The organism is Bacillus sp. (in: firmicutes), assembly GCA_017656295.1.
In the GTDB taxonomy this organism is placed as follows: Bacteria; Bacillota; Bacilli; order Bacillales; family JACDOC01; genus JACDOC01.
In genome coordinates this window covers 173,015-230,685 of sequence record JACDOC010000001.1, presented here as the reverse complement: position 1 = coordinate 230,685, position 57,671 = coordinate 173,015, and the positions used below count along the sequence as shown (strand labels likewise).

Sequence of the window (57,671 nt, the reverse complement as noted above, 5' to 3'; positions counted from 1 at the left end):
TACCAAGCTCCCTTGCCCTCGATACTTTACTTAATAACAAACCTGCAATGCTTTCATCATTAATATTGGAGCGCACGAAACGAAGCAATGCTGTCTGTTCCTCTGTCTCTTCAAAAACAAATTTTAATGCTTCCTCTGCTTTATCTAATTGAATCAAACCAGCAATCGTATGTAATTTATTCATATATTCATGATTTTGAACGCGCAAAGCTTCAACAAAAGCACGAACCCCGGTTAACTCTTCTGCCATATTCGCTACTTCTGTACGGTCTTGGAAAATGGCAACTGCCCCAACCACTTCTCCATCTACTTCAATCGGGACTCGATTACTTACGATCAACTGATTTCCTACAATAATCTCTTGCTGAAAAACGGACTGTTTCGTCAATAAAATTTCTGGCAAACGTGTATCAGGAATGACTTCGTGAATTGGTTTACCGACTACATCCCCCACAATTTGCATCATTTGTTTTGCTTTTTCGTTGATTATCGTAATTCGCTCATGCTTATCAATCGCTATAACCCCTTCATGCATGGCATGAAATGCTGCGGTACGTTCCACAAGTAAACGGGCAATTTCATGAGGTTCGAGTTGAAACATTTGTTTTTTCACATGTGACGCAAACCATAGCGATGCTAGTAGCCCACATCCTAAAACGATCACGATGGTAAGTGCTATCTCATACCGAATCTCCTTAAACAAATCCCATACAGAAGGCAATAACTGTCCAACAACAACGACACCCACTTGTTCATGTCTCTCGTTCATAATTGGCACGAAAGCGCGAACAGCCACTCCTTCAACTCCCTTTGCTTTTGATGTGTACGTATGTTCAGCAAAGGCTGCAGCTTCATCTTCCCCTTTTGAAACGGTTCCAACTTTCCAATCGGAAGGATGTGCATAACGTACACGATTCATGTTCATCACGACAATATAATCAGCATGATGAATGATACGTATCCGTTCAACAATCGGCTGTATGATGCGCCATCCTTCTTTTTTCTCAATATGTTCTATTACTTGAGGAATTTGCGCTACTGTTTTCCCTGTCATCATCGCCCGTTCCGCAAGCGATTCTTCCTTTAGCTGAATCATATGACCAATTAGCACTACACCACCTACACCTACTGATACAAGTACAATTACCATTGTAAGAAACATGACTTTCCATCTAATAGAAATGGAGTTCCCTTTTTTCATAACAGTTCATCCATTCTGAATTTTACTTTATAATTTGAGTATACAATAAGACGGCGGTGAACTATATGAAAAAGTGGGTCATATTCCTTATCGTATTAAGTGGATTCAGCTGGATATGGCTGTGGGAACGGGAACATTCATCATTTCCTTATGACGATGAGCAAGAAGGATTGCAGGATCATTTAGTCATCCGCTTTAGCCACGTGGTAGCGGAACATACTCCGAAAGGTTTAGCGGCACAAATCTTTGCATCACTTGTACATGAAAAATCAAATGGAGCCATAAAAGTGGAAGTATATCCGAATGCAATGCTATATTCGGATGAAGAAGAGATTAAAGCCTTGCAAAAAGGGGACATCGAAATGATTGCACCCGCATTTTCCAAACTGACATCCCTTAGCCCTTCTTGGCAAGTACTTGACCTGCCTTTTATCTTTAAACATGAAAAAGAAGCAAATGAGGCATTACGCGGACAACTTGGTGAGTCTTTATTCAATGAATTGAAACCGTTGGGCATTCATGGTCTTGCTTTTTGGGCAAACGGCTTTAAGCAAATGACAAATAGTGTTCGACCATTGAAAAATCCAAGCGATTTTCAAAGTCTGCGTTTTCGAACAATGCCAAGCCCGGTTATTCAACGTCAATTTGAATTGCTCGGTGCAACCACTAAAGCAATCCCCTTTAACGAAACATATCGTTTTTTATATCATGGAATGTTAGATGGACAAGAAAACACTATTTCGAACATCTACACAAAAAAATTTTATGAAGTCCAGCCTTTCATTACCATCAGTAATCATGCTTATTTAGGCTATGCAGTGCTAATGAATGAAGCATTTTGGAGCAGATTAACCAAGGAGCAGCAGGATATTATTACAGAAGCATTAGCAGAAGCAACTGAATGGATGGAAAAACAGGCTGAACAAATGAACAAGCAGCAGCTCGACATACTTAAACAAGATAAAACTCTCTATATCCATACTTTAACCGAGAGCGAAAAAGAGGAATGGAAAGAAAAGTTACAGCCTCTTTATGAAGAATTTCTTAATGAAATCGAGGAACCAATGCTACAATATTTACCTTGGTTCGAAACAAAGCAGCTAATTAAAGACATGAAACATTACTAAACAATGTAATTCTCAAAATATATAAATGAATCTCTCCCACCTATACTCGGCTTAAAGGTGGGAGACTACGACATAAAAAAGCTCTAAAAACTTAACCCTTAAGATACAAAAGAAATCAACAAATAACCATCTCAGCAAAAAATGAAATGGAGAAATTGTATAACCGGAAAACAAATGGGAATGAAAAAGAAAAGCCCCGCAGAGATTTCTCTCCGCAGAGCTTTTCGACATATATCGATAAACTTCGGGGAGTGACAGGCACCAAGCCCAATAGGCAAACAGTCCATTTTATCACTATAAGCTACTTGTATGAGCGGAATCGTATCCTCTCACAAATTCAACATATTTTTTCTTCTGCTCTATTTTTGTTCCTGAAAAGTAATCTAATAATGCGTCAATATTCATAAATGAGGGTGGTAGAGATTTTGGATACATGTACAAATAGAAACTGCTCCAGCGGTAATGTTCGGGGGTATGAACCATATGAGCTTCTACAGGGTTGAGATGAATATATCGACTCACTTCCAACATTCCGTTATCATTGTCAATTAATTTGCTAAAGTAGCGCTTTTCAAATACATGTCCCGTCAAACAATAGCGAGTATTATAGTAATTCGCATACCGTTTATTCATAAGCGCCATGACTTTAGAAATTGATTCATGTTGTGAGCGCAGCTGCAAATGAAAATGATTCGTCATAAGGCAATATGCAGCTATTTCGAAAGGGATTTTTTCGTGAAGCTGGTGAAGGATATGAAGAAAAGCGAGAAAATCATTCGTTTCCTTGAATAGGGGATCACGTCGATTTCCACGGCAAACGATGTGATAAAACCGATTAGGTACCCAAATCCGCTTTTGTCGTCCCATCTTTTTTACCTCGCTGTTACTTGTTGCTTCGTATATGTTTTTAGTCGTCGTTGTGTCATCGCTTCCCAAAGCGACTCATCCGTTATCTCTTTTGCACCTTTTAAATCAGAAATCGTTCTCGCTAAACGAATAATTTTCGTTTGTACACGATTGCTCCATTGATGCTGAGATGCCCATTGCTGTAACAGTTGCCGTTGCCCTTTGGTGAGCGGGCTTTTTTCCATTAATAATTCAAAGGGAACACGCCCATTCGTCATTTCTTCCCCGTAACGTTCATATTGCTTTCTTCGTGCTTCTTCTACTCTGTTTCTTATTGTTTCCGAAGACTCCGAGATCTTCATTTCTCTTGTAAAATCAATGACTTCCAATGATAATAAAACATCCATTCGATCATAAACCGGTCCTGACACACGATGGCGGTAGACTTGAACTTGTTTCGGACTGCATGTACAATAGCGCATTCTTGATCCTAAATATCCACACGGACACGGATTCATTGCCCCAATCAGAATAAAGTCAGCAGGATAAGTCACTGTCGAAGAAATGCGGCTAATCGTCACTTTCCCTGTCTCTAATGGCTGACGAAGCATGTCCAATGTCTTTTTTGTAAACTCTGCCATTTCATCAAGAAACAAAATACCGCGATGGGCCAGCGACACTTCACCAGGCTTTGGCTGCGTTCCCCCACCAATTAAAGAGACCGATGAAGCGGAATGATGAGGATGACGAAATGGTGGATTTCCTCCATCCACACATGGTTCCCCTGCTAGCTGATACAAGCTAATCACTTCCAGTTGTGCATCGTCAGAAAGTGGCGGGAGAATCGTCGGAAATGTTTCGGCCAATAAACTTTTTCCACAGCCAGGAGGTCCAACCATTAACACGTTATGCCCGCCTGCCGCAGCGATTTCTAACGCTCGCTTTGCTTGATGATGACCAATAATATGCTGAAAATCTCTGTTATTCTTAAATGGAGAATGAAAGTGTTCGGGAGTAGTTTTTTGGGGAGATAAGGGTAGAATATATTGTCCTTGCAGCCATTGAACGGTTTCTTCTAATGTCCGAACAAAGATGCAATCGACATCTTTCAAATGATGAAGAGGAAGTGTGGAATCATAGGGGAGATAAATTCTTTTAAAACCAAGCTTTTTTGCCGCTAATACCGCTGGAAGCATGCCGTCCACCGGCTGAACCGTTCCATCTAACGATAAAGCTCCTAAAAACGCCTCATCCGGAGAAATGGAGTCTTTGATATGACCTTTCGACTTTAAAATCCCGATCGCCATCGCCAAATCAAACATCGGGCTATGTTTCTTCCGCTCCGGTGGAGACAAATGGATAATGATTTTTTTATCTAAAAAATCGATGCCAAAAGAGTAAAGCGCTGCTGAAACACGTTCCTTCGCCTCTTTCACCGACGCATCCGGCAAACCAACAATCACCATCGCCGTAACCCCCGGCACCTCCTGAACTTCCACCTGCACCCGATACCCTTCTAATCCTTTCAATCCAACGCTCATCACTTTCACTGTCAACCATCCATCACTCCTTTTACAAAGAACATTTGTTCCCTAAAATCTATTTTACCCCCTTACTCATCCTTTCACAATCACCAACCTTTCGACAAAAATCGGGCGGTGACAGGCACCGATCCTTTAGGCGGTCTACTGAATACACAATAAGCACATCAGCAACTACTGCTCTTGACTTTAAATCGTTTAGCATCTCTTGAAGCTCTGGACGATTTGTATCTTTTCCAGAGTAACCAACATCGCTATATTCTTTGACAATTTCAAGCCGGTTTAACTCCGCATACTGCTGGTTTGCGGACTGCTGATAATGAACACTTTCATGAACAGATAGACCTTTTACCTTAATAGATTTACGACAATAACTAATGGCAGTGAGTAAACCTTTCTGTGTAAAACTCAAACTGCTTCATCCTCCTGATTATTTTTAAATGTACAAAGAATATGTAGAAAAAATTTTTAACTAGAGTATAATTTCTACAACAATTGTTTAAACTTGGAGTAGAAAAACTTTTGTTCATTTTCTACAACGTTGGTATTGAAATTAATGATAGTAACTCACGATGAGAAATGGTCGGATAACCGCAAATATGCTTTGCGCAAAAATATAGAGTCAATTTAAGCAAAATTCGATACAAAGAGACGATGATTCTTTTTTAAACAGATATAATGAATTTATGTTTGTTATCGATATATATATTTATTTGAGTCTGCATTAAAATCTTATTCGCAATCTCATCCAATAAAACTGTTGAATACATTCTCATCATATGTTCATATCGTTGTTTACTCGGGTTATAAACGCATAATGAACCAAGAAACCAGTTATTATTCGAAGTATTCTTCAGAACTACTGCGTGATATAATCGATACCGCTCCGGTTCACCCACATTTTCATACCAAGCTTCTAATTTTGCCTCTTGAAAATGGTATTTAAATGCAATAACGTCCATATTTATATAATCCATGTCCTTTATCCTCTCGTGTTGGAATAAGAACATTTATTTCCATTAACTAGATAATTAATACATAATGCAACCATCCTCTATACCATAAAAAACGCATTGGTAACTTTTTTCATCTGTAATTAAGAAGTATAAATTTAATTTAGTGTACGATCTTTCCCTTTCTAATTATTAAAAAAAGAAAAGCCCCGCAGAGACTTCTCTCTGCAGAGCTTTTCGACATATCGTAACAGGCACGCAACCCCTATTTTGAGAGTAGCAGTCAACTCAAGATGTAACCAGTATTTCATCAAATTAATTTGTTCCCTCTTTTTGTGATGCTTGGATCTGCTTTTTTGCCGCTTCCACGAAATTATCAACTTTTTCTTTTTCGAAACCAAATTCAGACAACAATTCTGCTATCTCTTTCACTCGTTGTTCAAATACTTCATCGGATACAGGGGTCCGGCTTTCCGTATCATCACTATCCAATTCGCTTTTTTCTTCCTTTTTTAAATTCTTCACGATAGTTTCTAAAAAATCCTCCCACTGCTCATCTTCTAAGTAGAAAAAATCAAGATCGTTAGTATCACCAGCGGCTTCTTTTCTGCCATAGCCATTATTCTGTTTAGAATACTCATCCTGCAAATTAGAAATAAGTTGATGAAATCTCACATTTGGTTGCTGTTCCCAAATCACTTGGAGTAAAGATAAAATTTTTGGTATCCGTTTTGGATCTCTCACCTTACATCTTCCTTTCCTTTTTCCTTTTGATCCCATTGTAGCATCATAATTTCATGAGTATTGATTTTCGCCTTTGTTTTTTATCTTTCCTTTTTTTCATTATATAAATAAAAAAGAAAAGCCCCGCAGAGATTTCTCTCCGCAGAGCTTTTCGACATACTTCGGGCGGTGACAGGCACCGATCCTCAATCTATAGCCCCTTGTTATTACTAATGTCATTTAAGTAATCAACTAGCCAAGAAAGCTTTGCATAAATACCAGCTTTATTTTTAGTCGAATTAATTTCTTTTGTAGCATAACTTTTTAGGTCTTTCATTTCCTTTTCTTTGTACAAACAAGCAAAATTAGTGAAATGAAATCCATCTCTATCTTGTTTTAATAAATTAAATAATTGTACATCTTGTACATTCTTTACTTTCTCAAAATAATCAACGGATAATATAACCCGTGGATAATTAGCCACTTTACTTTCAAGCTCATATGCCTCTATCATCGCTGGACCAACAACTATATTGTCTTTATGGTATAAGTCCCCGTGTGTTATGCCGCCTCTGGTTAAATACCCTTTTCTTCCTAAATAACATTGAATCAAGACAACTTCCCATAATAAACTCATTCGTCCATCATCGTCATCAGGATAAGAGATAACAATGCTATCGGAGAAAGTGGTTACCCTACGCTCAGAAATATCCAAATTAATTCTATTTCTTTCTTCCCCATCTACATAAATAATTGCATAATTATCTTGTTCTTTCCGTTGTTCCTCTATATATCTTAACACTTGAAATAAATTATTCTTTTCTTTATCATCTGACAAACTTTTGTAGACAATTTCCCTAAATCCTAAAATATCTAAGAAAACAATCGCTCTTTTTGAATAATCGAACTGAGTCATTGGTTTCCCCCCTGATATTATTTTTGTGTTACCTCCTATAATAAAGTTTTTTAAAATAAGGTCAAAAATGCAATGTTCGTAAATCCATCATATTTTAACCTAAGACTACCATATGTTAGGTTTCCGATGAAATTAAAAATGTAAACAAGTGTCTGCATTATCCTATATCGTTCGTATATTTGGAAACGAAATAAAACGGAAAAGAGAAGAAGTTTGATTAAAGTTTCAGATGACTAGATATCATCCATTTCAGGGTAAAGCCATTGATCGCTTTGCCTTTTTCTTTTTAATTGAAGAAAGGAAAAAGAAAAGCCCTGCAGAGATTTCTCTCCGCAGAGCTTTTCGACATACTTCGGGCGGTGACAGGCACCCAGCCCAATTAGCTTGTAATGTCAGAGTCTGTAGCAGATTGGCTAGCTGCACTTGTATTACCAGCAGCATCAACAAACACACCTGCTTCAGATACTGTTACTGTTACATCACCACTAGCAGCTAAAGCATCTACTGTTAACATAAGCGTATTATCGTTAGCAGTTCCACCAGTTGCTACAGAAGTAACAGCTTGAGAACCATCTACAGCAATTCCACTAATGGCATATTTTGATGCTGTAAGTGCAGAACCAGACGCATCAACAATAGCTTCAGAGAAAACTAATGTTATACTTGTTGCATTTGCTGAAGTTGCATCAGCAGAAATTAATACCGGTGCTGCACCATCAGTTGTAGCAACAGGAGTTGCAACAGCTGCTAGAGTATTACCATATAAATCAGATCCACCATTAGCAGCAGTAAATTTGTATTTGATAGCTGCAGTAGTATCAATGTTTGATGCAGTAAATTCTACTGTGAACTTATTGTCATCAGCAGTTGTACCAGTATTAATTGTGGCACCAGCATCTTGTGTAGTAAAGTCATCATCAGAGAACACAAAGTCACTTGCAGTAAATGTACTATCATCTACATTTTCGCTGAATGTAAATTCTACTGCATCTACAGATCCGTCACCATCTGTATCCTTTGAAACAGCAGCAACGATTGTTGGAGCTGTTAGATCAATCTCAACATTGCTTACTGTAGTTTCAGCAAATGGTTTTAATACATTACCAGTTGAAGTAGCTCCACCTACAGTACCGTCATGTAGGTAACGAGAGTTTGGCATTGAAACAGTGAATGTTTCTAATCCATCATCTACTCCACCAGTAATTGTTACTACTAATTCGTTAGATTTAGTAGCTTCTACATCACTAACTTTATAGTCAGTATCAGCTAAGATTGTACCATCAGATTTCTTAATTACTAAGTCGTTTTTAACTAGACCAGTTGCGTCTTCTGTAACTGCTTCAGAGAATACAAGTTTGAATTGGTTCTTAGAATTAGCAACTTTTTCAATCTTAGTAAGTTCTGGAGCAATTTTATCATCAACAAGAATACGAGTTGCTGGATCAATTGTTAATGGTTTACCGTATTGGTCTTTAGTTAATTCGTTTCCAGATGCAACACCTAGATATACGGCTCCACCGTCAACTTGAGCAATGCCATCTAAGTTAGCATTTAAAGTTAAAGTAACTGATTTTTTATCAGCACTTAACTCTGCCTTAGTTGCTACAAGTTTAGAGTTAGAGTTTGATGCTAATCCATCGTATAGTACGAATGTACTTGGATCTACTGTAGAGAATGTTTTGCTAGTTAATGTAACCTTAACTTGGTTCTTAGAAATAGCTTCTACAGTACTGATATCAGAAGCAGTGAATGTATATGCAGAAATATCAGTTGGTGTAATAGCAACGTTGAAGTTAGATACAATATTACCTGCAACGTCTTTAACACCTTGTACTTTAACAGTTGTAGATGCTGTAGAACCAGGGATAGTTAATACAACAGATTTGTTGTCAGGAGCAACACTTACCTCTGCACCAGTGATAGCAGACAAGTATTGGTCGCCACTTCCTAAGTTAACAATATAGTTAGCTTTATTAGCTAGTGTAGCAGCATCCATTTCTTCATCAAATACTACTGTCAACTTACCTGCTTCTTTATAGTATACATCCGCAGTAGGTTTTTGAATGTCTTTTGCAGTAATAGTTGTTTCATATTTATCTGCTTCATTTTTACGAACTGAGTTGTCCTTAGCACCTTCAAAGATTAGTGTATAAGTGCCGCCATTGTTACTTAAACCTAATTGTGAAGATGTAAATGTTACTTTGTTGTCAGAGTCTAAAGCAGGAACTGCTAATTTGTTGACGATTACTGTTCCTTTATCGTTTTTAACTGTTACAGTACCAGTTTCAGATAATGACTCTGAGAATGTAACTTCTACAGCATTGCCATCTTTCACTTCAACAGAAGATACAACCGGTTTAGTAGTATCATCAGCCGCTTGGAATACGAAAGTTTTCTCTTCAGTTACTTCGTTTCCTTCGACGTCTTTTGTACCTTTATACTTAATTTTAGATTCTACAGTTGAACCTAAATCAAATAGGTCTGCCGCCTTTAGAGTTAATACTTTCTTATCAGTTGACCATGTAGTGCTTGAGAATGAAGTAACACCATTAACTTCAATAGTACCTAATACATCAACTGGCTCACTGAAAGTAATCTTCACAGTATCTTTATCAAGTGCTTCAGCTTTTACGATTTCTGGAGCAGTTGTATCTTCGACTACTTCAAATGAAAATTCAGCTTTTCCTGCTTTGAAGTTTGCATAGTCTTTAAAGCCATCTAAAGTTAATGTGTGTTCACCAACAGCAATTTTGCTACCAAATTCGAGTACTAACTTGTTGTTTAATGAATCGTTAGTAACTTTTACAGGTAAAGATACACCGTCAACTTTTACTTCTGTACGAGAAGAATATCCACCAACAGCAAGTGGTTGAATTGGCTCAGAAGTATAAACTTCGATAGTTTTTGAGTTTAATACATTAACTGTGTCAAGAGTTGGAACTGTAGTATCTGTAACAGTCACAGTTTCTTCATACTTTTCAAATTCAACGCCGTCTTTAGTTTTTAATCCATCTACAACAATCTTTAATTCATCAGACTGACCTAAAGATGTAAACTCTAATACTAAAGTTTTTCCATCTTCAGAAAGCTGGCTGCCAGCTAGAGCAGTCATTGTAGATGATCCGTTACGATACACTTTTACTGTGTCGTTTGATGTTCCATCTACATCAACTGTGTCCTTATCTACAGCTTTATTGAAAGTAATAGTAACTGTTTTAAGGTTATTCGCACTTACACTCTCAACCGCTGGAGTAAATACAGGCACTTCTACTGTTGTTTTCTCAGAAGTTTCTCCTTTGAATGCTACAGTGTAAGATTTACCTTCTTCTAAAGCAGTTTTTGTTTTGATAACTACAACTGTTTTTACTGCTTCTTCAGCTGCAGCTGCTTCGTCTTTGATTTCAACAGACTCGATTTCAACGCCTTCGATGGAGAAGTCTTCAGCGTTAACTTCAGTTAACTCGCCATTGAATACTACTTCAATTGTGTTAGTGTCAACAACTGTTACTTCTTCGATATCAGCAACAGTTACTACATCAACTGCAGCAGCTTCTACCGCACGAACTAGGAAGCTAGCATATTGTGCACGAGAAACGTCAGATTTAGGATTGAACTTCTCAACATTTGTAACACCATGTTGAGAAAGGATTTGGATGTATTCACGAGCCCACTCGTCTGCTTGGTCTAAGTCAGTTACTTTAGACTCAACATCTGTAAGCTCTTCAAGGCCAAAAGCGTTTACTAGTACTTTAGCCATTGCTTGACGAGAGATCTTGTTGTTTGGAAGAAGTTTTCCGTCCGCACCTTGGAATGCGTCAAACTTCTTAACAATTAAAGAAGCTTCGTAAAGCTCTTGGTCAGCGTAGTCAGCTGGTACGTCAGCAAATGGTTCTACGTCAGAAGTATCCACTTCACCGTGAATAGATTCTAAGTAACGAGCTAATGTTTTTACAACTTGACCACGAGTAATGCTTTGGTTAGGTTTGAACGTACCATCTTCGAAACCTTTAAGAAGGTTTAGTTCTACAGCTTTTGCAATGTTTTCAGCATGAGAAGAATCTGCTGGTACGTCAGAGAATGCTGGAGTTTCAGCAGCAGCAACTGGAGTGATCGCAGATGCTACTAAAGCAGCAGAAACCGAACCAGCTAAAAATTTGCGGTAAGACTTTGGTTGGTTAGCCATCTAATTTTTTCCTCCCTTTTCTATGTTTCAAATTATTTCAATTAGTTTAAGAGTCTATGTACCTTATTATAAAACTCTTAAACTAATTTGGTAACAATTACAGATAATAGTATAGAAGTTCGTGACAAAAATGTCAATCATTTGATTCGTTAGTAAATATAACTCATTTTATAATTTACTTCCTTATGAACAAATTTTTTCCCAACTACATCTTATTCTACAAGAAATGTCATTTTATGCAAGGGATTTAGGTGAATTTTTCGATCTTTTTAAAGGAATTTTTACAAAATTCTCACTTACAATAAAAAATATTACACTAGTTCTTTCTATTGTTGTCTAATTGTTACATAAATGTAAAATCGAATATTGTTATTTCATGATACGATTATATGCAAGAACATTTCGACAACGAAAGGGAGAGGTAACGTTGCTTCGAAAAGTATTGGTGTCCGGTAGTTTAGCAGTTTCCTTGTTAGTACCGGCCTTTCATCAAGCGGAAGCGGAAGAGCTGCAAAATTATGATCGATTACTTCCTGTCGCTAAAAAGTTTGAAGGTGTTCCATATCAATGGGGCGGAACAAGCGCCAAAGGATTTGACTGCTCTGGATTTATTGTCACGGTATTTAAAGAACTAGATATTAACCTTCCAAGGACTACAAAAGGAATGTACGGTGTAGGAGAATCTGTTTCAAAAGACAAACTTCGTGTTGGAGACCTCGTCTTTTTTCATACATATGGTTCTGGCGTTTCCCATGCAGGTATATACATAGGAAATGGGGAGTTTATTCATTCTTCTTCTTCAAAAGGAGTCATCGTTTCTAAGTTAGACGATCCTTATTATTGGAAACATCGCTATCTTGGTGCTCGACGAGTCCTTGACTACGAACTCGATGCAGGATATTTCCAAGACTTGTCCGAAAACCATTTCGCGTTTGAAGCAGCTAACACGTTAGCAAAAGATCATCTTCTGCTCGGCTACGAAGATAGCTATTTTCTTCCGAACGAACCGATTACCCGTGGGGAAGTTGCCGCTTTTATTAGCCAAGCGCTCGATTTACAACTCAACAATCGGAATGGCGCCTTTATGGATGTCCCATCTTCTCATTGGGCGGTTGGTGTCGTGAACGCAGTTAAAAATGAAGGCATTTTTTACGGAAGTCAAAATCAATTTCGCCCGGACGAACCGTTAACTCGTGCCCAACTGGCAGCAATACTTGTTCGCGCTTTTGATTTAACTAAAGGAAACCAAAAGGTTTCATTTACCGACGTTCCATCGGATCATTGGGCCTATCATGATATTCAAATTCTCGCTTCTTTAGGAATTACGAAAGGATATAGTGATGGCACGTTCCGACCGAACGATAAAGTGACAAGAGCTCAATTTATTGCTTTCTTATACAGAGTTCTATACTAAAGAAATCCCCGCTTTCCTCAGTGAAAGCGGGGATTTATTAGTTTTCCTCCAACTGTAACGTCCGTTGTAAAAATAAGGCAAATTGCGAGCGTGTAACGGTCGTACTTGGACGGAACGGGTCAGCAATCGTAATTTTATTATGTGCTAATGTGTTAATATCCTCATAGTTCCAGAACGTTTCGTCCACATCTTGGAACGAATATTTCGTTGTTGGTTTCTCCATCAAATGACCAAACGCCCGCACTAAAATAGCGGCCATTTGCGCACGAGTTAAATGTTCATCTGGTCGAAGTTTTCCTCCATTCCCCATTAATCCATACGCTTCAGTAATCGCCATGTCGTCATAACCAAGATCGCCTGGTTTCATATCCGTTGCTTTTACTTGATAGTCTTCAGGCAACTCGAGTCCTAACGCCTTTACGAGCAGTTTTGCCGCATGACGACGTAATAACGGTTCGTTCGGACGAAACGTACCATCCGTATATCCATTAATCACCTCTAAGTTTTGTAAATAAGCCACAGCTCGTGCCACTTCTCCGCGAACAATATCCGGGAAAAGTTTTATTGTGTCAGAATACATAAGATTACTCGATGCAATATACCCAGTGAATCCGTTTCCTTCCACTTCATACATCACGTATTGATTGTTTGGATTTTTTTCTGTTTCGTACGGACCGCTTACGATTTTGACTGGTGTATAATGCTCTGCTCGTAAGCGAACGTCACCATCGACTCCATCTCGAACGTTCGAATACGCGGCATACGGATTAAACGTATAGACGACATCCCCCACTTGGAAGTTTTGACGCGTACGCGTTTTCGTTGGCCAGACGTAATCTCCTTCCGGAAACACCATCACATCCGGTTTTTCAGGATTTGTATAACGAATATCGAGTGCTGGCGTTTCTCCGATTTCTAGTAAACTATAATTTCGAATCACCTCCAACACCCGTTCTTGGTAAGGTGTTTCTTCTTGTTCGATACTTGGATCGTTTCGTTTCGACAGCCCGTTATAAGCCATTACAGCAAAATACCAATCTTCAATGTAGTTTTTATGATGGTCGTTTACTTTCGGTAAAAAGGAATAGTTCCATTTTTCTAACAAGATATCTGCGGCAACTTCAATATTGTACCGCGTATCCCACATCAGTTTTTCTTTGTCAATTCCTTTCGCTGACATTTCCTCATCAGACAATGTCACTTGCATCATTCCAATACCGCCATCTTCTGACACAATCGGGTTTCCTTCTTCATCAAATTGCTTCATGCCCGTTTCTACAAAAGCAATCGCTTTTAAAATTTCGGCTGGAATTCCTTTTTCATTAGCGATTTCGGTTAACATTCGCTTTTTCTCGGCTATTGTGTAATAACGAACATTTTCTTTTTTTAATTGTTCTTCGGTTGTAACGAGTTGCGGTAAATTATTGAGCGGTAGCTTTAAGAAAGCCGATCCTTGGTTAAACCCTTGGTCTTCATAAGAGATGGCTTGGACAGTTATCGTCTCATTAACACTGCCATCGAGCATCCAACCTGTCTGCTGATAAGGCAGCTCCTGCTGATACACCCACGCTTGTCCTTTACTTTCCGGTCGGATGGTGGTGAGATAAGAAGAATACCCCTTAGAAAAATCTCCTTCCCCACGAATATAAGCAGGTTGATTTAAATTGGCAATTGTAAATTGTACATCGTAATACGAATAATAAGGGTCTTTATGAAAGTCTGTTAAGTATAAGCGTAACACTTCTTTCGGCTCATATCCATTCCCTAATATCTTCTTCCAATACGCTTGAACGTCTGGTGTCTCAAACGGTGAGGAAATGTCCGTATTCATCGGTAAGGATTGTTGAATAGCTGTTTCTGATCCAAACAGCTGTACATAGTCTTCGGCGGCAATTTCAGCTAAATTCCATCTGTAGGGACCACTACCATCATCATGAATGTTGGCATATTGATTCAATGCTCGTGAATAAACGTACTCCGATTTCAGCCAATCATCAGGGAGCAGTTGTTCTTTTTGAATGAAATAATAATATGTAAAATGGTGACCGTACTCATGAGAGAGGGTATACGCCACGTCCTCTACGGTCGTAAAATCATTTCCACCATATAGATGAATCACGCGACCATCATCGTACTCTAATTGGCCGTTTCCATACACATAATATTGGGCGAAGTATTGTCCTAAAATGCTGTTATCCCCCGTCGGGTAATCAGGGAAAATCATCACTTTATCTAGGTAGGCGAGCTCTTCCCCATGTTTATTTTGTAACAGTTCCTTTTCAAGTGCTTGGAGCTGGCTGATTTGATTCCATTTCGGACTATAACTTTCAAACGTCACTCCACTTTCGCCGGTATACGACTGAATTAACGGATAGTAGTTTTCGTAGTTTTGTATTTTGTAAGTTTTTGTCTCGTCGATGACGTGTGCTTTTACATGTACCTCAATACCTAATGACAAAAAGAGCACAAACAAAAACGGGATCCACGGTTTCATCCTCATGTCTGTTTCTCCCTTCCTTCATTTTCCTATTTTTTCTTATTATAAACCTTCCATTTGTAATTTCATAGACAACAAGAATTATACAGAAGAAAAAGGCCAAACCAAACGAATTGGTTTGACCTATTATGTTATTATTCTACGTTTACTTTTAATTCATAAGGATTTGTGCTTGCACGGCCTAACGATTCACTCACTTCGATATAATACGTGCCTTTTTTCAGATGTAAGGTTCCTTCTTCCGAGTCACCAGTACCATAGTAATCAAACTCTTGTTGAAGTGTGCCGTTTTGATCATAAATCGCTACTTTTCCGTCTAACGTTTCATCTGTTTTTAACGTAAAGGAAACAACGGCATCTTTAGACAGCGTTAATTGATAGAAATCTTTATCACCGAAGCCAAATCCAGCGTTAAATAATCCTTTCGCGTCGTATTGACCGTTTTTGCCTTTCAATACAATTGGTTTAGAAGGAATATTGTTTGTTACTGTTGAACCAGCATCTTCGTCCTTACCAGTATGGACAAGCAGTTGAATTTGGTACGGTTTAATAGATACTCTGCCCCAATTGTAATTGTACGCCACAATAAAGTAACCGGCATTTTTCTTCACTTTGAATGATTTGTTCACTTCATAGCTCGTGCTTAAATAACTTGGTTCAAAGTACAATGCCTTTCTGCTTTCTTCTTCATCAATGATCATATTTCCGTTCGTGTCCTCAACAATCACTCCGCCAATAATTAATTCGTTTTGTAATGATTTTGGCATATACATTTTATCTTCTTTGGTCAGCTTCTCAGGTGTGATTTGTAAGCTTAGCAATCCTTCTTCATCTCGATGTTTGTAGTAATAGAAATCAATATCGTCTTGATAAATGAAATAGTTCTCGGTTGGTGCATGTAAATTTAATGTTTTCGCACGGATCATCTCATTTTCATCCGTATCCTTTTCTTCTGGAATTGTCATTAGTTTTTTGGATTGAATGGTATACGGTTCTGTTGAGAACGATCCATACGATTCGTTGACGACACGGAGGACATACGTCTTGTCTTTTTCTAAAGCTACTGCTTGTTTTAATTCTTCATTATTCAAACCGCCATATAAGTAGAGATAGTAGTAGATAGAAATATCAGCAATCGGAATTAAATCATTATGTTTTTCATCGTATTCAAACAGCGTTGCCCATAGGAATTGATTTTCCCCAGCTTCAATCCCTAACTCATAAATGGCGTCAGATGGGGCCGTAAAGATGAAATGGTCTTCATCCCAAGCTTGTTGGAAATAAGCGCTTGTTTCTTGACCGATTTCATATGGAACGGCGTTCGACATAATCATATTGACTCGCTCTGGTTCCATATAGTTCCAGTACATCTCTTCTTCATCTGATGACGCGAATGTTTCAAATTGTTCCCGTTTCTTTTCTTTATACTGTTCCTCTGTGATATCTCCTTCAATAAATTTTTCTTCCAACATGCCATATTCCATTGGTATTCCGTCTTCATCAGGTGGTAACTGAAGGACATCAGCTGTCAATGTATACGGAATGTTTGATTGGCGAGTTGACATGTCTGGGAAGAGCCCATTATAGAACGGATCAAAGAAGAAATAATTTGATTCATTGGATACTTCTAAAACGTATTCGATGCCAGGCATCGCTTCAAAGACAAGTTTTTCTCCCTCACCAATCCCTCCTTGGTTCGCTTGCCCAATCGGATATGGCCCATAGAACTCATAAGGAGGCAAATCCTCAGGATATTCCATCTCTAAATCTTCTTTAAAGTAAACCGCTAATGAGGCATTCACCCCAGGAATGGCGGTAAGGTCAAATGAAATCAGTTGAGGTGTATCAACCGTAAAGGTGAAGTAGTCTTTATCGCTCTCATGATCTGTAGACGCTAACGTAAATGGACCGTTTTCATCTTCACTAGAATTGTACGGTATGGCTAGTGGCATTAGATTCTCTTTAGATGCTTCATCTACTTGTAATTCGGTCACCTTTTCTGCCGTAAATGTATAGGTTGATTTTCCGCTTGTACTGTAGTTTCCGTTCGCATCCTTCACACCAATAACAAGCGTTCCGTCTTTTTCTGCTTTATATAAATATCCTTCGGTAGCCCCCGCTTTTACGTCATTGACTTTCAGCGGTTTGATTTCTTTGTCTTTTCCATTAGACGGATAGAAATAAAACTCCATGGCGTAATCGTATTTTTTAGCACCTTCAAGTACGGTTTGTACGTATTCGCCTTTTTGTAAGTCGATTTTATACCAATGAATCTCTTCTGGTTGGGCAAAAACCCCTTTTTTCACTTGTGGTCCATCTTCAGATAGTTTTTCTGCAAGCGAGACTAGGTCGTCTTCATTATAATCATACCTTTTCGGTAATTGACTGATATCATATTGCAACGCTTTGACTGGGTTGACTAAGCCGTTGGCATATTTTAAGTCATACCCTTTTTCTCCTAAGTCGGTTGCCGTCCGCTCTAAAATCGCTTCTACTTCATACGGTTTTAAGTCTGGATACTTTGATTTTAATAATGCGGCAACTCCCGCAACCACTGGAGACGCCATAGATGTCCCGCTTAACTTTTCAAATGCTGAACCACCTTTTAAATAGTCGTAAACCGTGTTGTAAATCGCTTCACCTGGTGCCACGAGATCAACGGATGGTCCATAGTTCGAAAACTCCGCCAGTTCATTTTTATCATTCGTTGCTCCAACACTAATAACTCCTTCATAGGATGCAGGAATCGAATACTCATCCCATGATTCGTTACCAGCTGCGGCAACAACGGTTACACCAGCGTCAATCGCCCTTTGAACCGCCTCTTCAAGGACAGGAGAATTAAAGTAACCCCCAAGGCTCATGTTAATCACATCGGCCCCATGTTCAACGGCATATAGAATCGCTTCCGCAATCACATAGTCGCTGGCTCCCCATGCACCATTAAATACGTCAATTGGTAAAATTTTAGCTTTCGGGGAAATGCCGTGTCCTCCTACACCGTTATCAGCGGTAGAAGCAATAATACCGGAAACATGTGTTCCATGAACATCTGTAAACGTAGCGTTTGCCGGTTCCACCGCATTGTATGGTGGCAATACTTGTGCTTTAAGGTCAGGGTGATTGAAGTCTATTCCTGTATCGATGACCGCTACCGTTACTTCATGATCACCAGCAAGCTCTAACGCCTTATCAATTTGTAATAAATCAAGATGATACATTTGATCTTTTTTTGGATCACCAAATCCAAGTTGCTTGTATGTAACACTAGGTTGGACGAGCGTTACTCCATCCTGTTGGGCATAGTAACGCATGACATCTTGCATTTTTTGTCCTTTGGAAAGTTGAACGACGTCATATCCTAACGCTGGAATGGAACGAATGACCTTTGTTCCAGCTTTTCGATGAATCGTTCGTGACAACTTCGATTCATACTTCACAATTAGCGTATCCGTACTCAGTTGTTCCTTCATTGTTTCTTGTTGTTTTTTGTACGCCGCCATCTTTTGTTCTTTTTCGCCTTTGAGCAACTCTTTTAATAAGTCTGGTTGTTTAAGAGTTTTTTCTTTTTCCAATGGACTAAATTCGGCTGCAGCTGCAACTGTAGGTACCATTAATGCAGCGGAGGCACTAATGAGGGCACCTTTTTTTACCCATTTTTTCACAATACCCCTCCTAAAAAAATTTCCGTCACTTTTATATAACGGATAAAAATAGAAAAAGTTTCATATTTTTCTATTTTTTATTAAAACATATATTTTATTATTGGTAAATACTTCCTTTGGTATCTTTTCTTTCAAATAATGAAAGTCTTCGGAAACAGTGCTATACTAAAATTTGATGCAAAAGGAATCATTTGTGAGGAGAGGCTATTTATGCTTACGTTAATTAAAAACATAGTAGGAAACTCGCAAGAACGGAAACTTAAAAAATATGAAAAGATTGTTCATGAAATAAATAGACTTGAACCTGAGATGGAAAAGCTTTCAAACGAAGAGCTTCGACATAAAACGATCGAATTTAAAAATCGATTAGCGAACGGAGAAACGATTTTTGACATCCAAGCAGAAGCGTTTGCCGTCGTTCGTGAAGCTGCTAAACGGACGCTCGGTATGCGCCATTTTGATGTTCAGCTGATCGGTGGACTTGTCTTAGCTGAAGGAAATATTGCTGAAATGCCAACCGGGGAAGGAAAAACGTTAGTCGCCTCCCTTCCAAGCTATTTGCGTGCGTTAGAAGGAAAAGGGGTTCACGTCATTACGGTCAACGAATACTTAGCACGTCGCGACCGTGACCTTATTGGACAAATTCACGAATTTTTAGGGCTAACGGTTGGACTGAACTTACCGCTCATGCCACCGGAGCAAAAGAAACTCGCCTATGAAGCAGATATTACATATGGAATCGGTAACGAATTTGGTTTTGACTATCTTCGGGACAATATGGTGTATGATCTTCGTCAGCGTGTCCAACGACCGTTCCATTACGCCATTATTGACGAAGTAGACAGCGTTCTTATTGATGAAGCGAAAACACCGCTCATTATTGCGGGGAAAACCGGAGTAAGCTCCGAATTAAGCTATTTATGCGCCCGCATCATTCGGACGTTTAAAGAAGGGGTCGACTATATTTACGACATTGAAACGAAGACGGTTAATTTTACTGACGAAGGAATTTCGAAAATTGAACGTGGATTCGATATTGATAATCTGTACGACGTTGAGCATCAAACGCTTTATCACTACGTCATCCAAGCGTTACGAGCACAAGTGATGTTCCAACGGGATGTCGATTATATTGTTAAAGACGGAAAAGTGCTGCTCATCGATATGTTCACTGGACGCCCGATGGAAGGTCGTACGTTAAGTAACGGTCTTCATCAAGCCATTGAGGCGAAAGAAGGGCTTGAGGTGACTGAAGAAAACAAAACCCAAGCATCCATTACGATTCAAAACTTCTTCCGTCTGTACCCAACGCTTGCAGGGATGACCGGTACTGCGAAAACAGAAGAAAAAGAGTTCCAAGAGCTATATGGTATGGATGTCATTCAAGTTCCGACGAATAAACCGGTGATTCGAAAAGACCTTCCAGACAAAGTGTTTATCTCGATAGACGCCAAATACAAAGCAGTGGCGAAAAAAGTGAAGGAAATTCATCAGACGGGGCAACCGGTCCTTGTTGGAACAACGTCCATTTTACAGTCGGAAAAAGTCGGAGAATATTTGAAAAAAGAAGGGCTTTCGTTTGAGCTGTTAAACGCGAAAAGTATCGAACAAGAGGTCCAACTGATTTCACTTGCCGGTCAAAAAGGACAAATTACTGTCGCAACCAACATGGCCGGGCGCGGAACAGACATTATGCTTGGGGAAGGGGTTAAAGAATTAGGTGGCTTGTTCGTGCTCGGTACTGAACGACATGAATCGCGCCGGATCGACAATCAATTAAAAGGTCGCTCCGGTCGTCAAGGGGACCCAGGAGTTTCGCAATTTTATATTTCCCTTGAAGACGATATGTTTAAGCGTTACGCCAGTGAAGACTTAGAAAAATTGAAACCGTCCCTTAAAGTAGCCGATGACGGGGAAATTTTAAACAAAGACATCTTAGAGTTTGTCGACCGCGTGCAGCGTATTTGCGAAGGAGTCAACTTCTCGATTCGTGAATACAACTTAAAACTAGATGATGTCTTAAGCGTACAGCGTAACACCATTTACGATTTACGAAACAAGCTGCTCAAGTCCGATGATCTTTTAACGATTACGAAAAAAATGATTACGTCTTACGTGGATGCTGAATTTGATCGGACGTGCCCTGACGATGAAGAACCAGAAGCTTGGAACTTAAAACACTTAAGTGAGCAGTTAAATAAAGCGATTCCGTTTGCAAACTTTTCGTTTGAAACGGACGAGTTGGATAAAAAAGAAATGAAGAAAATCGCTCAGAAACAATTAGACAAATATCTAGAGCTATTAGAAAGATATTTAGACACAGACAGCACTGTCCAATCCGTAAGACGTTTCTTGCTGAGTGTAACCGATCATCACTGGCTGCAACATATTGACGCGATGGAAAAATTGAAAGAGGGAATTGGTCTTCGCAGCTATAGTCAAGAAGATCCGATGCGTCAATATCAACGCGAAGGATTGGAACTATTCACTTACATGTATTATCAAATCGAACGGGACGTTAGCCATCAAGTCGGAAACTTAATTTATTCGTTAGAAATGGAACGAAAACAAGAAGAGGAGAAAGGGAACTAGAGGATTGCTCTATTCCCTTTCCTTTTAGGAGGTATGAACATGCTACGCTTTTTTAAACGAAGAGAAGATCAATTAGTGAAGCAAGGACAAGATAGTACCATCGAATCAAATGAACTGTTAGAAGAAGAACAAAGCACGAATGGTAATGAATCAAAAGCAGTGAAGACGAAATTATCGTTTCATCCTGATATGCAAGTGAGTCCAGAAGAAAAGTATTATTTTCAGTTTTTAAATAACGAACTGACACCGTTAAAGGAAAATCAGCTCTCGATAGCTGGTGTTGAGCTTAAGAAAGTGAACGAAAGCGTCATCGTGACGGCCTTCGTTCGAAATAGTTTACCAAAAGCGATTAAGCTCGGTGTCACTCCGCTTCTACTTATTGGACCAGACGGGGAAAAGCTTGGCCGTAAAGTGTTTGACTTGTCCGTGTTAGGGGAAATTCCTGCCGAAAGTAGTCGACCATGGCAGTTTGTTTTTGAAAAAGAGCATTTATTGGCTACGGAGTTTCCGCAAACCGATTGGAAGCTAGCGTTTGAATTGCAACCGAAGAAAAAGCCTCATACTCTCGACCTAGAAGAAAGCTGGGAAAAAAGCTTAGCCGATACGGAAAAAGAAAAGCTAGAGGAACTGGTGAAAAATTTAACGCCGCCAAAGCCTGGTGAAGTGAATTTCATGGGGATTCAATCCCAATTCGATTCGGAAGGCAATCTCCACGTTTCACTACTCATTCGAAATGGTAGCCATAAGCATCTTACAATACAACAATTACCTTTAATGGTTTATGACGCCAAAGGAGATGTTGTTGCCAAAGGTGGTTTTAAGTTAAATGATTTAGTCGTGAAAGCCAATACAAGTAAACCTTGGACATTTATTTTTCCAAAACAGTTGGTGTTAAAAGAACATCCTGACCTTTCTTCTTGGAAAGTAGCACCGGTTCAGCAAGTGGAGCAAAAGTAACTACATGAAATTAGGGCTGGCTCGTATAATGGAGTCGGCCTATTTGTAATTTCTAGCCATTTTTTTAGTAAACTGAATATGTTTTGCAGTTTGTACCTTATGTTTTGCAGTTAGCGCAATTTGTTTTGCAGTTTCTACCTGTTGTTTTGCACTTTGCACAATATGTTTTGCACTTTCTTCCTCTGGTTTTGCACTTCGCACAATATGTTTCGCACTTTCTCCTCTGATTTTTGCACTTCGCACAATATGTTTTGCACTTTCTTCCTCTGGTTTTGCACTTCGCACAATATGTTTTGCACTTTCTTCCTCTGGTTTTGCACTTCGTACAATATGTTTTGCACTTTCTTCCTCTGGTTTTGCACTTCGTACAATATTTGCAGTTTTCACATTATTAATTATCTGATAGTATTTTTATCCTACTTCTTCAGTTCCAAAATAAAAAAGACCGCAGCTACTAGCTACGGATCTGTTTCTTGATGGTACATTTATGAGAAAAACTTCTTCTTTATGAGCAAAACTCTATCATTTTGAACAATTCTTAAGCTTTTGCAATTCTCGGGGCTCCGATTTTTATGGAAAAATTCTAATGTTACGAGCAACCCTTCCTCTTTATGAGAAATCATTCGATATTTATGAGAAAAAACTTCTGATTTATGGGAAAAGATCTCAAGTCTATGGGAAAACCCCCGACTTTATGAGAAAAATCAACATTTATAAGCAACTCTTTAGCTTTGTCGGCAACATTCAGCTGCTCCAGAGCAGTATGCAAAATCGGCAGAAAAACTTGGCTGTTGCCAAGTTTTTTCGGCAAAGGAGACTGCCTTCGTTTTTTAAATGTCCCCCATTTAGAGATAAATTTTTACTAACTAAAAAAGAGAAAAGGCATGAAGCCTTTTCCCATCGACCATATGTGAAAAAAGGGAGAAAAACGTTCCGACGTTTTTCAGGGGCTACCAACCGAGATCTTCCTTTTTTCAGATGGATTTACCTATCTGATTATATTTTACCACTATTGGTACTTAATCACAATTATTATTTACATTTCCTATTTATTTAACAATTTCCTTTTCGATGCTTGTAGACACGATGGCATATCCAATCATGAGCAGGAAGACTAAATCGAGTAACCCGGTATGCATGGAAATGGCAAAAATCGTCGTAATAAACGCATAGCCGACTGTTTGGTACGATTTAATACCTGTGTTTCGCATTTGGTTATATAACATCGAAATTAAGAAGCCGTATAAGACAAATCCAATCACAATCGCTACATAGCCTCCCTCAACGTACAGCTGGCCTAAAAACGTTGGGGTCGTTGTACGTCCAGGGCGAGTAATATATTTTCCGTCGTCCACTGATAACGAGTTCACCATACCGGTAACCATCATCCGTGGGGACAACTGCTCACCAGGAAGTACCGTTGAAAAGATCGCTTTGTGTAAATCTCCTTTTAAGTAGCCATGAATTTCTGTATATTCCATGAGCTTACTTAACACAATATGTCCTGTGACACTTTCCGAGTTCAATGCTCGAATCCATTTTGGTGTCTCATTAATTTTTCGTTGAATAATTAAGTCTTCATTCACTTCTTTTTCCGAAAGTTCTACATCCGGACCTTGACGGCTATTAAACTCTTTTGTTTGGTCCTCTGTTACAATACGGAAAAAGCCAAATAAGGAGAACACCACACCTATAACAAATAACGTTGTTAAAAACCATGTTAATTTAATGCGCTTAATAATGTAGTGAAACACGATAAACGATGTAAAGAACATGACGATAATCGGTGTACGGTAGCCCATTAAAATAAATAGAACGAACACAACAAACAAAATGCCGCCATACATGAACTTTTTCTTATTCGTTAAGTCTTTTTCGAGCAAAATACGACGGCACAATAAAAAGATCACTGAAAACCATAAGAACGAGCTTAAAAAGTTTAGCTTTGGATCTAAATTACGACGAACGGATTCGTCGGTAATGCCTACTTGTCCTGTGAACAGCATAATAAGGTAAGCGATTAATCCAATTGCACCTAAAATATATAAAAAGATAAACGTTTTCCCTTTTAAAAAGGACAGCCCAAACCTCGGGAACGTCCAATTTCGCTTATCCGCAATATAGACGGCCGCATAATAGGATAATAACCCCACAAAAACCGGTCCCCAAACATTTTCCTTCACTTCAAAATATTCAAATCGATGGAAATCGAATAAGCTCGTGAAAAAGTAGAGCAACAAGATAAAAGGAAGAAAAAAGTAAGGTGAAAACGTATCTAATTGGTTTATTTTCGAAATAAATGCTAGCTTTTTCATAACGTTTTGAGCCTCTTTCCTAGAAGACGCTTATTTCCCTCCTTTGGACAATAATTCTTTCAGGGATTGACTACGAAGTACGAATAATGTGAGGAAATATAGACTTCCACCGATGATCGCCATCACCATGATATACACGGCTGAATGCCATTCGGTTAGCCAACCATATTGGATAAATTGCCATAACAAGATGGTCATAACCGTGACAGCCCCAATAACTTTCCCGTATTCGATAGCAATACGTTTTAAATCGAAGCCGCCGGATATTTTATACAATGTCAAAAATGTCATTGATGAATAAATCAAACCAACAACCGACGCTGACAGGGCTAATCCACTCGGTCCCATCCATTGGGACAAGAAATAGTTCGAAATAATATTGATAACAATTGAAATGAATCCAATGCGCATCATTAAATGCCCTTTTTCAAGGGTATAAAAGCCTTTGGCAATCACGGCTTGGATGCTATAAAACAGAACGGATCCTACATAAAACAATGCAAAGTAACTCGTTTGAGCAGTGGCATTTGCATCGAATGCTCCCCGTTCATAAACGACTTGAATGAGAGGTTCCATTAATAACATCATGCCCGCAATCGTCGGTGCGAGAAAAAGGAACATATAAGAAAGTCCCCGCTCAATTCCTAAGCGGAACAACCTTTCATCTCTATTGGATTGCGCTTGAGCTAAAATCGGAAACACAATCGTGGCAATGGTGACGCCAAAAATCGCTTGTGGAATATTCACGAATCGAAACGCATAGTTTAAATTGGCCACAACTCCTGCCCCAAAATGAGCCGCAAATAACGTATTAACCATCAAGTTAATTTGTCCGACAGCAATCGTCAGTCCAACAGGCATGAAAATCGCATAAAACGCCTTTACTTCTTGGACGTCTAATTTTTGCTTCCAAGCTAACATTTTTCTCGGCGATAAGTAAATCAATTTGATGACAAAAGAAAAAATCGTTCCGACAAGATATCCGATGGGTACAGCATAAATCCCTAGCTGGTCATGGAAAATAATCGCACTGCCAATCGTTGTTAACACGACAATCGTTTGGGAAAACGTCGAAAACGAGAATTTCTTTTGTGCATCAAAGTACCCTTCGTATACGGCATTGACCCCTACAAGGGCGATGGATAAAAAGTAAACGGCTGCTGTCCACCCTGCGACTGCAAAGCCGTGTTCATATTGCCCGAATTCAGGATATAAAACACGGACGAGCCAAGGAGAAAGAAGGGCCCCAATGATCGCAATGATAAAACTAATCCAAAACGTCCCTTTGACGATATTGGTTAAATGGGAAAAACCTTTACCGAGACGATCATATTTGTAATAACTCGGAAGAAAGGCATCCTTCATTCCGGTTAGCATAAATAAAATGAGGGCATTCGGAATGGTCATTGCCGCAATATAGGCACCTGCCTCATACGAATCACCAAATAATGCGGCTATGACCAAATCCCTCAACATGCTCGAAAATTTCAGAAAAAATGTCGATAGTAAAAACAAAATACTGGCGATTTTAAGCTTCGACATGGTGAGTATCCCTTCTAATCTCGTAACGCTTTAATGATAAATTTCGGTAAAATGAGTTGTCGGCGCCAACGCCACGGTTCTTTCATCAAACGATAAAACCACTCAAGGCCCAGCTTTTGGAAGAGTATGGGAGCTCGCTTAATTCGACCGGAAATGACATCAAACGAACCTCCGACCCCTTGGAAAATGGACGGGGCTAATTCGTTCATATGGTTGACAATCCAATATTCTTGCGTTGGGCTTCCTAAAGCGACAAATAAAATATCTGGGTTGGCCTTATTGATCGCGTCCTTAATGATTTCCTCATTTTTTTCATAGCCGTGCATCGTCCCGACAATTTGGATCCCAGGGAATTTCTGCTCTAAGCTTTTTTTCGCTTCTTCAGCAACTCCTGGTTTGGCTCCATATAAGAAAATCGTCTTTCCTCGGTTGGCAGATTCTTCGCACAGCTTAAGCATCATATCAATTCCAGTCACTCGTTGACGGATACGTCCTCCTTTTAAAATGGAGGCAATGACGACACCGATGCCATCAGGAATTTGATAATCCGCCCGATTGAGAAGTTGGCGCAGCTGTTCATCCTTCTGCGCCTTCATAATTTTTTCCGGATTAATCGCGACGATAAACGACTTTTTCTTTTGAGCAATATCTTGAAACAATTGTTCCGTTAATTGCTCATACGTTTGGTTACTCACATCTACTCCAAGAAATGTTTCCTTCATTTCATCACCTATTCTGGTCAGACGATTAATTTTTCGTATCTCCTAAAACATTGACTTCAAAGCCTGCTTGCTCCCAACGCTCACGGTCTAAACAGTTTTTCGTATCGATCACAATTTTGCTACGCATATGTTTTGCAAATCGTTCAGGATCTAATGCTTTGAACTTCTGATGGTCCGTTAAGACTAACACCACGTCAGCATGAGCAATCGCTTCTTCTAAATGTTGGGTTTGTTTTGGCAGCTTATTTTCCTTAATGTGTGGATCATAAGCTATATAGTCAATGCCGTACTCTTCTAAATGCTTAATCACTTGAAGGGAAGGACTTTCGCGCATGTCGTCAATGTTCGCTTTAAACGCAAGTCCTAATACCGCTACACGACCATGTTGAATTTGATGCTTTTCTAAAATCGAACGAACTTTATCAGCTGTAAATTTCGGCATCGAATCGTTTGTACGACGCGCTAAATGGATGATTTGAGCTAAATCCGGCTGTAGCTCTACTAAAAACCATGGGTCAACCGCAATACAGTGACCACCTACTCCTGGTCCTGGCAAGTGGATATTGACCCGTGGATGATAGTTCGCTAATTTGATGGCTTCCCACACGTTCACGCCAATTTTTTCGCTAATTTTGGCAAGCTCATTTGCAAACGCAATGTTTACATCACGGTACGTATTTTCAATAACTTTAACGAGCTCAGCTGTTGTGGCATCCGTTAAGTGAATCGTTCCTTTTACAAATACTTCATATAATTCTTTTGTTAGTTGAGCCGATTTTTCGTTAATACCGCCAACAATACGATCGTTGTTGACTAACTCCTCAAATACTTTACCTGGAATGACACGCTCAGGTGAGTGGGAAACAAATAATTCCTCCCCGATTTCTAACCCAGATTTCACGAGCTCTGGAATCATGATATCTTCTACCGTACGAGGAGGAACGGTGGATTCTAAAATCACTAAGTTTCCACGGCGAACGTAAGGAACAATCGACGCTGTGGCTGCACGAACGTATTCTAAGTTCGCTGTTTTATCCTCATTAATTGGTGAAGGAACAGCAATAATAAATACGTCCGCTTCTTCCGGAGTTGTAGAAACCGTTAAGTTTCCAGAATCAATTGCTTGGATTAAACGTTCTTCTAGTCCATTTTCTTCTATATGCAGTTGTTTATTTTTAATCATATTGACCGCTTTTTCGTTAATGTCTACCCCATGAACTTTTACACCATGGTTGGCAAACATAACAGCAGTCGGTAATCCGATATATCCTAAACCTACAACACAGATTTTGTTAAACATAGAAAGATTACTTCCTTTCAACCAATAAATTGTGCAATCTAGATGATATTATAGCGAAAATTAACTTATTATGATAGGTTCTGTCGAAAATATTCACTTTTCGTTCGACCCAATGACTATCAAGCTAAAGGATCAATATGAACGGATTTTCGGCCAATTGACATGTATGGTAATCCTACTTTTTCAGCCTCTTTAAGATTATAACAATTTCTACCATCAATAACTAATGGTTGCTTCATCAATTGCTTGTATTTTGTTAATGGAAATTCTTTAATTTCTTTCCACTCTGTCACAATAAACGTTACTTCTGCTTCTTTAATCGCTTCTTCAATGGATGGTGCATAAGTCAGCTTATCACCAAATATTTTTTTAACATTTTTCATTGCAATCGGGTCGTAAACTCGAACGTTGGCCTCATCCAATAGTAACTGTTGCAATAGTTCTAAAGCTGGTGCTTCTCGAATATCATCTGTATTTGGTTTAAATGCGAGTCCTAAGACTGCAACGTTTTTTCCTTGTAAGGACGGAAAAATCGTTTTTGCCTTTTCATAAAGTTTACCTTTTTGGATGTTATTTACTTGCAAGACAGCATCGAGAATATGGAATTGGTAGTTGTGCTCAGCAGCTGTTTTTTGAAGAGCCTTTGTGTCTTTCGGAAAACAAGAGCCGCCAAAACCAATCCCTGCACGTAAAAACTTCGCACCAATTCGTTGATCCATTCCCATTCCCTTCGCCACGTCTTCAATATCTGCTCCCGTTTTTTCACATAAATTTGCTATTTCGTTAATAAAACTAATTTTTGTAGCTAAAAAGACATTAGAAGCGTACTTAATCATTTCCGCACTCCGAATATCGGTTCGAAGAATAGGAAGGTGGAATGGTTCGTAAATTTTTTCAACTAGATTTCCCGCTTCTTCGTCATTCGCACCAATCACAATGCGATCCGCATGAAACGTATCGTACACGGCGGAACCTTCGCGTAAAAACTCCGGATTCGACACCACTCGAATGGTGATGTCATTTGGTGCCTTCGTTTTTAACAGTTGTTCCACTTTTTCATTTGTTCCTACTGGAACGGTACTTTTAATAACAACGACCACGTCATTGTTGACATGTTGAGCAATGGTGATTGCTGCTTTTTCAATATATCGAAGGTCAGCAGAACCATCTTCCTTCTCTGGTGTCCCGACGGCAATAAAAACAACCTCCGCCTGCCTGTACGCTTCATCAGGCAAAGAAGTAAAAAATAACCGGCCTTCTTCCATATTCTTTTTCATAAATTCTTCTAATCCCGGTTCGTAAATGGGAGATGTTCCGCTACAAAGGAATTCGATTTTTTCTTCATTAATGTCAAAACATGTCACCTGATGTCCAACTTCTGCTAAACAAACCCCTGTGACTAATCCAACATAACCTGTTCCTACGATGGCAATTCTCATACAGATGTTCCCTTCTCTACTGTCATGATTCCTTCCAAATACGCTAATAACTCCTCCCGCAAGTCCGGCCGTTTTAACCCGAGTTCAATCGTCGCTTTGATGAATCCAAGCTTGTCACCGACGTCGTAGCGTTTTCCAGTGAAATAAAATCCATATACAGACTGTCGTTGTGCCAGCTGTTGGATGGCGTCGGTAAGTTGGATTTCTCCCCCAGCTCCTGGCGGAAGGGTTTCGAGAATGTGTAAGATTTCTGGTTGTAAAATGTACCTTCCCATGATGGCGTACGTGGAAGGTGCCTCTTCGGTTGACGGCTTTTCGACTAAGTTTTCGATTTTATATAAATTTGAACCTACTTTTTCGGCAAGTTCGATGATTCCATATTTTGATACATCTTCGCGGGGCACTTCTTGAACCCCAAGAATGGATGCTGGTTCGTTTAACGATTCGTAGATATCAATCATTTGTTTGAGACAAGGGGTTGGTGCTTCGACAATATCATCTCCAAGTAAAACAGCAAATGGTTCGTTACCGATGAATGTTTTGGCGCAATGGATCGCATGTCCTAATCCTTTAGGTTCTTTTTGTCTTATATAATGTATGTTCGCTAAGTTCGCAATTGATTGGATTTCTTCTAATTGCTCCCACTTTTCACGTTTCGCTAGCGTTTCTTCCAGTTCATAAGACTTGTCAAAATGGTCTTCTATCGCCCGTTTTCCTCTTCCGGTAATGATCATAATATCTTCAATACCAGATGCGACCGCTTCTTCGACAATGTATTGAATGGTTGGTTTATCTACAATTGGTAACATTTCTTTCGGCTGCGCTTTTGTTGCTGGTAAAAAGCGTGTACCTAACCCGGCCGCTGGTATGATCGCTTTTTTAATTCTCAAATGAATCCCCCCGTCTTCTGTTTTGCCCCATCCATTCATCCAAGTACTAATTGTATAACATCTGGTCAAATCAATAAACTAATATCCAAAAGCTTAACAAAAATGTAATACAGTACAAATTTATAATGGTGGTGCTTGTATGAGTCGTTTTCTACAAATCGTGTGTTTATTTGTTGTTTTTTCCGTTAGTTGGTCTTCTAGTATACCAGCCCAAGGGAAGGAAGTAGCACAAAAACGTAACGTTATTTTTATGGTAATGGACGGGACGAGCGCAGATGCAGTGACGTTAGCAAGATGGTACAAAGGAAACCCTCTATTTTTAGATGAGCTGTTAGTTGGCGGGGTACAAACGTATTCTAAGTCATCTATCATTACGGATTCTGCCGCAGCAGCGACAGCCATGGCTACAGGCAAGAAAACAATGGCGGATGTCGTGGGACTTGTGCCGGTGTTTCAAGGAAAAGAGGTTCAAACTCCTGCTTATCTCCGGCCGGTGGCTACCGTTTTAGAAGGAGCGAAGCAAAAAGGGATGGCGGTTGGATTGGTAGCCACCTCCCCGATTCAGCATGCCACGCCTGCCGCTTTTTCTTCCCATGTAACAAATCGGGAACATTTCGATGACATTGCTGAACAGCAAGTGTATCAAGGACTCGACCTCGTGTTAGGAGGCGGAAAAGGGCCGTTAATTCCACAAAACGAATGGAAAAAAGATCATCCGGGCCTACGGAAAGGTTATCCTCAAGACAAACCGATTCACGGGCGAAAAGATGGAGAAAATTTGTGGGGCGAACTCGAGAACTTAGGCTATCAAGTGGTGACAACGCGGAATGAGCTGAAATCGGTCAAGCAACTTCCTGTGTGGGGAACGTTCGCCGATAGCGATATGGCATATGACATCGACCGCAAATACCTCGACCTTCCTCAACCGTCATTAGCGGAGATGACGGAAAAATCGATTTCCCTTCTTTCAAAAGACCCACAAGGCTTCTTTTTATTCGTCGAAGGAAGCAAAGTCGATTGGTCGGCGCATAAAAACGACCCAGTCGGTATGGTGAGTGAAGTACTTGCATTTGATAAAGCGGTAGGCGAAGCTATTAAGTTTGCGAAAAAAGACGGGAATACGCTCGTTATTGCCGTTACGGACCACGGTACAGGTGGGCTGACAATCGGCAATCCGGATACGGATGACACCTATAAAACAGTAGCAAAATCCAAGGTGATTGGTCCGTTAAAAAAAGCAAAGCTCACCGTAACGGGGGCTTTGTCCCAATTAGACGAAGACAAAGGGAATTTAAAAGAAGTGGTAAAATTGTATGGACTAAATGAATTAACCATCGATGAATGGGGTCGGATTGCTAATGCGACCCATATCGAAGAAGTATTAGCCGACATCATGGCTAAAAGAGCCCATCTCGGCTTTACCACTCACGGCCATACCGGAGAAGACGTGTTTTTATATGCGTATGGACCGGAAAAACCAACAGGGCTTCTCAACAATATCGACTTAGCGAAGAAGGTCGCCCATTTTTTAGGCCTGTCTTTAGAGCATGCAACGAATGTGTTGTTCGTCGATGGGGTTACGTATTTTAAGCAACAAGGGTATGATGTCTCCCTCGATACGTCAGATCAAGAAAATATCGTCATGGTCGCCAAAAAGGACGGCGTCGAATTCCGCTACCCGAAAAACAAAAACTTTTATTGGAAAAATGACAAAAAAGTGTCCCAACCAGGAGTGAACGTGTTTACCGGAGAAACGATGTACATTCCGTCTCCTCTCGTACCTTTTAGGGGAGCTATATCGGCAAGTAATTTTTTTACTTTATTAAAAAGCAAGTAATTTTCTTTTCCGACTATAGTAAGTAATTCTGCTTCTCGAGTAAGTAACCGGCCAACTAAGCACGTTATTTCCACTTTGAAAATTTTTTCTACTTCCCAAAAGTTACCCGCCTGATCACGCAGGCGGTTTCTTTTTTTGGGATTGGCACTTCCGAAAAATTCCACATTTAATGAAGGCTAGGTGTGAGTGTCTCTGTATATGGACATACTTGGAATAAATTGTCCACCAAGAAGATGACATATTTCGCGTTTGACGTGTGATATAATGGGGAGAGATTTTTCGTGAAGAGGTGTTTTGGTTGATACGTGCGGTCGTATTAGATGAGTGGGCAACGTATTGGGAGGAGCGGTTAGATTCTTCCGATGTGAAGGATCAACAAAAGGTAAATAGGGCATTTTATCTATATCATAAACGACATGTACAGTGGAGCGACGAACATGAAAGCTTATTTTTAAAGTTCTATGTAGATGATTACGGCACGAAGTTCACTGGTTCAATTGATGTGGATGACTTTTATTTGTCTCGTTGTGATTGTAAGGAACCGGATTGTCCGCACTTGTTGGCGGCTTTTTTTTCGTTATACAGCCGGTCAAAAAGCGTAACGCGTTGGATTGAAGAATGGAAAAAGTCTCGTTCGACTACAAACATTTTTTCGCAACTTCAACGAGCGTCTACGTTGTTAAAACAAAAAGAACAACGTTTTCGCTCCCATTCGGTCGAAGCGTGGAACGAACGGTTAACCGAGGCATTTGCGACGTTCGATTCGGCCGTTGTCCAGAAAAATCCTTACCTTTTGATGAACCTCCTCGACTCGTATTTTTTACGGATTCGACAAACTGAGCCCGTCGAAGAGGAAATGAAAAAGTTATACCGTTTATATTCCGTTTGTTGGCTCTTACATCAGTTACGCGAGGAAACACGGACGTGGAATTTTTCTAAAAATGAATTGGAGCGCAGTGTGTTTTCCCATTTTCATTACTTAGTAGAGATGGCGGAAAAAGCCGTGAACAACCTTCCTCATCCTCTACCTTTTTCGTTTGATCCGTTTCTTTCGGAACTTCGGACGTGGGCTCGAGACTTTATAGCATGGGATGATGATCTTTTCCCGTTTTACTTCGACGTCTATCGCTTTTTATGGACGGATGTGTTTACCAAAGCTACTTGGCGGCAGGAAGAGATGGAGACGTTACAGGATCTGCGGATGCCTAATATTTTGGCAAACGTCCATCATTCGCTTCTTTTAAAAAATGACGACTTGGCGGAAAAATTCTTTTCCCTTGCTGCGCCTGATGTTCTTTATTATGTGTCGTGGTGGATTGAATGGTTGGCTTCATTGAATGACTCTAAGCGTATGAGCCGATTGTTAACGTGGATCGAACATTCGCTTGAGCCCTTTTTACAAACGCTGGAAACGAACTATTTACGAACTCGGTACATCCAGTCGCTTCTTCAACAATTCAAACGGTACGGCATTGTAAACGAACATCCGAAGCAAATGGAACGGTTGATGCGCGTCACTCTTCCTTATAGTTACTATCACTATAGCGACTTGTTATATGAGCAAGGAGCCTATCAACAATGGGTTGAATTGCAGCTGTACATGGGCCACCGGGCAGACGACCTTCCTACCGAAGAATTACGAACGATTCAAAAGGAAGCACCGGAGCTTTTACTTCCGCTCTACCATGATACCGTACACTATCATGTCAATCAGCGAACCCGGCAGCATTACAAACTAGCGGTGAAATATATAAAAAAACTACATACCATTTATAAAAAATTAAAACGGCTTGACCAGTGGGAGCTCTTCCTTACTACACTTCAAGAGGAAACAAAACGATTGCGCGCGTTTCAGGAGGAACTAGAAAGGGGAAAATTAACGCATGTTAACGGTTAATATACTGTTCGTGTCTATAAAAAAATTAAGTCGTTCCCGTTATTTCATTTACACTCCGAACGAACATATCGGAACGATGAATTTGAAAAAGCTGTTTATTTGGCATGAGGAAAGCTTTTACGGATCGATGCTGGAAACCAAAACGGAAGGGCGGGATATCGGGTTCGTCATTAGCGCCTGGGACCTGTTATCTCTATTCGGACGCCGAACGTATAACTCCTTTTTACCGTGGGAGTGGGATGAACCGTTACAAGTTCTCCATGACGTAGGACCAGATGTTTATAAGGCCATACAAAATGCGAAAGTTCAGCCGACAGTCAGCGAAGACGGGACCAAACTACTTTGGAGCCTACCGGAAGAACTGTTCGCTCAAGTCGATGACAAAAAAGTCTGGACAATTAAAAGCGAAGAGCAATCGGCACGATTATTTTTACAAACGATTGTGACAGAAAGTATGGAGAACCTTGTTAACAAGCACGCGGCCCAAGAACAGCTTTCTCCGCAAGAAATTGTCGCCTACTTTGATGAACAAAAATGGCAGGAATGGCTGAGAGGAAATGACACTCCGCTTCCGTTTACCATTGGGCTACGATTGTCCGAGCCGGAAGAAGGCGCAACGGAATGGCACTTGGAAACCGTTTTAAAAGAACGAAACAGTGAAGCCATTTTTCCCCTTTCGAGTTCGTTGCCACGCGGTTGGAAAAAACATATTCGAGCTGTCGAACAAGAACAAACCCGTTGGGAGCGTCTGTTTCCATGGCTTTATGAAGATGGCCAGATGAAAGACCGCTTATCGGATGAAGAAGCGTGGACCTTTTTATCGTCTTCTAGCGAAACATTAACCGCTCTTGGGGTACCGATTTTCCTTCCGTCCTGGTGGGAATCGATTCGAAAAGCCTCCGTGCAAGTAAAAGCAACGGTCAAACAAGAGACGTACCGGTCGTATGTAGGAATGAATGCGCTCCTTGATTTTGATTGGCGCTTGTCGATTAACGGGAAAGAGTTGTCTGAAGAAGAATTTCAACAGCTCGTTCACGAAAAACGAAATCTTGTGCGCATCAATGGCCAATGGGTGCAATTAGACCATCGATTGATTCAACGGTTGAAAATATTGATGGAAGAAGCGAAGGAGAAAGGCGTTTCGATGTCCGACTTGCTCCATCAACAACTTGGCGACGAACCGCTCGTTGTAACCGATACGGAAGACGAACGCGAATTAGCTAAATTGCAATTTGAGTTAAGCCGCTCGTTAAAACAATGGCTTCGCCAATTAACGAATCCTAAAGACATTCCGCTTTTGCCAACACCGTTCGACTTACAAGCGACCTTACGACCGTACCAGCAGTTCGGAATGAGCTGGCTCTATTTTTTACGCGAACACGGCTTTGGGGCTTGCTTAGCTGACGACATGGGTCTTGGAAAAACCATTCAATTGATTGCGTATTTGTTACACGTACGGGAAAAAGAAGCTCCCGACACTCCTGCCCTCATCATTTGCCCGACATCGGTGCTTGGAAACTGGCAGCGGGAGCTTGAGCGATTTGCTCCCTCCCTTCGTGTCGGGACGCATTACGGAAGTCACCGGACAAAAGGCGAAGATTTTACCACATGGGCCGCTTCGTCTGATGTCATTTTGACGACGTACACCTTAGCTCATTTAGATTTTGATGAACTCTCAAGCGTAAAATGGAGCACGATTGCCTTAGATGAAGCACAAAACATTAAAAACGCCAACACGAAACAATCCCGAGCCATCCGAAAGCTAAAAGGACAGCACCATATTGCGTTAACAGGAACGCCAATGGAAAACCGGTTGAGCGAATTGTGGGCCATTTTTGACTTTATGAATCGCGGCTATTTAGGATCGTTTGCCCAGTTTCAAAAACGGTTTATCGTTCCGATTGAACGCGACGAAGAAGTGGACCGTATCCAGGCGTTGCAGAAGCTCATTCGTCCGTTCCTCCTCCGCCGCTTAAAAACGGACAAAGAAGTAGCCTTGAACTTACCGGATAAGCTCGAACAAAAAGAATATTGTCCGTTAACGGATGAACAAGCAGCCCTGTACGAACAACTCATTCAAGATACGTTTGCGGAAATACCAACGTTAACCGGTTTGGAACGTCGAGGGAAAGTGTTGCAAATGCTCAATCAATTAAAACAGTTGTGTAACCATCCGGCCCTTTACTTAAAAGAAACAGCGCCAGCCAATTTGCTAAAACGATCCGAAAAACTACAAAAAACGTTGGACCTGATTACCGCTTGTCTCGATCAAAACGAAGCGTGCCTTCTATTCACCCAATACTTGAAAATGGGTGAAATAATTCAACAAGTCATCAAAAAACACTTCGGAATAGACGTCCCGTTTTTAAACGGGAGCATGCCCAAACAACAACGAGATGACTATGTACAACGATTCCAAGAAGGCGAATTTCCGATTTTTCTTTTATCCTTAAAAGCAGGAGGAACGGGACTCAACTTAACGGCAGCGAATCATGTCATCCATTATGATCGGTGGTGGAATCCGGCGGTTGAACATCAGGCGACCGATCGTGCCTATCGAATAGGTCAACAACGGTTTGTCCACGTTCATAAATTGATTACTGTCGGCACATTAGAAGAGAAAATTGACATCATGCTTGAAAAAAAGCAATCGTTAAATGACCAAATTATTCAATCCGAGCAATGGGTCACAGAACTCTCAGACGAGGAACTTTATTCTTTACTCGCATTAACTTAAGAGGATGGAGACGGCTTTTCTCTTTCGATATGAAAAGAGTAAAGCCGTTCTTTTTTGTGATCGTTTGGTTGCTTCCACTTTCCTAACCACATGATCGAGGAACCTTTTTTAATAAGAAAACAAGAATACAACTCTTCTAATATCTCCTCCGGTATTTTCGGTGTTGAGGGAAAAATCTGTTCAATCGTTAACATTCGTTTCATGACATCCATCGTCACAAGAACTTCCCAGGTGACATGATACGTATGAATACAAACTTTCAGGCAGGAATTTGGTGACTGTAGAGGTATTCGCAGGTAAGGAGTTGGTTCTTCACGCGATAGCATTGTATCCGATAAGGCAATTCCTTGAAGCGCTTCTGCAAATGAAAGGCTGGGGGCAATAACCCATCCGCTTTTTAAATTTTTCTTTCCTTTCATAATGAGACTAAATTTTTCATTTGGTGGCGGCAATGCATCATCGGATCGAAGTAAAATATTTCTTTTCACCAGCATGACACCCTCCTTTTGGCCTACAAAATAATTGAAAATGGTACAATTTTCCTGTTACTTCCATACTATTCTACAAATTTTTCGTATCTCCTTCATCTTTTTTTCGCGAGCTTTTAAAAATGAACATAAATTGACGTTCATATTATGAACATCTGCAGGAAATGAACGGGAAAAACCGTTATCTTGAAAATAATAATGTCTGAAAGATTAAGGGTGAATATGAATGTCCCTTGTACATAAAATTACGGAACTTCGTAAATTACGAGGATTGACACAAGAAGAAGCCGCGAAACGGTTAAACATTTCCCGTGCGACATTGTCTCGTTATGAGAACGGCCAACAATCGATTCCAGCGGAAATGATTGAAAAAATTTTACACGTATACGATGCGCCGATTACCACGTTATTTCCTACCGATGAAGAGACCGTTCAGTCGTCTGCCTCTGTACTGCGGGAACGGTTCGAAAAATCCGATTTAGAGCGAATTCATCAATTGTTAAAGGAATATCCAGAGCTGCAACAATCGTTAGTCGAGATTTATCATTTTCCACAAAAAAAGCGGGACTTATCGGTGAAGCAACTTGTTCATTTAACGCAGTTTTTTAAAAAAGAAAAGATTTAAAGAAAAAAGCCGGCGGGAAGGACGATGCCGGCTATATTTGCGAGGACGTAGAGGGGATATACAAGGAACGATTCTCTCTTGGGGCAAGTATGTGAATGAATCAAATCAACTTTGACGAGCTTTGTCAGTTAACTCGGTGACTTGCGCTTCTAATTGCGATATTCGGTCGTGCGCTTTAGCGACTAAGCGGATCAAATCTTGGACAAGAAGCTCGGTACGTCGAATTTGTTGATACATCGGTTCCACCTGAACACACCTCCTTACACCAACCTTTTCGTGGCATCACCTCCTTTGTCGGGGGCTTGTGCACATAAGGGCTGCCACTATTTTTCTAACGGATGCAGCGAACGATCTTCTGCAGGCTTTCCCCCTAAAAATTTGACTGAATCCGCGATGACTTCAGTAACATACACTTTTTTCCCTTCTTGGTTTTCATAGTTTCTCGTTTGAAGCCGCCCGGTAACACCTAAGACAGATCCTTTTTGACAATATTTAGCCGTGTTTTCGGCCGTTCGATTCCATAAGGTACATAACACAAAATCTGCTGTTGACTCCCCATTTTCATTACGGTACGGCCGGTTTACCGCCAACGTCACATTTAATACCGCACGGCCTTCCGAGGTATACCGAAGTTGAGGATCTTTCGTTAATCGCCCGACTAAGGTCACCTGGTTAATCATATTACTATCTCACCTCATTCCGTCTAAGTTAGTTCCATCATACTTGCTTTATGATGCATAGTAAAATGTGGAAATTTCGATTTTCGAGCCTCTTTTTAGGTGAATATGACTTAATTCCTTAGCGAAAATCAAATTTTAAACGTAGATTGAATCTAAAAATCGATTTTTACCATTTTCCTCATTTTTTTTCATCGTTCGACACGTGTGCTTTCATTCATTAGAACATTTAGTATTTTCCAGTTTGTATGGTATAATCAATTCAAATCTAGACGTGAAATGTCGTTGACGTTACCTCACACTCCTTAAGGAGGATTGATATGAAAACTTTTAAAATCATTTCGCTGCACATCGTCGAAGAGCATCAACTTCGAAATATTGAATTGATCGATGGGTTGATTATTAATAAGGAAGATGAAAATCGGACATGGTTAATCGAAGCCTTTATTGATGGGTCGTACTACGATTACTTCCGCGACTTGCAACAACAACCAAACGATATCGAAGTACAAGTCGTCATCACTCACGCAGCGAACGATCCTGCTCTGTTTACCTGCCATATCCGTTGCGTAAAAAAAATGGATGAACACCTCAGCATCTTATTCGAAGCAAAACTCAAAAAAGCGCGCAGTGAATACGCAGAACTATTGTTACAAAATTTAGTCGACGAAGGATTGTCCGGTCAAACACTTGTCAATACGTTTAAAGAAAAAATGAAAGAAAAGCCGCGCCTAAAAGAGCGAGAACAATCAAAAAGCTAACTCAACATCGCTGTGAAGCTTGGTTGGGTTAGCTTTTTTCTTCTGGGGATTGGGTTAGGTTCCGGGAAAATTTCATCTGAGGTCAAGGTTCCCGAATGAAAAGACTGTTTCCAACCATAATAAATAAAAAACCCCCGCTTTAAGCAGGAGTTGACTTTGTATGTTGTTCACGCTTCTTTTTTTCTTCGTTGAGCACGTCAAGGACGTATTTCGCTTCTGCTTTACATGAGTAATCCTTTTCAATACCGAGTTCGTTTTGAAGCCTATTAATTTCTTCCATCTGTTCGTTGGTTGGTGGGGTTGTTAATATTTTTTCAATCGTTTCGTTAATTTTTTGGGCTAGTTCTTCATGAAACGATGGATTCGCTTTGATTTCATCACTCACTTTATCGTACCAAGTCGATGCCGTGGTAATATACATACGCCACGCTTGAATAAAATCCTCTAAGCTATATTTATCTTCATCCCATTGAATGCTTGCCATATATTGTTCAAAAACAGTCATGATGGATCGAGTGATGCTGATTTTTATTCCAGAAGCTAAGTCTTTTAACATCTATTTTAAGTACCCCCTAATCAATACTGTTTTCACCTTTTTTACTATATCATATCTACATTACCAAAAGTACTATGATTAAACAATAATGACCAGAGTAATTCATGGTAATACATCCATATCCTTTCAAACTTTACCTTATTATAGCGATTCTTATTAAGACTGTAAATGAGAAAAGCAGGGTTCATCCCTGCTTCACTTTTATTGATCTACATTGTTTTGATCTTCACGGTCACGTTCATCCTCGATGAGTTCCTCTTGTTCCGTATTATCGTCTAGAGTCGGATCCTCATCACCAGGTGTGTTGACATCGTTCTCTGCATCATTGTTATCCAGCATGTCTCCATTGTTGTCCATCATGTCTTGATCATCACCATTTAAATCGTCATTAATGTCTTCTTCAACATCTGGAACTACGTCGTCAGCTGGCGGAGGTGGTTCTTGGTCGTTTTGGGCACAGCCAATCATGAGCATCGCCGCTAGTGCTGAGCCACCGATGATGTGTAACAAACGTTTGCTCATCGTTATACCCCTTTCATTAAGTTATTCTTATTATTGACCGTCATTCGGTCTTTTGTTAGCTTTACCCAAAACGACGAAGTTATGACAACTAATTTTTGAAAGTTGTTATTTATTAATATGGTTTTACACATAAAGCCCTATTTGTCACATAGAACTTTGGTTTTGTTCATAAAACGTTTATTTTGGTACATTGACACCGCCATTGGCTCATAAAACTTCCTATTGGACACTTTGCTTCCACACTTAATACACATATCAATAAGAAAATCCCCCAAAACACTTTGGGGGATTTACGTTATTGTTTGTCACCGAGCGCAAACATTATTTCTGTTTCACAGACGATTTCGCCGTCGACTGTAGCGACACCTTTTCCTTTACCCATAGAGCCACGAACGCGAATCATTTCGACTTCAAGGCGAAGTTGGTCGCCTGGTTTGACTTGGCGTTTAAAGCGGCAGTTATCGATTCCTGCAAAAAAGGCAAGCCGTCCACGGTTTTCTTCCTTTTTTAACATCGCAACTGCGCCTACTTGGGCTAAAGCTTCAACGATGAGAACACCTGGCATCACCGGGTAGTCTGGGAAGTGACCGTTAAAAAATTCTTCATTGGCCGTAACATTTTTTATCCCAACCGCACGCTGGCCTTCTTCAATTTCTAATATTTTATCGACTAATAAAAATGGATAGCGATGGGGAATAATTTCTTTAATTTGTTGTACATCTAGCATGAACATTCCTCCTACAACACCTACTAATGTTCCACGGCGTTATTCTTTATTCACTAAATCAATAATATGCGTCCATGTGGATTTTTTGAATGTATCGCTTGGCTTTCCGTCACCGATGACCCCGTACCCGACTACAGCACCTACCACCAAGGAAACGAATGTTAAAACGACCACGATGATTAGACGTAACCAAATTGGAATTAAGCGAACTCGAACTCGTTTTTTCGTACGGGAAGAAGGTTCGCCTTCCTTCTTTTCTTTTTTCACTTCTTCCCTTGTTTTCACTATTTGTTGAACTTCTTCTGCCACGTCATGTCGCCTCCTTTAACGGATGCCGTTAATCAGCCCTAACATTTGATCGGCTATGGAAATCGCCCGCGCTTGAAACTGATAGGAGCGTTGTACTTGTAGCATATCCGTCATTTCTTTTCCTAAATCAACGTTCGATTGTTCTAAAGCTCCTTGAGCGACTTGAATGTCCGTTCGATTTTCACCTACTAAATCGACCCATACATCTTCACCCAATTCGTTCACGTTTTCCGGCATTCCGAGCAGTCCGTTTCCTTTTTGCTCTAAAAATTGCGGCCTTAAAATCGAAACCATCCCAAGTTCAAACGTTTCTTGTGCGCCATTATCGTATTGGACAGTGAAGTCGCCATTATTGCTAATGGTAAATTTTTTGGCATCAGCCCCGAAGGTAATGATGTTTTCATTCACATCAACGATGGGTAATCCGCTTCCGTTCACAAGCATGAATTGATTTTCCCCAACCGGTGATAGGTAAAACGCACCGTCTCGTGTCAATTGAATGGACGTACCACCGTCCTCGTCAGCAACGAGTACTTTGAAAAATTGCCGTTTATCTAAAATAGCGACGTCTAAGTCACGACCAGTTTGTTTTAATGTGCCTTGTGTTAATACTAGCGCTGCCTGAGCAAGTTTTGCGCCCGTGCCTTGACGAATACCTTCTGCCGTCAGACGGCCTACTTCTTTCTCTAGATTCGGCTGATTGTTAAACTGTTGATACATGAGTTCACTAAATGGTGTCGTGCGTTTTTTAAATCCGGTCGTATCCACGTTTGCTATGTTGTGGCTAATGATATCCAATTGTTGTTGGAGCTGGTTCATCGTATTTGATGCTATGATCATCGTTCGATTCATCGTTATTTCCTCCTAATTGATGCGCCTTAACCAATGCGACCAATTTCGTTCGTCGCTTTTTCCATGCTTCGATCGTATGCTTGGAGCACTTTTTGATTCGCTTCAAAGGCTCGGAACGCGGTTAACAAATCTGTCATCGTCCGCGTTGGATCGACGTTGGATCGTTCAATAAACCCTTGGCGTAACTGATATTGCACACCGTCCACTTCATTGGCGTTTGGTAATGTTCCTTCAGGTAAACGATACAGCCCTTCGCCATCTTTTTGTAACGCATGCACATTTTCCGCAAAGGCAATACCGATTTGGGCGATTTCTTGACCGTTCGCTTCAATTACCCCGTTCGGTCGGACCATAAAATCATCATTCGGTAGTTGAATGCGGTTCCCTTCGTCATCCAGCACATACCATCCGGCAGATGTCGTTAAAAACCCTTCAGGATCTATGGTAAAGTTTCCGTTTCTCGTATAGCGCAGACCGTCTGTTGGATGTTGAATGGTAAAGAACAACGCTCCATTTAAACCGGTCTCTTCTGATGTAGGAACGAGCACATCGAGTAAGGCAAGGTCAGTAGGAAGCGACGTTTCTTGTAAGTCCCCTTGCTTAAAATTCGGAATCGCTTCTTGCATATAAACTCCAGTATTTAGTGAACCAACTGTCGGTGTTTTTAAGATGTTAAGCTTTTTTTCCGTTGGTATCGTCATTTCATCGATTCGTTTTAATAACATTTCTGGAAACGCGCGCATCGCTGATTGATCGGCTTTAAAGCCTGGAGTATGTACATTCGCCATATTATTCGTAAGCATTTCTGCTTTTCGTTGGTAAGCAATCATACCGGACGCTACCGTGTAAAAGCCGCGGAACATAAAATTCACCTCAAACCGTTACAATATCTCATATTTATTATAAGCCATTCTTTGGAACAGCGGTATCCTAATTTTGGCCAATTTATTTCCATTTCTAGGCCAAAAATACTATTAGTGATCTACGTAAAATAATCTCTTACGTATGGTCATTCATCGATGTGCTAATGGCAATTGGCATGAAGGTCTGTTAAACGATACTTTTCATATTTATACATTTCGCTTGTGGCGGACGCTTTCCGCGGGAAAGCCGCTTCCCTCGCTACGCTCAAGTATGGGTCTTGCGGCTTCTTGTTCCCGCTGGAGTCGCCGCCTTTCGCTTCATATGAATAACTTGGACATATAACATAGCCTTTACAAAAAGAACAGCGAAAAACGGAAACACAAAGAGCAATGTTCATCCTGTTAAGAGCATTCCGAATAACAGTAAAAATTATCCACAATTATTTCAGGGTAGTGTCATTGTAAAAAAAGAGAAAGGTCGCCCCTTTCTCTTAGCCTAGATATCTTGCTGAAATCTTGTCTATATTCTCAAGCATAATGCCTGTTCCGATGGCTACGCAGTTCATTGGATTATCCGCGATGAATACCGGAACTTTTAATTCTTCTGCTAACAGTTGGTCAATGCCGTGAAGCAATGCACCGCCACCTGTTAAAATAACGCCACGATCAATAATATCCGCAGACAATTCTGGTGGAGTTTTTTCCAGTACGTTTTTCGCGGCTTGTACAATAACTGATACCGACTCACGAAGTGCTCCTTCAATTTCTTCAGAGTTTACGGTAATCGTACGTGGAAGACCTGTCACCATATCGCGGCCGCGAATATCCATTTCTTCTTTACGAGATCCCGGGAATACGGTACCGATATTAATTTTAATATTTTCAGCTGTCCGCTCACCGATTAACAATTTATATTTTTTCTTAATATAATTTAGAATTTCCATATCGAACTTATCGCCCGCCATCTTAATCGAAGAGGAAGTAACAATATCACCCATGGATAAAACGGCTACGTCGGTTGTGCCGCCACCGATGTCAACGACCATGTTTCCGCTCGGTTGGAAAATATCCATGCCCGCACCGATCGCCGCAACTTTTGGTTCTTCTTCGAGGTATACTTTTTTCCCGCCGCTTTTGTACGCCGCTTCTTTAATTGCCTTTTGTTCAACACTCGTAATATTCGTTGGACAGCAAATTAAAATACGCGGCTTCGATAAAAACCCTTTCACGTTTAACTTATTAATAAAATATTTAAGCATCGCTTCTGTGACGTCAAAATCAGCAATAACGCCGTCTTTTAACGGACGAATCGCCACGATATTTCCTGGTGTGCGGCCGACCATGCGCCGTGCTTCTTCACCGACTGCAAGTACTTTGTTTGTATTTTTATCAATCGCCACAACGGAAGGTTCATTAAGCACAATGCCGCGACCTTTTACATGAATCAATACGTTTGCCGTACCTAAGTCAATTCCAATATCTCTAGAAAACATGCCTAGATAGCTCCTTCCTACACCTTTATTCCACAAAACAACTACTATCACTTATTTATGACAAAAAATACATCATCTTCCAACGTTAATTATTTTTATCCCTAATTGTTTATTTTAGCATAGTTCATTTCCTTAAAAAATGGGGAGATGTAAAAAAGTTTTCAGACGTCTGACAAAATTTCGTCAGCATGTTGGATGTGAGCTCACATGCTTTTTTCAAAAGGCTCTATTAAACGATACTGTTGATATTTATTCATTTCGCTACAGGCGGACGCTTTCCGCGGGCAAGGTGCAAGCCGCTTCCCTCGGTGCGCTCAAGTAAGGGTCCTGCGGCTTCTTGTTCCCGCTGGAGTCGCCGCCGTGTGAACAACTTGCTATAAATCAACAATGAAATTTATCATAACCTTTCAAAAAAAAGAGGACCTATTTTCATAGGACCTCTACATCCCATTATTTAATTGTGCTTTTATTGTACTGTTCCTCTTTTTTGTACTTTTGCTTTGTTGCTTCCCCTCCACGTAGATGACGGATCGATTTATGATAATCAAGAATGGCTTTTACTTGACTAGCTAGTTCTGGATTGATTTCAGGTAGCCTTTCCGTTAAATCTTTGTGGACAGTACTTTTGGATACGCCAAACTCCTTGGCGATCACGCGAACTGTTTTTTTCGTCTCCACGATATACTTTCCTATCTTGATAGTTCTCTCTTTGATGTAATCGTGCACACCACTCGCCCTCCCTAAATTGGATGAGAGAAGTGTGAAATGAGACTCGCTTTCTACGTTGAAGTACTGAATCCCGCATGACGTATGTATGCGGCAGAAAGTAAACTACTTCCTGTCATTACAGCAAATAATCATATCTATAACTTGATTAAACGGGTTTTCTACGATTCCTCACCTCAAACACTCTCTTTAATTTTGTCAGGTTTGTAACATTTTATTAGCTTGGATGAAAATATATTCGCAAAAAACACAATAAGGACAAGGGGTTTGCACGATTTTTCGAAATTTTGTTCCAAGGAGAGAAGATCATAAAAATTTTTCAGGAAAAATAACGTCTAAACGGACCAACAACCTAGGAATGTTAGCAAAAGCGAAGAGGAAATATTGGAACGTTTTTGAGCACTTGATAAGAGCAATTCGAGAGCAAAAATATTACGTTTAAGAGACAGATATGAGCATTTAGAATAAGAGAACATCCCGCCCTTCGTTGCACTTGTACCCACTTGGTTTTCAGTTTCTTCCAGCTTTTTTCAAGCGCAACAAATAGACAAACGGTCACCTCAACAAGATGACCGCTTGAAACAACTATACGGTTTTCTTTAGCCACACTTCACCGTCCTTGTAGACGACTTCTTCTGGATAGCGTAGGTTGACGACTTCGTCTTGTTTTTCCTTGGAAGGGACTTCAGTTAAAAGCGATACAATGATGTTGGCCACAAACGCAGCAAGAGCTCCAAAAATTCCTGCTCCGGTATCTTTAATTCCTAAAATCATCCATCCAGATTTGGCTAAGAAAATGTAGCTTAACGTCACAATAAGACCAATGACCATTCCCGCAATGACTCCTTGCGCGTTGGAGCGTTTCCACCAAACACCCAGAACGAGTGCTGGGAAGAACGTACCTGACGCTAACGCAAACGCCCACGCGACGATCTGGGTAATTACTCCCGGTGGATTTAAGGCAACTAACCCAGCAAAAATGGTTGCCGCTGCAATCGATAGCCGAGCGACTACTAATCGATTTTTCTCTGTTGCGTCTGGCTTAAAGACCCGATAATAAATGTCATGGGCAAGTGAAGAGGATATCGCAATCATTAATCCGCCTGCTGTGGACAAAGCAGCAGCCATTGCACCCGTAGCCACAAGACCGATTACAAATACGCCTAAGTTGGCAATTTCCGGTGTTGCCATCACAACAATGTCGTTGGAAATCATCATTTCTTGCCATTGTAAAACACCGTCCCCGTTGCTATCGGCGATTTGTAGTTTACCAGTATCGACCCATGTCGACGTCCACGCTGGCAGTTCCGATATTTTACTTCCTGCCACTTTTGTTAATAAAATGAACCTAGAAAACGCAGCGTAAGCAGGTGCAGATAAGTATAATAAACCGATAAAGAGCAACGCCCAAGCACCAGACCAACGTGCCGCTTTCATCGTGGATACGGTATAAAAACGGACAATGACGTGTGGAAGTCCAGCAGTACCAGCCATTAACGTAAACAGCAAGGCTAAAAACTGCCACTTTGTCCCATTTTCAAACGGCGCAAAATATTCAGAGATTCCCAGTTCCCGATCAATTTCGCCCATTTTACCGACAATTTCTCCATAAGAAATCCACGGAATGGGATTGGAAGTCAGTTGCAAGGACATAAAAATAACTGGTATGAGATAAGCAATGATTAAAATTAAATATTGCGCGACTTGTGTCCACGTAATTCCTTTCATTCCGCCAAAGGCCGCGTAAAAGGCGATTAGAACAACACCAATCATCGTCCCAATTTTGGCATCGATTTCAAACAAGCGACCTATCACGACCCCTGACCCTGACAGCTGTCCAATCGAGTATGTAAAACTAATAATAATCGTACAAATGGCCGCAATGACGCGAACGGAATGGCTATTGTACCGGTCTCCGATAAATTCCGGTACTGTGTAGCGACCGGACTTCCGTAAATGTGGTGCAAGTAAGAAGGTAAGGAGTAAATAACCGCCTGTCCAACCCATAATGTAAGCTAAGCCGTCATAACCTAAAATCATCACCGTTCCGGCTAGTCCAATAAATGAAGCGGCACTCATCCAGTCGGCCCCAATGGCCATCCCGTTAAACACTGACGGAACCCCCCGACCTGCGACGTAAAAGTCGGATGTTGCACGGGCTTTGTTAAAAATGGCAATTCCAATATACAACGCGAACGTGGCTAAAATAATGGACGTTGATACAAGAAACTGTGTATCCATTGTATTCCCCCCTTTGTCTCATTTGGCTACTTATTAACCGCTTTCCCTGAGGTCTCTACTTTTTCTACACGATTAACAAGTCCGTATTTTTCATCTAACCGATCACTTACTTTGGCGTTAACAAATAATAAAACGATAAACGTTACGATAGAACCTTGGGCGCCCATGAAATAATGGAACGGTAAACCGTTAAACGTAACCTGCGAGAACGGCTCTGCGAACAGAACAATGCCAAATGAAACAGCAAACCATATAAACAAATAAAGACATAGATATACCGTTTTTTCTTTTACATACTTGTTCACGAGCTGTGGATCCATTTTTTCCATATTAGGTCTCCTTTCTTTTAGGCACTGTTAAACCGATACTGTTGATATTTATACATTTCTCTGCAGGCGGACGCTTTCCGCGGGCAATCCGCAAGCCGCTCCCTCGCAACACTCAAGTAAGGGTCTTGCGGCTTCTTGTTCCCGCTGAAGTCGCCGCCGTGTGAATAACTTGCTAAAAATCAACAATGACATATAACATAGCCTTCTTTTAAAAAAATTACATATGGATGAACGTGTCGATTCATAGAAGCTGAGTGAAGAAATGACTGTAGAAATTCATGGAGAAAAAACGGAAGAAGCTTTACGTTAGCGAGAAAATAAATTTGACCGTCTCCCAAAACGGTGCGGGCACTAAGACGATTTGAATAAAAAAATAAATAAAAATTGATAAAAACGGAATAGCTAAAAAAAACGTCTTTTTGTACTTAAGGGCTAGGATGAGTGAAATTGCGGTTATCGCCATTAACAGGATAAAATCAAGCACGTCAATCCTCCTTTCAAAGAAAGTGCTATCACAATTAATAATTTCAATCTTTAGAAAATTCTATATTTTACATTATTAATTTTTGTTCCCAATTCGTCAAGGGCAATCCATAGACAATTTTTTTATTAAGCAAGACATAATTTGACAAATGAGGAACTCACGAGTGGCTTATAACTTGCCAAATTTGGAACATAGAACACCGATTTGGCTCATAGAGGTGGTTTTAGGTATAGATTTTAAAAATAGGCTCATATCAGGATCCGCCCCCCTTCACACTGGGCTACTACTCCTACTGACCACAAAAAAAGCCTGTCCGAATAATGGACAGACTCGTAATTTATTCGTTGTCTGATGTGGAATCAGAGGATTGTTCGTTTTCTTCCGCACTTTTTTCTTCGGTTGTCTCTTCTTTATCCGAAGATTGTTCTTCCGCTTGTCCTACTTCGTCGAGTGAAGAAAGAGATTTGTTGAAGTAGTCTAACGGATTGACAGCTACGTCATTTTTGCGGATTTCAAAATGGACATGCACACCAGCTTCTTGGTTAAATTCGCTTTTTCCAGCCTTTGCAATGACTTGACCTTGTTCTACATCATCACCAACTTCTACCGCAATGTCTTTTACAGATTGGTAGCGAGTGACGACTCCGTTGTCGTGTTCAATTTCAATGACATTCCCTAAGAATGAATCTTCTTTGACTTCTTTGACAGTTCCGCTAAGTGCCGCTAATACATCGAATGACTCGCCGTTTTTCATTCCAATATCAATTCCCTGACTTGGGTAGTAATTATTTTTATAAACTACGAGTGCGGCTACTTGCTCTTCTTCTGAACCGTTAAAGTCGTAAAACTGAGTCACGATTTGGGCTTCATCTTCATTTTCCACAGGCATTAAAATGTTTTCCACGGCACGGTTTACTTCTACTGCTGGATTGTCGATGCCTTTACCGCTTTGTAAATCTTCATCTCCATAGCTACCGTAATCTTGTGGCTCTGTGACATCATCACCAGTTGTTTGGTACCAAAGAATACCAGAAATCAAAATGGCTGCTAGCGCTAAATACAAGGCTGGAAATACCCAACGTTTTCTAAAGAAGCTTTGCATGTTCCACTTTTGAGAAGATCGTTTCTTTTCTTCCTCTCTCATTTTCATCACCTCAGCAACCATTTTGAACACAAGAGGAAAAATATATACCTGTTGAAAAAAATTTTTTTCTATTATTCTTTGTCAAAACTGTACGATTTATGTAAAAAGTTTTCTGAAGAAGACATGGTACAATAATATAACCATAGAGAAAGAAAAGGTGGATAGAAAATGAAACATTTCATTCGATTACTGTTTACGGTGGCTCCGTTCATCTATATGGGACTGATCTGGTACTTATCGAGCCATCCGGATGACAAGGTAATTGCCCTTGAAAATGAATGGCTTGATCGGTGGTTCAAAGAATCGCTTCATCTGGTTGAATTTGGACTTTTGTACCTCATGTTCATCGCAGCGTTACTAGTAAACCGTCGATTAACGGTAACAGCTCATATTTTGGCAGCTATCGTCGCCAGTTTTTACGGATTTATAGACGAAATCCATCAAGCGTTCGTCCCATACCGATCCGCGTCCATTATCGATGCCGCCAAAGACTTAACTGGCGTAGCCTTTAGTTTTTGGTTTGTCAGTCGTTTTTATTTTAAAAACCCACGTTCATGGTTCGGTAAGAAAATACAATCGTTTGCTAGTTGGATGGAAGAAAACAAAGAAAGGGTGACCTGAACAGGGGAAAGTTTGATCAGGTCACCCAATTTTTTATTGTACGTTTTCGGAACGATTCCTTGAAGTAAGAAACCACTTTTGGGCAATTAGTGTTTGGAAAATAAGAAATATCCCGCCCACCATCCAATATAAAGGTAACGCTGCTGGGGCTCCAATTGATATAAAGCCGATCATCAATGGTGAGATGAATCCGATAATCTTCATTTGGCTTTGCTGTTCCTTTGGAACATTTCTTAACGAAAGATGCATTTGCAAAAAATAAACGGCCGATGCGATGAAGGCTAACAATAGATCCGGAGAACCTAAATCAAACCATAAAAATGAGTGGGAAGCGATGTTCTCCGAATGTGAGATGGCGTAATACAATCCCATTAAAATGGGCATTTGAATCAACATCGGTAAGCAGCCAATCGATAACGGATTCACGCCGTGTTGTTGATACAATTGGACCGTTTTTAATTGGAGTTCTTTCTGTTTTTCTGGAGTCGTGGCCTTTTGCAATTCTTGTTGAATTTCCTCTAATTTCGGTTTAATCACATCTAACTTTTCTTTCATGAGCTTACTTTGTTTTTGCTGCTTTAGTGTCATCGGCATTAATAGAAAACGGATTATTACCGTAATCATGATAATCGCTAGCCCGTAATTGCCGTTGAATACGGTAGCCATTCCTTCAATGCCGACCGAAAAAGGATTGACAAATAGATTTAAGAACCAACTACCACTATTTTCACTGTCTATCATATTACAACCTGTTAACAGAGTAAGTGCGAACAGAAATGCTACAACGTTGAAGATTTTCATCGTTTTCCTCCTCATTTATGGATTAGTTAGCGAGAAGGAAAACGCAATCCGATTCATTATCCACTCCCTCTTTTTTCTTTACAGTTTGAACGAGAAAAGGGAGCATCCACCCAGATGGCCATACGAATTGTTCAAGAATTCGTCCGCTTCTCGTTTCTATGGTGATAGGCCAAGCGTCTGAGTGCACCTGAAACGAACTCGAAGATTTCCATATATGTAAAAGCCAGAATAAGCTAATCACGTAACACATGTGAATGGTTACCATTAATTCTGGAGCATCGAACAGAAACTCTATATTCAATCACGTTCACCTCGTTTGTATATACGAGATACAAGAGAAAAGGTTTCATTATGTTTTGCTTTTTAGTTTTTAGGGTAGAACCTTAAATTTAAAAAGCTGATTCTACACCCATGGTTAGAATCAGCTCGCTTTTTATTTCTTCGCCGTCATTTTCGTTTCGTACGAATCGGTAGAAGTGATTTCAACACCTTTGTAAAAATGTTTGACAATTTCTTCATACGTTTTCCCCTCTTTGGCCATGCCATTTGCTCCGTATTGACTCATGCCGACACCGTGTCCGTAACCTTTTGTCGTAATGACCATTTGGTCCCCTTTTCGAACCCATGTAAAATCAGATGATTTCAAATTTAACTTTTCCCGTACTTCGCGACCGGTAAATTCTTTTCCGTTAATAACGATTTTTCCAACCCGGTTTCCTTCTGTCCGTTCAATGACTTTTCCGACCGATCCGTCCGTTGGCAAGGTGACTCCTAACAATTTTTCAAACTGCTCCACCGGAATCGTTATTTTATCTATAAATTTTGGAGAGGTTTCATCCCATGGGCTTTCGACACTTTTTAAATACGGATATTCGTTTTCCCAGTAGTCTTCCGAGTTTTCTGTATATCCGTTACTCGTAGAGAAAAACGCGGCGGCAATCGGTTGTCCGTTATAGGTAATAATTTGCCCTTTTGTTTCCTCCACCGCTTGGGTGATTTTTTCGATTTTCCAGTCGTAGTCGTCTCCCCATATTTTTTTTAATTCATCTTTATTTTTGTAAACTTGGTGCATTTGTGTATCCGTGACGATGGCTCCGTTCGGTACGTCTTCGGTTGGATGAAGCAGTTGGTTGACGATATAGGTGCGCGCGGTTAAAGCTTGTGCTTTTAAAGCTTCTATTTCAAAATCGGCGGGCATTTCAGCTGCCACGACACCGACAAGATACTCTTCTAACGGTAAGTTTTCGACGAGACCTTTTTGGGAACGATAGACCGCCACTTCAATATCGTCTTCCGTTTCGGGTGTTTGAGCAGGTTGGTTCTCTGAATGCTCATCAAGCAGTTGTCCTACTTCTTTTGAGTCAAATGGAAGAACGACAAGCGCTGGGACACAAATGATTACAAAAATGAGTAGACTAATGATTATGATGATCGGTTTTACCTTTAACATGCTTGATGCCTCCAATTCTACAATTTTTCTGAAAAAACATTCACTCATTTCATATGTATGGGGTGGGACAGGCAATTATGATAAAAAAAGAAAAGACAGCCGCATCTTGTCGAAACAAGTCGGCTGTCTTTTCTACACATCTGTGTTTCCATATTAAAAAAATGGTCAGATATCAGACAAATCCATGTTACGCATTTAAATCCGTAACGATTTTTTCCACGACGATTTCTTCTTCTTTTACTCGCTCAATATCCGCACCAAGTGCTCTTAATTTTTCGTGGAAGTTCACGTATCCGCGATCTAAATGCTTGAGCTCCGTAACGCGCGTATATCCTTCCGCTGCTAAACCAGCGATAATTAGTGCAGCGGCTGCCCGTAAATCGGTTGCGGCCACTTCGGCTCCTTGTAACTTACAAGGTCCATCAATAATAACGCTTCGCCCTTCAATTTTCACTTGGGCATTCATTCGACGGAATTCTTCGACATGCATGAAACGATTTTCAAACACGGTTTCTGTAATAACGCTCGTTCCTTCTGCACATAATAACAATGCCATCATTTGGGATTGCATGTCAGTCGGAAAACCTGGATGAGGCATTGTCTTTACGTCAACAGGCTTTAATTTTTCTGGTCCGATGACGCGAATGCCTTCATCTTCTTCGATGACAGTTACACCCATTTCTTTTAATTTTGCAATAAGAGAGGATAAATGCTCAGGCACTGCTCCTTTGACAAGAACGTTTCCACGGGTGATGGCAGCAGCGACCATAAATGTTCCTGCTTCAATGCGGTCAGGAATGATACTATGCTCTGCCCCATAGAGCCGCTCGACTCCTTCAATCCGAATCGTTTCGGTACCGGCTCCTTTGACTTTGGCTCCCATTTTGTTCAAGAAGTTCGCTAAATCGACAATTTCTGGCTCTTTCGCACAGTTTTCGATAATGGTTGTTCCTTCTGCTAACGTAGCGGCCATCATAATGTTTTCTGTCGCCCCTACGCTTGGAAAATCTAGATATATTTTAGCGCCTTTTAGTTTACCTTGAACATTCGCTTCAATGAATCCATTACCAACTTTTACTTCGGCACCCATCGCCTCAAAGCCTTTTAAGTGCTGGTCAATTGGACGGGAACCGATCGCGCAACCACCAGGCAGTGCAACGCGAGCACTTCCTTTACGAGCGAGTAATGAACCCATCACAAGGACAGATGCACGCATTTTACGTACGAATTCAAAAGGTGCTTCAATTAATAACTCTCTTGATGCATCCACAATGATTTCATGATTCGAAAACGTTACGTCCGCATTTAAGCAACGTAACACTTCGTTAATCGTATATACATCGGAGAGAGTGGGTACATCACGGATTATACTTTTTCCTTCACTAGCTAATAATGTTGCAGCGATAACAGGCAATACGGCATTTTTCGCTCCTTCTACTTTTACGGTGCCGTTTAGCCTCTGTCCGCCGCGGACGATGATCTTTTCCAAAGTATTCCCCTCCGCGTCCATTTTCTCTATATTAATATTCAATCGTTAGAATGGGTGTGCCAATCACGAAGGTTGTTTCAACGCCCATTCCTTCTTGTCGTAACCCAATTTGTATATTCATATCGTTATTCGATGACGGTACTTGTTGTGAAAAGCGTTTGGAATAGGCCGATATGGATACAAATCGGTCTTCTTTTAATGATTCGGTTTCTTTTGCTTCTAATCGTTGTAGTATATGTGCAGCTTTTTCCTGTAACAAATGTGTGGCAGATGGAGAAAACGTTCCTTTGACATAAGAGAAAACGGTCACGTCATTACCAAATAATCTTTTGATGCAATTGTTCCAAGTCTTTTCAATGAACGACTTTGTTTCGTCTGTCCATTGTGTACCAATTAATTGGAACGTGACATACGAATAACGACGCCCATCGTGTTTTTTCGACAAGAGCTGCACAGACTCCTTCATTTGCTGATTGGTAAATGTACCAATCAATTTCCATTCATCTCCTGATTGTTCCCATTCCCAAGCCATTTCTGAAAATTGGTGCTGTACCGTTTCAGCCATCTCTTGAAAGTCATGTTTCGACAAAATGTCGACTTCTCTTCTGCTGTGTATTGACCATTCAGAAATGACACCTTGTTCAGCACGAACGGCTTGAACGATTTGGAACAAATCATCGTATTTTACTGCTGCTACAGTGCTATTCCCAATATAGAAGAGAATATAACCTAAAAAAAGTGCAAGCAAACCGAAACAATTACCTTTCATTCCGACTCCTCCCCTTTACACAACATTCTTTCCAAGATGGGAAGGAGCATACATGGTAATTGTCGTCAACGTTTGACATTGCGCTTATGTAGGGAAGTGAAAACTTTGCACTCACCCAAGTTAAAATAATAGCATGCAACTTACATGATAATCAACTTACTTCCAAATGAAAACATGTAAGAAGTCCTAAGTTTTATAAACTGTTCACAAATTGGACAAGGAAAGGTAGCTGTTGTGACCAAAGCAAATATTGAAGAAAAAAATTACTTACAGTAGAACCAATCGCAATCGTTAACAATATATATAACATTCGCGCTTGAAATACTCGATTTGACCGTAGAAAGCGCTCAAAATTCAACGCTTGTAAAGCATAAAAGGTGATCGCAATAAAAAACAGATGTGACATCATACTAAACAATGCTTGGTACCCATACGTCTCTAACATTCCGACCTTTCCTCCTTTCAAAAAATAACCAAATTACATTGTACCACAGCTTTGCTTTTCCAAAAGATTGAAAGTGATTTTATTTTTTTGGAACTTTATTCATATTCTATTACAAAAATATTTCTAAGTATGTTAGCGATTTTTCGCAGTAAAAAAACTGACTTTCGACATATGTAGCAGAAAGTCAGTTTTCTCATTTTTTTAGTTTTGTAAGGCCATCATATGCCTATCGGGGCAGCCTATGTGCAAATATTACACTTCTATGTGCCTTCTTGGGATCCATATGTGCCAAATCTCGCTAAAAAGCAATTGCTGACTGCCCCCAAATCATCGCAAGAAAACAAATGAAGATAGCGATTCTACTTCCCCACGATATCGCCAATGCTCCCGTTTGTTCAGATTTTCGAAAGTATAGCTGGACGAGTACTCCGAAGTAGTACACGAGTGACAGAACAGTGCTTAACCCCATAACGATCGCAACAACCGATAAGTTTCCTTCGGCGGTAAAGAGCGCAAGAAACAGTTCCACTTTTGCAATAAATCCGGCCGTGCCTGGAATGGCCGCAAGCGATAAAATAAAGAAGCTGAGCAAAACCGTAAGAACGGGTGCCCGCTCGTACAAGCCAGCCACCGTTTGTAGTTCCACCGACCCTTCTTTGGTTTCTAACAACTGCAAGATTGCAAATACACCAATGGTCATAAATGTATACACCGTTAAATAAAACCACATCGCTTCAAACGTAAACGGAGATAGCGCCGCAAAGCTAGCCAAGACATACCCACCGTGGGCAATACTCGAATAAGCTAACATCCGTTTTAAATGTAGTTGTCGCAATGCCATGATATGACCGATAATCATCGATACACAGGCAATCGTGACGACAAACGGTTGAATATACGATAAAAACCCTTCCGACATCATTCCTCCGATCGGAATATGGACAAAAATTGTCCAACAAATACGGGCTAACAAGACGAATCCGGCCATTTTGGAAATCGTATTTAAAAAGGCGGTAATCGGAAAAGAAGCACCTTCGTACACATCCGGTGTCCAAAGATGAAACGGAACAGACGATATTTTAAAACCAATTCCAACAAGCAGCATGAAAAATGATAGCGCGACGATAAAATGCGTTTCACCACTTAACACACCAGTTAGCAAAGCAGCTATTTCCTCTAAGTTTGTTGACCCAGTCATCCCGTATAAATAGCTAAAGGCAAATAAAATGAACGCTGAGGCAATTCCCCCGTTGACGAAAAACTTCCACCCTGCTTCGCACGCGCTTTGTTGATGTTTGCGAATAGCCACGAGAATATAGGCAGGAATGGCTAAAAGCTCCAAGCTCACGAACAAGGTAATAATGTCGCCACTGGATGCGAGCATCATCGCCCCGAGTAAAGCAACAAGCAATAAATAATAGTATTCACCAGTCACTTGAACTCGGTGTTTACCGTCTTTTTCTTCTAGCGTAAACAGGCAGATCAATACAGCCCCGATTAACATGACGAGTTTAAATAGTTTAGCAATGATGTCTAAACGGAACGTATCGTACAAAATCGTGCCTCCCGGTTCGTAAAGAAGTTGAAATAACGCAAATATCGCTCCAAGTATAGCAATGATTGTGATGGCCGGAAACAGAAATTTGTATTTTCGCTTGGATGTGAGTAAATCGATAATTGATAGTAAAATGGTCGCACCTAGAAGGATGAATTCAGGAATCATTAACTGCCACGGTAACGATCGAATGACGTCCCATTCCATGATGATCACCTCCTGTAAAGATTTATCATGAGTAATGGATATTTTCTTCTATAAAGAAGCAAGCAACTGTTGGATTGGATCATTAATCCATTGAAGAACAACCGCTGGGTAAACGCCTAATATGATGACAGCAACTGTTACGCTTCCTAAAGACAAAAGTTCTAAGCGGTTCATATCGCGGTAACGAGACTGATCAGTACTTTCATTATGAACAAATAGTATATGAACAATCGCCCGAATCAT

At 40.3% G+C, this 57,671-nt stretch carries 50 protein-coding genes (2 of these 50 running past the window's edge); 10 read left to right on the top strand and 40 right to left on the bottom strand.

What is annotated here, in order from left to right; translation table 11 throughout:
* Positions 1-1,201: the 5' portion of a sensor histidine kinase gene (locus H0Z31_01135; GenBank protein ID MBO8176042.1), read on the bottom strand. It extends 404 nt beyond the left edge of the window; only the first 1,201 of its 1,605 coding nucleotides appear in the window; its start codon is at positions 1,199-1,201; its stop codon lies off the left edge, out of view.
* A gap of 65 nt (positions 1,202-1,266) precedes the next feature.
* On the opposite strand from H0Z31_01135, the gene H0Z31_01130 reads away from it, so the two are divergent.
* Positions 1,267-2,328, top strand: coding sequence for a DctP family TRAP transporter solute-binding subunit (locus tag H0Z31_01130; protein ID MBO8176041.1), 1,062 nt, complete (start codon positions 1,267-1,269; stop codon positions 2,326-2,328).
* Positions 2,329-2,622: 294 nt separating this feature from the next.
* Here the strand turns inward: H0Z31_01130 and H0Z31_01125 are convergent, their stop codons facing one another.
* The 6 genes from H0Z31_01125 to H0Z31_01100 all read right to left on the bottom strand — a co-directional run bounded on the left by H0Z31_01125 (position 2,623) and on the right by H0Z31_01100 (position 11,490).
* The gene (locus tag H0Z31_01125; protein MBO8176040.1) at positions 2,623-3,195 is read right to left on the bottom strand and encodes a transposase; all 573 of its coding nucleotides are present in this window, start codon (positions 3,193-3,195) and stop codon (positions 2,623-2,625) included.
* A 5-nt stretch (positions 3,196-3,200) separates the two neighbouring features.
* Positions 3,201-4,730, bottom strand: coding sequence for a YifB family Mg chelatase-like AAA ATPase (locus H0Z31_01120; GenBank protein MBO8176039.1), 1,530 nt, complete (start codon positions 4,728-4,730; stop codon positions 3,201-3,203).
* A 43-nt stretch (positions 4,731-4,773) separates the two neighbouring features.
* Positions 4,774-5,127 carry a recombinase family protein gene (locus tag H0Z31_01115; GenBank protein ID MBO8176038.1) on the bottom strand — a complete coding sequence of 118 codons (354 nt, stop codon included), beginning with the start codon at positions 5,125-5,127 and terminating at the stop codon, positions 4,774-4,776.
* 856 nt (positions 5,128-5,983) lie between these two features.
* Entirely contained in the window at positions 5,984-6,412 is a 429-nt protein-coding gene (locus tag H0Z31_01110) for a hypothetical protein (GenBank protein ID MBO8176037.1), read from the bottom strand.
* A gap of 190 nt (positions 6,413-6,602) precedes the next feature.
* Complete coding sequence (locus tag H0Z31_01105; GenBank protein ID MBO8176036.1) at positions 6,603-7,307, bottom strand: hypothetical protein; 705 nt, start codon at positions 7,305-7,307, stop codon at positions 6,603-6,605.
* Positions 7,308-7,686: 379 nt separating this feature from the next.
* Positions 7,687-11,490 carry an S-layer homology domain-containing protein gene (locus tag H0Z31_01100; protein MBO8176035.1) on the bottom strand — a complete coding sequence of 1,268 codons (3,804 nt, stop codon included), beginning with the start codon at positions 11,488-11,490 and terminating at the stop codon, positions 7,687-7,689.
* Between the two features lie 376 nt (positions 11,491-11,866).
* Here H0Z31_01100 and H0Z31_01095 point away from each other — a divergent pair, with 376 nt between their 5' ends.
* Positions 11,867-12,904: an S-layer homology domain-containing protein gene (locus H0Z31_01095; protein MBO8176034.1), complete on the top strand. Its 1,038-nt coding sequence runs from the start codon at positions 11,867-11,869 to the stop codon at positions 12,902-12,904.
* Between the two features lie 37 nt (positions 12,905-12,941).
* On the opposite strand, the gene H0Z31_01090 is transcribed toward H0Z31_01095, so the two are convergent.
* Complete coding sequence (locus H0Z31_01090) at positions 12,942-15,404, bottom strand: S-layer homology domain-containing protein (GenBank protein ID MBO8176033.1); 2,463 nt, start codon at positions 15,402-15,404, stop codon at positions 12,942-12,944.
* Positions 15,405-15,535: 131 nt separating this feature from the next.
* On the bottom strand, positions 15,536-19,015 hold the full coding sequence (locus tag H0Z31_01085) for a S8 family serine peptidase (protein ID MBO8176032.1): 3,480 nt from the start codon (positions 19,013-19,015) through the stop codon (positions 15,536-15,538).
* A 261-nt stretch (positions 19,016-19,276) separates the two neighbouring features.
* On the opposite strand from H0Z31_01085, the gene secA2 reads away from it, so the two are divergent.
* Together secA2 and H0Z31_01075 are read left to right on the top strand one after the other, a co-directional pair.
* Positions 19,277-21,658: an accessory Sec system translocase SecA2 gene (gene secA2 / locus H0Z31_01080; GenBank protein ID MBO8176031.1), complete on the top strand. Its 2,382-nt coding sequence runs from the start codon at positions 19,277-19,279 to the stop codon at positions 21,656-21,658.
* Between the two features lie 39 nt (positions 21,659-21,697).
* Positions 21,698-22,615: an accessory Sec system S-layer assembly protein gene (locus H0Z31_01075; GenBank protein MBO8176030.1), complete on the top strand. Its 918-nt coding sequence runs from the start codon at positions 21,698-21,700 to the stop codon at positions 22,613-22,615.
* A gap of 39 nt (positions 22,616-22,654) precedes the next feature.
* On the opposite strand, the gene H0Z31_01070 is transcribed toward H0Z31_01075, so the two are convergent.
* From H0Z31_01070 to galU, 7 genes are all read right to left on the bottom strand, one after another.
* A complete protein-coding gene (locus H0Z31_01070; protein MBO8176029.1) occupies positions 22,655-23,002 on the bottom strand; it encodes a hypothetical protein in 348 nt (115 codons plus the stop codon).
* A 662-nt stretch (positions 23,003-23,664) separates the two neighbouring features.
* Positions 23,665-24,930 carry an oligosaccharide repeat unit polymerase gene (locus H0Z31_01065; protein MBO8176028.1) on the bottom strand — a complete coding sequence of 422 codons (1,266 nt, stop codon included), beginning with the start codon at positions 24,928-24,930 and terminating at the stop codon, positions 23,665-23,667.
* A 30-nt stretch (positions 24,931-24,960) separates the two neighbouring features.
* Positions 24,961-26,472: a murein biosynthesis integral membrane protein MurJ gene (murJ, locus tag H0Z31_01060; protein ID MBO8176027.1), complete on the bottom strand. Its 1,512-nt coding sequence runs from the start codon at positions 26,470-26,472 to the stop codon at positions 24,961-24,963.
* A gap of 14 nt (positions 26,473-26,486) precedes the next feature.
* Complete coding sequence (locus tag H0Z31_01055; protein ID MBO8176026.1) at positions 26,487-27,194, bottom strand: WecB/TagA/CpsF family glycosyltransferase; 708 nt, start codon at positions 27,192-27,194, stop codon at positions 26,487-26,489.
* A gap of 25 nt (positions 27,195-27,219) precedes the next feature.
* Positions 27,220-28,494: a nucleotide sugar dehydrogenase gene (locus H0Z31_01050; GenBank protein MBO8176025.1), complete on the bottom strand. Its 1,275-nt coding sequence runs from the start codon at positions 28,492-28,494 to the stop codon at positions 27,220-27,222.
* 119 nt (positions 28,495-28,613) lie between these two features.
* Positions 28,614-29,933, bottom strand: a complete 1,320-nt coding sequence (locus H0Z31_01045) for a UDP-glucose/GDP-mannose dehydrogenase family protein (protein ID MBO8176024.1) — start codon at positions 29,931-29,933, stop codon at positions 28,614-28,616.
* Positions 29,930-30,823 (bottom strand): UTP--glucose-1-phosphate uridylyltransferase GalU, encoded by an 894-nt coding sequence (gene galU / locus H0Z31_01040; protein MBO8176023.1) that lies wholly within the window; start codon positions 30,821-30,823, stop codon positions 29,930-29,932. Before galU ends, H0Z31_01045 begins: the two co-directional genes overlap by 4 nt.
* A 139-nt stretch (positions 30,824-30,962) precedes the next feature.
* Between galU and H0Z31_01035 the strand changes: the two genes are divergently transcribed.
* From H0Z31_01035 to H0Z31_01025, 3 genes are all read left to right on the top strand, one after another.
* Entirely contained in the window at positions 30,963-32,660 is a 1,698-nt protein-coding gene (locus H0Z31_01035; protein ID MBO8176022.1) for an alkaline phosphatase, read from the top strand.
* Between the two features lie 298 nt (positions 32,661-32,958).
* Entirely contained in the window at positions 32,959-34,557 is a 1,599-nt protein-coding gene (locus H0Z31_01030; GenBank protein ID MBO8176021.1) for a hypothetical protein, read from the top strand.
* The gene (locus tag H0Z31_01025; protein MBO8176020.1) at positions 34,544-37,294 is read left to right on the top strand and encodes a DEAD/DEAH box helicase; all 2,751 of its coding nucleotides are present in this window, start codon (positions 34,544-34,546) and stop codon (positions 37,292-37,294) included. Before H0Z31_01030 ends, H0Z31_01025 begins: the two co-directional genes overlap by 14 nt.
* Here the strand turns inward: H0Z31_01025 and H0Z31_01020 are convergent.
* A complete protein-coding gene (locus H0Z31_01020) occupies positions 37,291-37,788 on the bottom strand; it encodes a hypothetical protein (protein MBO8176019.1) in 498 nt (165 codons plus the stop codon). The two genes, H0Z31_01025 and H0Z31_01020, sit on opposite strands and share 4 nt — an antisense overlap.
* A gap of 220 nt (positions 37,789-38,008) precedes the next feature.
* Here H0Z31_01020 and H0Z31_01015 point away from each other — a divergent pair, with 220 nt between their 5' ends.
* Positions 38,009-38,407, top strand: coding sequence for a helix-turn-helix transcriptional regulator (locus tag H0Z31_01015; GenBank protein ID MBO8176018.1), 399 nt, complete (start codon positions 38,009-38,011; stop codon positions 38,405-38,407).
* Positions 38,408-38,512: 105 nt separating this feature from the next.
* On the opposite strand, the gene H0Z31_01010 is transcribed toward H0Z31_01015, so the two are convergent.
* Together H0Z31_01010 and ssb are read right to left on the bottom strand one after the other, a co-directional pair.
* Positions 38,513-38,653: a hypothetical protein gene (locus tag H0Z31_01010; GenBank protein ID MBO8176017.1), complete on the bottom strand. Its 141-nt coding sequence runs from the start codon at positions 38,651-38,653 to the stop codon at positions 38,513-38,515.
* A 77-nt stretch (positions 38,654-38,730) separates the two neighbouring features.
* On the bottom strand, positions 38,731-39,087 hold the full coding sequence (gene ssb, locus H0Z31_01005; protein MBO8176016.1) for a single-stranded DNA-binding protein: 357 nt from the start codon (positions 39,085-39,087) through the stop codon (positions 38,731-38,733).
* Between the two features lie 317 nt (positions 39,088-39,404).
* Here ssb and H0Z31_01000 point away from each other — a divergent pair, with 317 nt between their 5' ends.
* On the top strand, positions 39,405-39,845 hold the full coding sequence (locus H0Z31_01000; GenBank protein MBO8176015.1) for a YwpF-like family protein: 441 nt from the start codon (positions 39,405-39,407) through the stop codon (positions 39,843-39,845).
* Positions 39,846-39,984: 139 nt separating this feature from the next.
* On the opposite strand, the gene H0Z31_00995 is transcribed toward H0Z31_01000, so the two are convergent.
* The 13 genes from H0Z31_00995 to H0Z31_00935 all read right to left on the bottom strand — a co-directional run bounded on the left by H0Z31_00995 (position 39,985) and on the right by H0Z31_00935 (position 50,091).
* Positions 39,985-40,401 (bottom strand): hypothetical protein, encoded by a 417-nt coding sequence (locus H0Z31_00995; GenBank protein ID MBO8176014.1) that lies wholly within the window; start codon positions 40,399-40,401, stop codon positions 39,985-39,987.
* Positions 40,402-40,602: 201 nt separating this feature from the next.
* On the bottom strand, positions 40,603-40,923 hold the full coding sequence (locus H0Z31_00990) for a hypothetical protein (GenBank protein ID MBO8176013.1): 321 nt from the start codon (positions 40,921-40,923) through the stop codon (positions 40,603-40,605).
* A 295-nt stretch (positions 40,924-41,218) separates the two neighbouring features.
* Positions 41,219-41,650, bottom strand: a complete 432-nt coding sequence (fabZ, locus tag H0Z31_00985) for a 3-hydroxyacyl-ACP dehydratase FabZ (GenBank protein ID MBO8176012.1) — start codon at positions 41,648-41,650, stop codon at positions 41,219-41,221.
* A 39-nt stretch (positions 41,651-41,689) separates the two neighbouring features.
* Positions 41,690-41,935, bottom strand: a complete 246-nt coding sequence (locus H0Z31_00980; protein MBO8176011.1) for a DNA-directed RNA polymerase subunit beta — start codon at positions 41,933-41,935, stop codon at positions 41,690-41,692.
* A gap of 39 nt (positions 41,936-41,974) precedes the next feature.
* Positions 41,975-42,811 carry a flagellar hook-basal body protein gene (locus H0Z31_00975; GenBank protein ID MBO8176010.1) on the bottom strand — a complete coding sequence of 279 codons (837 nt, stop codon included), beginning with the start codon at positions 42,809-42,811 and terminating at the stop codon, positions 41,975-41,977.
* A gap of 26 nt (positions 42,812-42,837) precedes the next feature.
* Positions 42,838-43,674 (bottom strand): flagellar hook-basal body protein, encoded by an 837-nt coding sequence (locus tag H0Z31_00970; GenBank protein MBO8176009.1) that lies wholly within the window; start codon positions 43,672-43,674, stop codon positions 42,838-42,840.
* 491 nt (positions 43,675-44,165) lie between these two features.
* On the bottom strand, positions 44,166-45,167 hold the full coding sequence (locus H0Z31_00965; protein ID MBO8176008.1) for a rod shape-determining protein: 1,002 nt from the start codon (positions 45,165-45,167) through the stop codon (positions 44,166-44,168).
* Between the two features lie 450 nt (positions 45,168-45,617).
* Positions 45,618-45,893 (bottom strand): sporulation transcriptional regulator SpoIIID, encoded by a 276-nt coding sequence (gene spoIIID / locus H0Z31_00960; protein ID MBO8176007.1) that lies wholly within the window; start codon positions 45,891-45,893, stop codon positions 45,618-45,620.
* A gap of 585 nt (positions 45,894-46,478) precedes the next feature.
* On the bottom strand, positions 46,479-48,134 hold the full coding sequence (locus tag H0Z31_00955; GenBank protein ID MBO8176006.1) for a cation acetate symporter: 1,656 nt from the start codon (positions 48,132-48,134) through the stop codon (positions 46,479-46,481).
* A gap of 26 nt (positions 48,135-48,160) precedes the next feature.
* Positions 48,161-48,463: a DUF4212 domain-containing protein gene (locus H0Z31_00950; GenBank protein MBO8176005.1), complete on the bottom strand. Its 303-nt coding sequence runs from the start codon at positions 48,461-48,463 to the stop codon at positions 48,161-48,163.
* Positions 48,464-48,511: 48 nt separating this feature from the next.
* Entirely contained in the window at positions 48,512-48,655 is a 144-nt protein-coding gene (locus H0Z31_00945; protein MBO8176004.1) for a hypothetical protein, read from the bottom strand.
* A 109-nt stretch (positions 48,656-48,764) separates the two neighbouring features.
* Positions 48,765-48,947: a hypothetical protein gene (locus H0Z31_00940; protein MBO8176003.1), complete on the bottom strand. Its 183-nt coding sequence runs from the start codon at positions 48,945-48,947 to the stop codon at positions 48,765-48,767.
* Positions 48,948-49,284: 337 nt separating this feature from the next.
* Positions 49,285-50,091 (bottom strand): M23 family metallopeptidase, encoded by an 807-nt coding sequence (locus H0Z31_00935; protein ID MBO8176002.1) that lies wholly within the window; start codon positions 50,089-50,091, stop codon positions 49,285-49,287.
* A 168-nt stretch (positions 50,092-50,259) separates the two neighbouring features.
* On the opposite strand from H0Z31_00935, the gene vanZ reads away from it, so the two are divergent.
* Entirely contained in the window at positions 50,260-50,712 is a 453-nt protein-coding gene (gene vanZ, locus H0Z31_00930) for a VanZ family protein (protein MBO8176001.1), read from the top strand.
* Between the two features lie 33 nt (positions 50,713-50,745).
* Here the strand turns inward: vanZ and yidC are convergent, their stop codons facing one another.
* From yidC to H0Z31_00890, 8 genes are all read right to left on the bottom strand, one after another.
* Complete coding sequence (yidC, locus tag H0Z31_00925; protein MBO8176000.1) at positions 50,746-51,513, bottom strand: membrane protein insertase YidC; 768 nt, start codon at positions 51,511-51,513, stop codon at positions 50,746-50,748.
* A gap of 22 nt (positions 51,514-51,535) precedes the next feature.
* On the bottom strand, positions 51,536-51,814 hold the full coding sequence (locus tag H0Z31_00920; protein MBO8175999.1) for a hypothetical protein: 279 nt from the start codon (positions 51,812-51,814) through the stop codon (positions 51,536-51,538).
* 132 nt (positions 51,815-51,946) lie between these two features.
* Positions 51,947-52,963: a stage II sporulation protein D gene (gene spoIID, locus H0Z31_00915; protein ID MBO8175998.1), complete on the bottom strand. Its 1,017-nt coding sequence runs from the start codon at positions 52,961-52,963 to the stop codon at positions 51,947-51,949.
* Between the two features lie 187 nt (positions 52,964-53,150).
* A complete protein-coding gene (murA, locus tag H0Z31_00910; GenBank protein MBO8175997.1) occupies positions 53,151-54,452 on the bottom strand; it encodes a UDP-N-acetylglucosamine 1-carboxyvinyltransferase in 1,302 nt (433 codons plus the stop codon).
* Positions 54,453-54,483: 31 nt separating this feature from the next.
* Complete coding sequence (locus H0Z31_00905) at positions 54,484-55,221, bottom strand: YwmB family TATA-box binding protein (protein ID MBO8175996.1); 738 nt, start codon at positions 55,219-55,221, stop codon at positions 54,484-54,486.
* A 193-nt stretch (positions 55,222-55,414) separates the two neighbouring features.
* A complete protein-coding gene (locus tag H0Z31_00900) occupies positions 55,415-55,666 on the bottom strand; it encodes a DUF1146 domain-containing protein (GenBank protein ID MBO8175995.1) in 252 nt (83 codons plus the stop codon).
* A gap of 298 nt (positions 55,667-55,964) precedes the next feature.
* Complete coding sequence (locus H0Z31_00895; GenBank protein MBO8175994.1) at positions 55,965-57,428, bottom strand: NADH-quinone oxidoreductase subunit N; 1,464 nt, start codon at positions 57,426-57,428, stop codon at positions 55,965-55,967.
* A gap of 48 nt (positions 57,429-57,476) precedes the next feature.
* A protein-coding gene (locus H0Z31_00890; GenBank protein ID MBO8175993.1) for an NADH-quinone oxidoreductase subunit M crosses the window boundary here: on the bottom strand, positions 57,477-57,671 show its end. The gene runs 1,302 nt beyond the window's last position; 195 of the gene's 1,497 nt are visible here — the last part of the coding sequence; its start codon lies off the right edge, out of view; it ends in the stop codon at positions 57,477-57,479.

Excerpts from the sequence above, each read along its gene's own strand:
- H0Z31_01130 (MBO8176041.1), top strand. The coding sequence starts at position 1,267 with ATGAAAAAGTGGGTCATATTCCTTATCGTATTAAGTGGATTCAGCTGG.
- H0Z31_01125 (MBO8176040.1), bottom strand. The coding sequence starts at position 3,195 with ATGGGACGACAAAAGCGGATTTGGGTACCTAATCGGTTTTATCACATC.
- H0Z31_01105 (MBO8176036.1), bottom strand. The coding sequence starts at position 7,307 with ATGACTCAGTTCGATTATTCAAAAAGAGCGATTGTTTTCTTAGATATT.
- H0Z31_01100 (MBO8176035.1), bottom strand. The coding sequence starts at position 11,490 with ATGGCTAACCAACCAAAGTCTTACCGCAAATTTTTAGCTGGTTCGGTT.
- H0Z31_01095 (MBO8176034.1), top strand. The coding sequence starts at position 11,867 with ATGATACGATTATATGCAAGAACATTTCGACAACGAAAGGGAGAGGTA.
- H0Z31_01090 (MBO8176033.1), bottom strand. The coding sequence starts at position 15,404 with ATGAGGATGAAACCGTGGATCCCGTTTTTGTTTGTGCTCTTTTTGTCA.
- H0Z31_01085 (MBO8176032.1), bottom strand. The coding sequence starts at position 19,015 with ATGGTACCTACAGTTGCAGCTGCAGCCGAATTTAGTCCATTGGAAAAA.
- secA2 (MBO8176031.1), top strand. The coding sequence starts at position 19,277 with ATGCTTACGTTAATTAAAAACATAGTAGGAAACTCGCAAGAACGGAAA.
- H0Z31_01075 (MBO8176030.1), top strand. The coding sequence starts at position 21,698 with ATGCTACGCTTTTTTAAACGAAGAGAAGATCAATTAGTGAAGCAAGGA.
- H0Z31_01065 (MBO8176028.1), bottom strand. The coding sequence starts at position 24,930 with ATGAAAAAGCTAGCATTTATTTCGAAAATAAACCAATTAGATACGTTT.
- murJ (MBO8176027.1), bottom strand. The coding sequence starts at position 26,472 with ATGTCGAAGCTTAAAATCGCCAGTATTTTGTTTTTACTATCGACATTT.
- H0Z31_01055 (MBO8176026.1), bottom strand. The coding sequence starts at position 27,194 with ATGAAGGAAACATTTCTTGGAGTAGATGTGAGTAACCAAACGTATGAG.
- H0Z31_01050 (MBO8176025.1), bottom strand. The coding sequence starts at position 28,494 with ATGTTTAACAAAATCTGTGTTGTAGGTTTAGGATATATCGGATTACCG.
- H0Z31_01045 (MBO8176024.1), bottom strand. The coding sequence starts at position 29,933 with ATGAGAATTGCCATCGTAGGAACAGGTTATGTTGGATTAGTCACAGGG.
- H0Z31_01035 (MBO8176022.1), top strand. The coding sequence starts at position 30,963 with ATGAGTCGTTTTCTACAAATCGTGTGTTTATTTGTTGTTTTTTCCGTT.
- H0Z31_01025 (MBO8176020.1), top strand. The coding sequence starts at position 34,544 with ATGTTAACGGTTAATATACTGTTCGTGTCTATAAAAAAATTAAGTCGT.
- H0Z31_01020 (MBO8176019.1), bottom strand. The coding sequence starts at position 37,788 with ATGCTGGTGAAAAGAAATATTTTACTTCGATCCGATGATGCATTGCCG.
- H0Z31_01015 (MBO8176018.1), top strand. The coding sequence starts at position 38,009 with ATGTCCCTTGTACATAAAATTACGGAACTTCGTAAATTACGAGGATTG.
- ssb (MBO8176016.1), bottom strand. The coding sequence starts at position 39,087 with ATGATTAACCAGGTGACCTTAGTCGGGCGATTAACGAAAGATCCTCAA.
- H0Z31_01000 (MBO8176015.1), top strand. The coding sequence starts at position 39,405 with ATGAAAACTTTTAAAATCATTTCGCTGCACATCGTCGAAGAGCATCAA.
- H0Z31_00995 (MBO8176014.1), bottom strand. The coding sequence starts at position 40,401 with ATGTTAAAAGACTTAGCTTCTGGAATAAAAATCAGCATCACTCGATCC.
- H0Z31_00990 (MBO8176013.1), bottom strand. The coding sequence starts at position 40,923 with ATGAGCAAACGTTTGTTACACATCATCGGTGGCTCAGCACTAGCGGCG.
- fabZ (MBO8176012.1), bottom strand. The coding sequence starts at position 41,650 with ATGCTAGATGTACAACAAATTAAAGAAATTATTCCCCATCGCTATCCA.
- H0Z31_00975 (MBO8176010.1), bottom strand. The coding sequence starts at position 42,811 with ATGAATCGAACGATGATCATAGCATCAAATACGATGAACCAGCTCCAA.
- H0Z31_00970 (MBO8176009.1), bottom strand. The coding sequence starts at position 43,674 with ATGTTCCGCGGCTTTTACACGGTAGCGTCCGGTATGATTGCTTACCAA.
- H0Z31_00965 (MBO8176008.1), bottom strand. The coding sequence starts at position 45,167 with ATGTTTTCTAGAGATATTGGAATTGACTTAGGTACGGCAAACGTATTG.
- H0Z31_00955 (MBO8176006.1), bottom strand. The coding sequence starts at position 48,134 with ATGGATACACAGTTTCTTGTATCAACGTCCATTATTTTAGCCACGTTC.
- H0Z31_00950 (MBO8176005.1), bottom strand. The coding sequence starts at position 48,463 with ATGGAAAAAATGGATCCACAGCTCGTGAACAAGTATGTAAAAGAAAAA.
- H0Z31_00945 (MBO8176004.1), bottom strand. The coding sequence starts at position 48,655 with ATGTCATTGTTGATTTTTAGCAAGTTATTCACACGGCGGCGACTTCAG.
- H0Z31_00935 (MBO8176002.1), bottom strand. The coding sequence starts at position 50,091 with ATGAGAGAGGAAGAAAAGAAACGATCTTCTCAAAAGTGGAACATGCAA.
- vanZ (MBO8176001.1), top strand. The coding sequence starts at position 50,260 with ATGAAACATTTCATTCGATTACTGTTTACGGTGGCTCCGTTCATCTAT.
- yidC (MBO8176000.1), bottom strand. The coding sequence starts at position 51,513 with ATGAAAATCTTCAACGTTGTAGCATTTCTGTTCGCACTTACTCTGTTA.
- spoIID (MBO8175998.1), bottom strand. The coding sequence starts at position 52,963 with ATGTTAAAGGTAAAACCGATCATCATAATCATTAGTCTACTCATTTTT.
- H0Z31_00905 (MBO8175996.1), bottom strand. The coding sequence starts at position 55,221 with ATGAAAGGTAATTGTTTCGGTTTGCTTGCACTTTTTTTAGGTTATATT.
- H0Z31_00900 (MBO8175995.1), bottom strand. The coding sequence starts at position 55,666 with ATGTTAGAGACGTATGGGTACCAAGCATTGTTTAGTATGATGTCACAT.
- H0Z31_00895 (MBO8175994.1), bottom strand. The coding sequence starts at position 57,428 with ATGGAATGGGACGTCATTCGATCGTTACCGTGGCAGTTAATGATTCCT.